The following is a 48,168-nucleotide window of genomic DNA, read 5'->3' on the forward strand; positions in this document are numbered from 1 at the left end:
CCCCACCCCCAACCCCCCCACCGGCACACGGTTTCCGTTAGGGGCCCGCACAACCCCCGGGGGGGCGGGGGCGGTTTCCGCTAACCCCCCCCCGCCCACGACTGCCATTGCGATCATGATCCACATCAGCTGCAGTATCCACCCGAGTAGTAGTCGACGCCCAGAATGCCGGCCCCGAATGGAAGCAGGGAGCCGGGCAGCTTGACAACCGAGGGGATGCTCCGGCACTCCGAGGCTGCTCGATCTCGCGGCACAGATCAACTTCGGACGAAGATCGCGGAAGTTGCGATCTTGCATCCTGCCTCTGTTTGTCGCTCACACCACAAGACCAGCCAGGATTCGCCTAGGGTGCTGCAGGCGCGGTCCGGCGAAGGATTGTCGATCTGGGCGCGGAGCCAGGCCGGTGAGGCGGAGGTACCAAGGGGCCCACGGTGCGGTGTGGGCCGAGAGCACGTTGGGGAAGGGATTGCGCTGGTAGGTGACGGCGGTTCCGGCCCGGCAGTATTTGTCGACGAGTCGGTCTGCGGACTCGATGGTGCTGAGTTCGTCGTTGATTCCGTTATGGAGATAGGGGGGGCGGACGGGGCGGCCCTGCCCAGCGTTCGCTCGGCGAGCACCTGGTTCAACGGCACCGCTAGGTGGCTGTCGGAGATCGTCGACCGTGTTGGGTGTGGCCGCCGCCAGAGAGAAGCCAGAGAGAAGATTGCCGGGGTGAGCAAACCGGCGACCGCGAGTGCCACCGCAACGTCCAGGACAATCCGCGACGGCAGGAACCTTGACGAAGCTGTATATACAGGACTATACATACTCCCGAAGGTGTGACTCGCCACACAGTGCGAGGGGCCGGCCAGGCCGAATCACCCCAGCACAGTCCAGGGAGATCGATTGTGAAAGACACCGCCGCGGCGCTGACCCGAGGTCTGACAGCACGCCACATCAGGTTCATCGCGCTGGGTTCGGCCATCGGGACCGGGCTGTTCTACGGATCGGCGGAGGCGATCAATCGGGCGGGGCCGTCGGTGCTGCTCGCCTATCTCATCGGTGGGGCGGCGATCTACATCGTGCTGCGCGCGCTCGGCGAGATGGCCGTGAGCAATCCCGTGTCCGGCTCGTTCGGCGAGTACGCGAGCAAGCACCTCGGGCCGCTGGCCGGGTTCATGACCGGGTGGACCTACACCTTCGAAATGATCGTGGTGTGCCTCGCCGACGTCACCGCCTTCGGCGTCTACATGGGGTTCTGGTTCCCCGACGTGCCGCGGTGGATCTGGGTGCTGTCCATCATCTTCTTCGTCGGCGCGATCAACCTCCTCAGCGTCAAGGTCTTCGGCGAGGTGGAATTCTGGTTCACCCTGGTCAAGATCGCCGCGATCGTCGCGATGATCGGCGGCGGCATAGCGATCCTGATCTTCGGGTTCGGGATCCACGACACCGGCACCGGAGTGAGCAACCTCTGGTCCGACGGCGGATTCTTCGCCACCGGGTTCGGCGGCTTCGTCAGCTGCTTCGCGATCGTCATGTTCGCCTTCGGTGGCACCGAGATCATCGGCATCACCGCGGGCGAGGCCGAGGACCCGGAGCGCACCATTCCCCGCGCGATCAACACCGTCCCGGTGCGCATCATCCTGTTCTACGTGCTCACCCTCGCCGTCATCATGGCGATCAACCCGTGGCAGAGCATCGGATCCGAGGGCAGTCCCTTCGTGCAGATCTTCCAGGGCCTCGGCATCGGACCGGCGGCCACGGTGCTGAACATCGTGGTCATCACCGCGGCCCTGTCGGCGATCAACAGCGACATCTTCGGCGCGGGCCGGATGATGTTCGGCATGGCCCAGCGCGGCCAGGCCCCCGCGGCGATGGGACAGGTCTCCCGCAACGGGGTGCCCTGGATGACGGTCGTCATCATGACGATCACGCTGCTGTTCGGAGCGCTGCTCAACTACCTGATCCCGGACAAGGTGTTCCTGGTCATCGCCTCCATCGCCACCTTCGCCACGATCTTCGTCTGGCTGATGATCCTGCTTTCGCACTACCGCTCCCGGCAGCGGATGGATCCGGCCGAGGCCGCCGCGCTGAAGTTCCCGGTGCCGTTCTGGCCCTACGGGCAGCTGATCGCGATCGGCTTCCTGGTCTTCGTGATCGCGGTGCTCGCCTTCGACGCCGACACCCGCGTCGCGCTTGTCGTCGGCGGGGTGTGGCTGGCACTGCTCGCCCTCGCCTACCGCCGGTGGGCGCGACCCGTTCCGGTGCCGCCGGAGACCACCGTCGCGCTCCCGCTGCCCTGACCGACCGAAATCTTCTCGATTTACCGCTCATTCGAAACGGAGAACAACCATGAGCACGAACACCCTCTCGCACGCGGAGCCGCGAGCACTGGACAAGCTGGAGCCCGTCGTGGTCGGGGTCGGCGCGGTGAGCCCGGAGGAGGTGGTGCGGGTCGCACGATTCGGCGCACCGGTGCGGCTCTCCGAGGAAGCGCTCGCGGCGATCGGGGCCAGCCGGGCCCGCATCCAGGCCCTCGCCGAGGACCCGAAGCCGGTGTACGGAGTGTCGACCGGTTTCGGTGCGCTCGCCACCCGGCACATCCCGCTGGAGCTGCGGGCACAGTTGCAGCGCAGCCTCATCCGCTCCCACGCCGCCGGATCCGGTCCGGAGGTGGAGCGCGAGGTGGTCCGGGCGCTGATGCTCCTGCGCCTGTCCACCCTGGCGACCGGACGGACCGGCGTGCGTCCTGAGGTGGCCCAGGTCTACGCGTCGCTGCTGTCGGCCGGCATCACCCCGGTGGTGCACGAATACGGCAGCCTCGGCTGCTCGGGTGACCTGGCGCCGCTCTCGCACGTGGCGCTGGCCGTGATCGGGGAGGGCACCGTGCGGGACGCGGACGGCGAGCTCATGCCCGCCGCCGACGCGCTGGCCGCCGCCGGGATCGAGCCGGTCGAGCTCAAGGAGAAGGAGGGCCTGGCCCTCATCAACGGCACCGACGGCATGCTCGGCATGCTGGTGCTGGCCTGCCACGACCTGCGCAAGCTGCTGTCGCTGACCGATGTCACCGCGGCGATGAGCGTCGAGGGGTTGATGGGCACGGACAAGGTGTTCGCCGCGGACCTGCAGGCGCTGCGCCCGCAGCCCGGTCAGGCGGTGGCAGCCGCCAACATGAGCCGGGTGCTCGCCGGCTCCGGAATCGTCGCCAGCCACGCCACCCCCGACTGCACCGTGGTGCAGGACGCCTACTCGCTGCGGTGCGCGCCGCAGGTCGCAGGCGGGGCGCGCGACACCCTCGCACACGCCGAGCTCATCGCGTCGTACGAGCTGGCGAGCGCCGTGGACAACCCGGTGGTGACCCCCGACGGCCGGGTGGAGTCCAACGGCAACTTCCACGGGGCGCCGGTGGCGTACGTGCTCGACTTCCTCGCGATCGTCGTCGCCGACGTCGCGAGCATGAGCGAGCGCCGCACGGACCGGTTCCTCGACAAGGCGCGCAACCACGGCCTGCCGCCGTTCCTGGCGGACGATCCCGGCGTGGACAGCGGGCACATGATCGCGCAGTACACCCAGGCCGCGATCGTCTCCGAGCTCAAGCGGCTCGCCGCGCCCGCGAGCGTCGACTCGATCCCGTCCTCGGCGATGCAGGAGGACCACGTGTCGATGGGCTGGTCCGGTGCCCGCAAGTTGCGGCGCTCCGTCGACGGGCTCACCCGGGTGCTCGCCATCGAGGCTCTGACCGCCGCCCGTGGTCTGGACCTGCGGGCGCCGCTCGAGCCCTCGCCGGCGACCGCTGCCGTGCGCGACACCATCCGTGAGCAGGTTCAGGGGCCGGGCACGGACCGCTACCTGGCGCCGGAGATCGAGGCCGCGGTGCAGCTGGCCGCGTCCGGTGCGCTGCTCGAGAGCGCCGAGGCCGTGATCGGCAAGCTCGGCTGATCCGCTCCGCTCGCTGTCGTCGAATGAGAAATCTGACCTCTGGTGAAAACGAGTACGGGACAACGTCGTTCCGTACCACGGCGTCGGACCGCAGGGTGGTGCCTTGGCTCAACGGCCGAGGCACCACCCAGGTGGTCGCAGCGACCGACCGGTGGCGGGTGAGTATCGCCGAGGAACCGACCGAGTCGAGGTTCTCGGTCATCGAGGGATACGACCGACTGATCGTCCCCATCGGCTCGGTGTCCCTCGAACTCGCCGGGCCGCCCTACTCCGCAGCGCCGGAGGGTATCGATGTGGGCACCGTCGTGCACCACGTGGTCGAGCCGCTGCAAACTCTCGCGTTCCCGGGGGAGTGGGCGCCGACATCGCGGGCATCGTCTCGCACACGGGCCCTCAACGTCATGGCAAGGCGGGGTGAGGTCGGCATGACGGTGGAGATCGGGCCAACGGAGATTCCCGACCGTTCCGGTTCGGTCCGGATCTGTCTCGATCTCGCTACCGAGGACGCCCTGATCGTGCCGCCCGGCGAGTTGATGCCGTCGGTAGAACCGGGGCGCTACGCGATCATCTCGATATCGCCGTAGGGCAGGAATACCGCGAATACGTAGGCGCCGCAGTGGGATACCACTGCGGCGCCTATGTGTGTGATCCGTTCCCGGATCCGCCGGGCGCACCACTAGGGGTGCGCCGAGCGACGGCTACCGACGCTGCCTGCCGACTGGAAATCCCCGGCTCGACGCGGCGGCGGGGTGCACGCGTCGAGCCGGGGACGGTGGGGGATCGGGCTAGGCCCGATGACCGATCGCGGTGGTGACGATCCGGTGGATCAGCCGGGCCGCGGTCCGTGCCGTGCGGTTGTCCACGTCGAGAGCGGGGTTCAGCTCCGCGACGTCGAACAGCCTCAGCTTGCCGCTGCGCGCCACCAGGTCGCACACCCGCTGGATGACCTCGAGCGGGACACCGAACGCGGCCGGGGCGCTGACCCCTGGGGCGACCGCCGCCGGCAGCACGTCGAGGTCGATCGTCAGGTAGACGACGTCGACCGCGCTGAGGAACTCCTCGAGGAACGACTCCACCGCAGGCAGCTTCGCCGCCGTGCAGTCGTCGTCGAGGAGGTGGCGCACTCCGAGCTCGGCCGCCGTCGCGAACAACGCCGCGGTGTTGCTGGGTTGCGAGATGCCGAGCACCGCGTAGTCGAGGGCCCGTCCCAGCGCGGTTTCGCGGTCGGCCATCTGCCGGAACGGAGTCCCGGAGCTCGGCCGCACGTCGCTGCGCAGGTCGAAATGTGCGTCGAGGTTGAGCACGCCGAGGCGGGCGCCCGATGCGACGGCCGCCGAGTTCGCGATGCCGAGATAGCTGCCGTACGCCACCTCGTGTCCGCCGCCGAGGACGGCCACGAGGCTCCCGGCGTCGAGCAGGCCGGTGACGGCCGAACCGAGCCGGTCCTGACCGTCTTCGAGATCCTCGCCGACGACCTCGACGTCACCCGCGTCGAAAACCCGCACCGGGGCGGCGAGCGACATCGACGCGAGCGCCCGGCGCAGCGCGGCCGGGCCGTCGGCGGCGCCGGGACGACCCTTGTTGCGGCGCACCCCCTCGTCGCTGCGGAACCCGATGAGAACGCCTGCACCGGAATCGGTTCGGCCCTCGAGCGGAGCGACGGCGCCGTGCCAGCGCAGGTGTTCGTCGCCGGGTCCGTCGTCGCGTCCCGACCAGGCAGTGGGGGCGAGGTCCACCACCGTGGTCATCGTCGGTACCCGTCCTTCCAGACCTCACGCACCAGCGCCACCCCCGGCCGGTAGGCCAGGTGCAGGTGGGACGGGGCGTCCAGCGCGATCAGATCGGCGCGCGCGCCGACCCGGATGTGCCCGATGTCGGTGCGCTGCAACGCCGCGGCACCGCCGGCCGTCGCCGCCCACACGGCCTCGTCGGGGCTCATGTGCATCTCGCGCACCGCAAGCGCGATGCAGAACGGGATGCTGGTGGTGTAGCAGGTGCCGGGATTGCAGTCCGCGGCCAGCGCGACGGTGACGCCTGCATCGAGCAGGGCGCGGGCGTCGGGATACTTGTTGCGCGTGGAGAAGTCGGCGCCGGGCAGCAGCGTGGCGACGGTGTCGCTCGCCGCCAGCGCCTCGACGTCGGCGTCGGTGGTGTAGGTGACGTGGTCGACGGACGCGGCGTTCAGCTCGACCGCCAGTTGGACGCCTGCGCCGTAGCTGAGCTGGTTGCCGTGCACCCGTGGGGTGAGCCCGGCGGCGATGCCTGCCTCGAGGACGGCCCGCGACTGGTCGGCGTCGAACGCGCCCTCCTCGCAGAACACGTCGATCCACTTCGCGTGCGGCGCACACTTGGGGACCATCTCCTCGACCACCATCCGCACGTAGTCGTCGCTACGACCCGCGAACTCCGGCGGCGTGACGTGCGCGGCGAGCAGGGTCCTCTCCGCGGTGTGTGCGGAGGCGACCTCGAGGCTGCGCAACTCGTCGGGGACCGACTGCCCGTAACCGGATTTCGTCTCGATCGTGGTGGTGCCCGAGTGCAGGGACTCGGCGACGAGCCGGGCCACGTTCGCGCCGAGTTCGGCGTCCGAGGCGGCCCTCGTGGCGGCGATGGTGGTGCGGATGCCGCCGGCTCCGTACGGGGCGCCGGTCATCCGTGCCGCGAATTCCTCGGCCCGTTCGCCGCCGAAGACGAGGTGGGCGTGGCTGTCGACGAACCCGGGCAGGGCAGCCCGGCCACGCAGGTCGTACCGCGACCCGGCACTGCCCTCCGGGATCCGGGAACGGGGGCCCACCCACTGGACGAGCCCATCTCCCATGACCACCGCGGCGTCGTGGATCAGGCCGAGGGGGCCGGCACCGGTCTCGGGATCATTGGTGACCAGGGTGCCGATGTTGTCGATGACCGTCCACCGACCGTCCTGCCCGGGTGCGTCGTACACGGTTACGCCTCCTGCATCGGGATGCGAACGCCACGCTCGGCCGCGACCTGCGTCGCGTGCTCGTACCCGGCGTCGGCGTGCCGGATGACGCCCATGCCCGGGTCGTTGGTGAGCACCCGCTCCAGCTTCTGCGCGGCCATCTCGCTGCCGTCCGCGATGCACACCTGACCGGCGTGGATGGAGCGGCCCATCCCGACACCGCCGCCGTGGTGGATGGACACCCAGGACGCGCCTGAGGCGGTGTTGACGAGGGCGTTGAGCAGCGGCCAGTCGGCGACGGCGTCGGAACCGTCGGCCATGGCCTCGGTCTCCCGGTACGGCGAGGCGACCGATCCGGAGTCGAGGTGGTCGCGGCCGATGGCGAGCGGCGCGGAGAGTTCCCCGGAGGCGACCATCTCGTTGAACTTCAGTCCGGCCTTGTGGCGGTCGCCGTACCCGAGCCAGCAGATGCGGGCGGGCAGGCCCTCGAAGTGAACCTTCTCGCCCGCCATGGTGATCCAGCGCTTGAGGTGTTCGTTCTCGGGGAAGAGCTCGAGGATCGCCTTGTCGGTGGCCTCGATGTCCTTGGGGTCGCCGGAGAGGGCGGCCCAGCGGAACGGGCCGAGGCCCTCCTCGAAGAGCGGGCGGATGTAGGCGGGAACGAACCCGGGGAACTCGAATGCCCGGTCGTAGCCGCCCTTTCGGGCCTCGTCACGGATCGAGTTGCCGTAGTCGAAGACCTCGGCGCCCGCGTCCATGAACCCGACCATCGCCTCGACGTGCGCGGCCATCGACTTCTGGGCCTCGAGGGTGAAGTGCTCGGGGTCCTTCTCGGCCATCGCGTGCCAGTCCTCGAGCGCGATCCCGACCGGCAGGTACGACAGCGGATCGTGGGCGGACGTCTGGTCGGTGACGATGTCGATCGGGGCGCCCATCGTGAGCAGGGCCGGGAAGACCTCGGCGGCGTTGCCGACCAGGCCGATGGACAGCGGCTTGCGGGCGTCGCGCATCTCGATGGCCAGCGCGAGGGCGGCGTCGATGCTCTCGGCCTTGGTGTCGAGGTAGCCGTGCGCGATCCGGCGATCGATGCGGGACGGGTCGACGTCGACGCAGATGGCGACACCGTCGTTCATGGTGACCGCAAGCGGCTGGGCCCCGCCCATGCCGCCAACACCCCCGGTCAGGGTGATGGTCCCGGCGAGGGTCCCTCCGAACCTCTTGCGCGCCACGGCGCCGAATGTCTCGTAGGTGCCCTGCAGGATGCCCTGGCTGCCGATGTAGATCCACGAGCCGGCCGTCATCTGGCCGTACATCATCAGGCCCTCGGCCTCGAGCTTGCGGAAGTGCTCCCAGTTGGCCCAGTCGCCGACCAGGTTGGAGTTGGCGAGCAGGACCCGCGGTGCCCATTCGTTGGTGCGGAAGACCCCGACCGGCTTGCCGGACTGCACGAGCATCGTCTCGTCGGACTTCAGCGTCTGCAGCGTGCGGACGATGGCGTCATAGGCCTCCCAGCTGCGCGTGGCCCGTCCGGTTCCGCCGTAGACGACCAGATCGTCGGGGCGCTCGGCAACCTCGGGGTCGAGGTTGTTCATCAGCATGCGCAGGGCGCCCTCCTGCTGCCAGCCGAGGCAGGTCAGCTCGGGGCCGCGGGGTGCCCGAACGGGCCGGGGTCCGGTGGGGGAGTGGTTGGTCATCTCGGGTCTCCTGACGATGTTGTGTGACCCCCATGACACAGGCTCGGTGCGACGCGGAACAGTGCCTCCTTTCAGAATTCTCGGATACGAGACACGTTGCCGTTGGCGAGTCCGGTCCGGCAGCGAGCAGCGGGCCGATAGACTGGGCGGAAACGAGATGCCCTCGAACGGGCGGGATGTGGACGGTGACGAGGGTGGCGATCGACGAGTCCGACGTGGCGTCGCTCTACCGGGCCCGCGGGCACGAATCTGCGCCCGCATATCAACGGGTCAAAAATCTCATCGCGGAGCAGATCGTGTCGGGCCGCTGGCCTGAGGGAGACCAGCTGCCGTCGGAGAACCAGCTCGTCAACTCCCTTGGGTTGTCGCGGATGACCGTCAACCGGGCGTTGCGCGAACTGAGCGCGGACGGGCTGGTCGTACGGCTGATGGGTGTCGGTACATTCGTCGCCGAAAGAAAGGTCAGCTCAGCGCTTTTCGAGGTGCGCAACATCGCCGACGAGGTGATGCACAGGGGGCACCGGCATCGCAGCGAGGTGGACCTACTCCGCGCCGAGCCTGCCGAAGCGATCATCGCGCACCAGTTGGGGGTGCCGGACGGGAGCCCGGTGTTCCATTCGCGGCTGGTGCATTTCGAGGACGATCTGGCAATCCAGGTCGAGGACCGGCACGTCAGTCCGGAGATCGCACCCGAATACCTCGACCAGGACTTCACCGCTCAGACACCCAACAACTACCTGATGTCGGTCGCGCCGCTCGGCCGGGGCGAGCACGTGGTCGAGTCTGTGCTCGCGACCGCCGACGAGTGCCGGCTGCTGGGGATCGGCGAGGCCGAGCCGTGCCTGCTGATCCATCGGCGCACCTGGTCCGAGGGCCGGCTGGTGAGCACCGCTCGACTGGTACACCCCGGCTCCCGCTACCGGCTCGAGGGCACCTTCGAGACGCAGTGAATCCGGTCCGGGCGCGGTGAGCCCCGGTCGGTCGCCCGACCGGGACCGGCTCAGACGCTCCCGACCAGACTCCGGATCTGGCGCACGGCAACGGACATGGCCGCGACGTCGACGGACGAGTTCTCGAAGATCGCGTCGAGAGTCGATCGCGCCCGCAGGATTCGAGTGGAGTTCCGCTCCTCCCACCGCCCGATCATCTCGGCAGCGGACTCTCCCGCGCTCGCCGGGTTTCCGAGCAGGTCCAGGCACAGCGCACGCAGGGAGCCGTACAACTCGTCCCGCATCGCAAGGCGGGCAAGGGAGTTCCATCGGTTGTCGTAGGCCAGCCTCGACACCGACTGCAGCAGATGTACGGCGCCGAGATGCTGGCTCAGCGCGTAGTACAGCTCCGCTACCTCCGGCACCTCGCGGCCGCTGACGTCGGCCACCTCGATGATGTCGAGCAGGCCGAACTGGTCGAGCAGCAGGTGAACGCGGGCCGCGAGATCGTGCGGGACACCGGCGTCGACCGACGCGGCGACCCGTGCGTGCAGGTCGGCAAGCTCCTGTCCGCGAAGCCAGTCCGGGACCAGGTGTGCGTGCCGGGCGAGTCGCGGCGCGAACCGGTCGACCTCGGCGCCGATGTCGAGGGGCTGCGGCCGGTTGGCCAGCAGCCAGCGCGAGGCCCGGTCGAGCACCCGCTGGGTGTCGACCACCAGGGCATCGGTGATGTCGGTCGGCAGCCCGCTCTCGGCGATGTCCGCCCACAGCCGGTTCAGGTCGAAGATCCTGGCCGCGACGACATGGGCCCGCACGGCATCGGACCCGATGGCCGCCGAGTCCTCGGCCAGGCGGAACGCGAAAGTCAGTCCACCGTGGTCGATCACGTCGTTCGTCAGCATCGTCGCGACGATCTCGCGGCGCAGCCGGTGCGAGTCGAGGTGGTCGCCGAATCGTTGCCGCAGGGCATCGGGGAAGTACGCGCGCAGGTGGTCGTGCAACGCCGGATCGTCCGGAAGGTCGCCCGCCAGCAGCTCGTCCTTGACGGCGAGCTTGACGTGCGCCATGAGGGTGGCGAGCTCCGGAGAGGTCAGGCCCTGGCCGTCCTGCGCGCGCCGGGACAGTTCGCGCTTGTCGGGCAACGCCTCGAGCGCGCGGACCAGGCCGCGATCGTTCTCCAGTTCGGCGATCATCCGGGCGTGCACGCCGAGCATCGCGGGAGCTGTTGACCGGCTCACTCCGAGGATCCGGTTCTGGGAGCGATTGTCCGCCAGGACGAGTCGGCTCACCTCGTCGGTCATCGAGCGCATCAGCGCGTCCCGCTCACCGGCGGCGAGGTGGCCCGACGCGACCATGCCCGCGAGCAGGATCTTGATGTTGACCTCGCGGTCGGAGCAGTCCACGCCTGCCGAGTTGTCCAACGCGTCCGTGTTGATGCGGCCCCCGGCGCGGGCGAACTCGATGCGGCCGACGGGCGTCAGTCCCAGGTTCCCGCCCTCCGCGACGACGCGGGTTCGCAGGTCGCACGCGTCCACGCGGACCCCGTCGTTGGCCTTGTCGCCCACCTCGGCGTGGGATTCGGTCGAGGCCTTGACGTAGGTGCCGACGCCGCCGTTCCACACCAGGTCCACCGGGGCGCGCAGGATCGCCCCGATCAGGTCGGCGGGAGCGAGCGCGGTGACGCCATCGGCGAGACCGAGCGCGCCCCGCACCTCGGGGCTGATCGGGACCGACTTCACCGAGCGCGCCCACACCCCGCCGCCGGGGCTGATCAGCCCGGGGGCGTAGTCCGCCCAGGACGAGCGGGGAAGGCCGAACAGTCGAGTGCGTTCCGCGAACGACGTCGCCGCGTCCGGTGCCGGGTCGAGGAAGACGTGACGGTGGTCGAAGGCCGCCACCAGTCTGATGTGCTCGCTGAGCAGCATGCCGTTGCCGAACACGTCGCCGCTCATGTCGCCGATGCCGACGACCGTGAAGTCCTCGCTCTGGGTGTCGCGGCCCATCTCACGGAAATGACGCTGGACGCTCTCCCACGCGCCGCGCGCGGTGATGCCCATCGCCTTGTGGTCGTAGCCGACCGACCCTCCTGACGCGAAAGCGTCGCCGAGCCAGAAGCCGTACCCGGCGGCGACGTCGTTGGCGATGTCGGAGAAGGTGGCGGTGCCCTTGTCCGCGGCGACGACGAGGTAGGTGTCGTCCGCGTCATGGCGGACCACGTCGCGGGCGGGAACGACCGAGCCGGTGGCCGAGTCGATGTTGTCGGTGACGTCGAGCAGGGCGGCGATGAACTGCCGGTAGCACGCGATGCCCTCGGCCAGGTGTGCCTCGCGGTCGGTCGCGTCGACGCCCGTCGGTGCTGGCGGTTGTTTCACGACGAACCCGCCCTTGGCGCCGACCGGCACGATGACCGCGTTCTTCACCGCCTGCGCCTTCACCAGTCCGAGCACCTCGGTGCGGAAGTCCTCCTTGCGGTCGGACCATCGGAGGCCGCCGCGGGCGACGGTGCCGAACCGCAGGTGGACGCCTTCGACTCGCGGTGAGCAGACGTAGATCTCGAATCGTGGTCGGGGCTGGGGGAGTTCGTCGATCTTCTGCGGATCGAACTTGACCGAGATCAGCGGGGAGGTGGCGCCACGGGCGAAATAGTTGGTCCGCAGGGTGTTTCGGATGAGGTTCGTGAACGCCCGCAGGATGCGATCCTCGTCGAGGCTGACCACGGTGCCGAGCGCCTCGTCGAGGCGGCCGATCAACTCGTTCTCCCTCGCCTCGTCGTTCGCCGCCGGGTCGAAGCGGGCCACGAACAGCTCGACCAACAGCCGGGCCGACTCGGGGTGCGCGGAGAGAACCTCCGCGATCCTCACCTGGCTGTACGGAAAACCAGCCTGGCGCAGGTATTTTGCGTACGTGCGCAGCATCGACGCCTGCCGCCACGTCAGCCCCGCGCGCAGTACCAGATGATTGAACGTGTCGACCTCGGCGTCGCCACGCCACGCGGCGGCGAAGGCCTCGGTGAAACGGGCCGCCATGCCGGTGTCGGACGGAGCGGGATCGACGTCGAGGGCGAGACCGAAGTCGTAGATCCAGCACGGACTTCCTGCCGAGTCGGCCATCGGATAGGGGCGCTCGTCGAGCACCTCGACGCCGAGGGACTGGATCACGGGGAGGATGCGGCTGAGCGAGACGGCTTCCCCGTCGATGTAGAGCGTGAGGCGCAGTTGGCCCCGTGCCGCGCCCGTCGGCGGGTGCAGGGCCACCTCGAACGAGTCGGTCCGCAGCGCCTCGATTCGGGTGACGTCCGCCGCGGCGCGTGCGGGGTCGAAGTCGTGTTTGTACGCCTCCGGCAGGGATTCGAGGTAGGACTTCGCCAATACCGGATCCGCCATCCGGTCGCGGAAGTCGTCGTCCCAGGCCTGCGTCATCGTCGGCTTCTCCTCATGCGGCAGCAGTTGTATATACAGGACTATACAACTCTGTGAACTGCCTCACAAGGATCGAATTCTTGGCGCTTGCCCACTCAGTGGGGAGTGGGGGCGTGGCCCGAGATGTGGGAGGTGAGCCGCTCCGCGCCGCCCAGCAGGGTCTGACCAACGGCGTCCGGCTCGGGGTAGGCCAACTGTTTGCGCCAGGTGGTGCTCAGCGCCGCCACCGGCCTGCCGTTGTGATCGAAGACCGCGGTGCCGACCGACCGCAGTCCTGTCGTGACCAGGTCCACCTCCTCGGCCCAGCCCCGCGAGCGGGCCTCCGTCAGCGTGCGGCGCAGTTCGGTCAGCGTCCGCGGACCGAGCCCGGTGCGCGTGATGAAGTCGCCGCGCCGGGAGTACAGCGCCTTGACCTGCGCGTCGGGCAGGGCGGCCAGGATGGCGCGGCCGTTGGCGGTCAGGTGCGCGGGCAGTCGTACGCCGATGTCGGTGATCAGCGAGACCTCGGCCGCCGGGCCGGAGGTGGGACGTTCCTTGAGCAGGTAGACGGTCTCGTTGCCGTGCAGGATCCCCAGGTGCACGGCCTGTCCGAGCTGCATGGCCAGTCGGTGCAGGATCGGTTGCGCGAGCCGCTCGAGCGGCTCGTGGCGCAGGTATGCCGAGCCGATCTCGAACGACGTCACCCCGAGCCCGTACGCCTGCTCGCCGGGCACGTAGACCACGAAGCCGCGCTCCACCAGCACCGACAGGATGTGGTAGACCGACGAACGCGGCAGGTTGAGGTCGCGGGCGAGGGCGGACGCCTGCACCGGACCCGGGCGCTGCGCGAGCCGCACCAGGATGTCGAGGGCGCGACCGACTGCCGGCGATGCGCTGGAACCCGCTGGCCTGACCACCCTGCCGATTCTGCCAGCAGCCCGGGGTATTTCAGAGTGCCGACCGGGGGAGGACTCGGTGTCCGCGCTCGCGGCGAACTGGGTTGGCCGGTCGCCCCGGCGCGGCGAATTCGTGTGCGGCTGATGAAATGGTCGCTGCACGAGAAGAAGGGGTCCGCCCCCGATGCACGGAGGTGCACCTTGTCCGAATCCGAACCGTCCGCTGCGGCAGCAGGCGACGTCTTGGTCTTCCCCCTCGAACGAATCGGCCGCTACGGAGCGTGCCAGGTCGTCGCGGTCGACGAGTCCCGGGATCTCGCGACGGCCGCGGTCCTCGCCTGGACGGGCACCGAGGATCCGGACGTCACCACGCTGGCAGGCGTGCCGCGGATGGTGCGGGACTACATGTTCTGGACCCCGGAGGAGATGCTGAGGAACGTCCCCCTCACGGTTCCCGCCGCATACCGCCGGATCGGTTCACTCCCTGTGACCGGCGAGACCGTCTCCCGCGCCTACTTCTCGTGGGAGTTCGACCGCGACGTCGAGCGGCAATACCGCTGGGACTCGATTCCCGCCGAGACGAGGACTGCGTTCGCGGCCGCGCTGAACGGCGACGAAGTAGCCACGACACCGGGTCTCACGTACTCGAGCAGCGGTGAACAGTTCGAGGCGCGCCTGGCCCATGCCCGCCGATTCAGCGACGACGCCGGCTACCGGATCGGTGACGACTTCCGTCTGGAATCGTTGCGCGCCTGGCCCACGCTCTACCAGGTGGAGCTCCACGCGTGGCGCGACGACCTCCTGCCGTTCCTGGAGTCGTCACCTCTGGTGAAGGAGCTGACCCTCACCGGCCACGGACAACGGGAACTGGACTTCTCCCGCACGCACCTCGACCAACTCACGATCGACATCACCGGGCTCCAACGGCTCGTGCTCCCACCGAGTCTCGATCACCTGATCCTGCGCGGCGAAGGTGTGGTCAACAGCTTCGACTCGCTGGACGCACTGATCGGCGAGCTGAGTGTGGAGGAGCCCGCGGCGGAGCCGATGCTGCAGGTGGTCGCCGAGCAGGACGGTCGCTGGATCGCGGTGAACCTCAGCGGCACGGTGCCGCCCGTGTGCGGTCTGGAGCGCGCGCACGGCCTTCGGATCAGCGCCATCGAGGAGCTCGAACTCGGCGACGTCGCCGAGCATTTCCCTGGGGTCTCTTGGCTGCACTTGTTCGGGGCCCCTGGCCTACTCGACGAACTCGACGGACTGCAGAGGCTGCCGCAGTTGAAGACCCTGTGGATCTGCGACCTGTTCGGCTACGACTCGTCCGATTTCCCTGGCCCCGACGAGCTCCCGTCCCTGACCGGCCTCGACCTCGACAGCATCCCCGCCGACGTCGCCACCGGCGTGCGCGCCCGGTACCGGAAGGTGCCGCGGGTCGAACTCACCGTCCGTAAACCTCGCAAACCCGAGTGGCTGGCCGAGAACCTCGAGAACCCGCTCCGCCGCTGGGACGGCCGGGACGGCATCCCCCGCGCGGTTTCGAACAAGGCCCGCACAGCGTTCGTCGCAGCGCTCCGTCAGGTCCGCGACGCCGCAGGCACCGACGAGCCCGCGCACGCCGTAGCGGTCAGCACGGCGGTCACTGAGTTCCTCGACACGATCGCCACTCTCAACCGCAAGCATCAATTCCTCTACACCCTGGAACGCGACGAGGTCGTCGACGCCGTCGGTGCCCTGACCGAAAGCCTTTCCCCCGAGGCCAATCGCGCTCTCGAACCGCTCATCGAGGAAGCGCTGGACGACTGAACATCAGATCTCCGACGGCGAGTTGTCGGCGGTCGGGGGCACCCCATCGACGATCATGGACGGCATGGAGAACACGAGTGTGCAACCGGCCGGGACCGTCCGGGAGTCATACTCGGCCAGATCCCAGGAGTACGTGGATCTCTTGGGCTCGGTGACGTCGACACACCCGTCCGATCGGACCCTGGTGAGCAGCTGGGCCGCCACCCTGACAGGTCCCGTGCTCGACGCTGGGTGTGGTCCGGGGCAGTGGACAGACTTCCTGGCCGAGTGCGGACCAGCTGTGAGCGGGATCGATCTGGTTCCTGAGTTCGTCGAACGAGCTCGTACGGAGTATCCGAGCCTCTCCTTCGAAGTCGGCAGCTTCGAGGAATTGGGCGCCGCGACGGGATCGTTGGGTGGTGTCCTTTCCTGGTACTCGCTCATTCACCACAGGCCGCAGGACATTCAGACTCCGCTTGGCGAGTTCGCGCGCGTGATTCGGCCGGGGGGTGGGTTGTTGGTGGGCTTCTTCGAGGGACCAGCCGTTGGGGCTTTCGACCATGCCGTCACCACGGCCTATCGATGGCCGGTGGCCGAACTCAGTCAGGAGTTGGTCGCGGCCGGCTTCGAGGTGATCGAGACACATACACGAACGGCGAGCGGCTCGAGGCCTCACGGCGCGATCACCGCACGCCGGCAGGGCGACCGGTGAGGAACGTCGGTGCCGTCTGGTTCACTGTCGACAGAATCGGACAGGGGAGGGTGCGGACACCATGGGGACCTGGGGCAGCGGCAACTTCGACGACGACACCGCCGCCGATCATCTGTCGGACCTGACCGGCCGGCTCGTCGACGAGGTCACCAAGGCGATGTCCGGCGACCCGGTCGAGATCGAGCCTGACGAATACTGGGGCGTCGCGGTGCCGTGCAACCTGGAGTTGCTCCACCTGATCGCGCAGCAGCCCTACGTCGGGGTCAGCCTGCCCGACCCGGAGACCATCGCCGGCTGGAAGGATCGGTTCCTGGCTGTCTGGGACGGGGCGATCGACGGGCTGGAGCCCGTGCCGGGGCACAAGGAGCGGCGACGCGAGGTCCTCGTGCGGACCTTCGACCAACTGGCCGAGGTGGCGAGGAACGAGGGATGACGAGCCCGGCCGCACCCTCAGCCCCACAGCCCCTGATCGCCATCTCTCACTTCTGATCTCGGCGGCCCGAGGTTGTCCGACCCAAGACCTGCGTAGAGCGGAGACAGATCAAGATGGCCGACTCGAAGGTTCCGGAGTTGCAGGCCCTCGCGCCGGTGGCCGACTATCTGTTCGGTGATGACGTCGTACAGACGGACGACCCGGGTGTGCGGTCGATCGCCGACCGTCTGCTCGGCGAATCGGTCGACCGATCGGACTACGCCCGAAGGGCGTTCGAGTTCGTCCGGGACGAAGTCGCGCATTCGTGGGACGCTGACGATCCCCGCGTGACGGTGACGGCCGGCGAGGTCCTCGAGAGCCGAGTCGGGCTGTGCTACGCCAAGTCTCATCTCCTCGCGGCTCTATTGCGGATCGGTGGGATTCCGACCGCGCTGTGCTACCAGTGGCTCGTCGATGACGGGTACTACATGCTGCACGGGCTCGTGGCCGTCAGCCTGGAGGGGCGTTGGCATCGACTCGACGCTCGAGGCAACAAGGCGGGTGTCGACGCACAGTTCGACCTCGACGTCGAGCGGCTGGCGTGGCCGGTACGGCCGGAATTGGGCGAACGCGACTTCCCGACATTGCACGTGAGTCCGCCGCCGGAGTTGATACATGCGTTGCGATCCGTCGACGACATCAGGTCCCTGGCTACCGGCGGCCTGGGAATCCTTCCAGGTCAAGAACTTCTGGCGTAGCACCGGATGCAGCTGCTGCGATCCCGTTCGGAACAGGGGGCTTCGGGCAGGTCTTGACACGGCGTCAGTCACGGCGTTTGACTGAGACGCAAGCTTGTGTGGCCTCGCCCGATGGTGTTCTGGGAGGTTGACGTATGCGCGGCATAGGTTTCGCGGGTCCGGGGCATCGGCGCGCAGCAACCCCCCACCGCAGGATCACCTCGGTACTGGCGCTGATCGGAGTGTGCCTCCTCTCCCTGGCAGCTACCCAGACAGCCAGCGGCGAACCAGCGGCAGACGCTGCCGACACAGGTTTCGCGATTCCCTTCGCCGGGGCACCCGGCTACGAGCGCCTGGCGCCGACGCAGATGACCAGTCCGGGTCAGCTCAACCAGCCGCTCGGTCAGCAAGCGGCGGACGAGATCGCGGGCCAGGTGGGGCTCAACAGGGCTGACGCCCTATCCGACCAGCAGTATCGCGACCTCATCACGGGCGGCGGAGTCGGCGGCAGCCGCGACGCTGCCGAGGTGATCGATGCATGTGCCCGCATCCTCACCAATACGAACGGCCGCCCCCTCTATTCCAACGTCGACGGCGACCCCACCCCGTCGGTTCTGGCCAGCTACGGGCTCTACGTGAACACCAGCGGACTGCTGGAGAGTCCGGCCAACGCGGACGCGCCGACGCGGCAGGTGAACTCCTTGATCGCTCCCGGCGGGTTTGTGGGCACCTGGATGAGGAACAACGGTGCGACCCAATCCCTGATAGCGCTCTATCGGTCGGCGTACACGGTGCAAGCGGTGTATGGCTTCGCATCGCAACAGATTTCGGGTGCGGCTCAACTGGTGACCAACACCAAGGGGGGTGTGAGTTCGGAGGTCGGCATGTCGATGGCGCCGCCGCTCTGGATAGTGAACTTCGCCCTGCTCTACATATTGAAGCCCTCCCTGGCGGCCGCGATGCCTGCCTACTGGGCTCCCATTCCGTCGGCGGTTGCCGACGCCGTGAGGTCGAGCCCCACCGGCCAGGTTCCTTTCATCGACTTCGCGTCCTACTTCCGGTGATTCGATTCCGGAGCCCGGTCCGCACACAGCTGGACGACAAGACCTCTGCTGGGCCGTGTGCGCGGTGGTGGGGAGATCAGTCCGTTAATCCAATCTTTCTGTCTAACAGTTTCGTTCGTCGAGTGCCGAGGTGGTTCCGGCCGCGCCGCCCTTCCCGCGCTTCGCCCGGTCGCACGACCGGGCGATGGGGTGTCGATGCCAAGGTTGCGCAGGGTTCATGCTCGAACACATCCGCCGACCACAAGGCCGCCGTTAATGTGACCGAGTCGAGCAATATGAAGCAATGGCGGAGCGAGTCGAGACGGGGTGGCAATGGACGCGGATGTGATCGTCGTAGGCGGGGGTACCAGCGGTGCGGTATTGGCCGCACGGCTGTCGGAGGACCCGGAGCGGCGCGTCCTGCTACTGGAGCAGGGCCCGGACGATGCGACGTACGACGACTCCGTTCTACGGCCCACCTCGGCGGGAGACGTCTGGGCCGGAACACCTTTCGCTCGGGCGTTCCCGATGCAGGCCGGGCACGCCACGGTCCAGATGGTGCGCGGGCGCGTCCTGGGCGGCACCTCGGCCGTGAACTACCTCGCCACGATGCGTGGTCAGCCGGCCGACTACGACGCGTGGGCCGCGCGGGGGCTCGACGGGTGGAGCTGGCCCGACGTCCTGGCGACGTTCCGTGCCATGGAGAACGATCTGGACTGCGGCGCCTCGGAGCTGCACGGCTCCGCTGGGCCACTCGTCGTGCGCCGCTCCACCCCGGACCAGCAGACCGAATCCCAGCGGGCGTTCCTCGCAGGACTGCGGGAACTCGACGTGCAGTGGGTCGACGACGTCAACAACCCCCGGCAACTCCCGGGCGTCGGGATCTTCCCGCTGACGGTGTCCGAAGACGGCGAGCGGCTGACCGTGAGCCAGGCGTACCTGACCAGGGAAGTCCGGTCGCGACCGAACCTGACCATCGAGACCGGGGTGACCGTGGACCGGATCCTCGTCGAGGAGGGACGGGCAAGGGGCATCCGCACCGCCGACGGCCGGGAACTGTCCGCCGGCGAGATCATCGTCAGCGCCGGCGCGACCGGCTCACCCGCGCTGCTGCAGCGCTCGGGCATCGGCCCGCGGGATCTGCTCGACGGCCTCGGGATCCCCGTCGTCGCCGACGTACCGGGGGTCGGGGCGAACCTGCAGGACCACCTCGGCTTCCCGCTGGTCTACCACCACGCGGGCGGCGGGCCGCTGCGCGGCGGTCCGGTCCAGCCGGTGTGGGTGGGCAGCACGCCGCAGTCGGACACCATCGACTTCCACGTTCTGAACCTGCCGATCGGCGAACCGACCGCCGACGGCGCGTACTTCTCGGTCGTCCCGTACCTGCTCGATGTCACCGGGCGGGGAACGGTACGGATCTCCTCGGTCGATCCTGACGTCGAACCGGATGTGGCGATGCCGACACTGACAGCGCACGATCTGGAACGCCTCGACTGGATCCTGGGTCGCATTGCCGCACTGGAGTCGACCGGGCCGTTCGCGGAACTCGGTGCCACCCGCGTCCAGCCGATGACCGACCTGAGCGTCGAGGGCGCCGCGGCCGGCCTGGTCGACGGCGGCGTGATCAGCTATGCACACCTGGGCGGTACGTGCGCGATGGGTCCGGACGGAGACCCGGATGCCGTCCTGGACGCACGCTGCCGCGTGCGCGGGGTCGAGGGCCTGCGGGTCGTGGACGCCTCGGCGATGCCAGTGCTGCCTGCGGGCAACACGTACCTTGGCTGCGTGATGATGGCAGAACGTGCCGCGCAACTGATCTGAAACTTGGTGTGGCGGTGGGTGTGCGTTCGGGTGTCCAACGGATAGAACTAAGCGGAATCACGGGCGCCGTAGGAACATGTCCAGTGCGGCTCCGACATTCTCGCGCACAAAGCCCTCCTGCTCCGCTGCGATGACGGAGCGCATCACCTCGAGTTCATGCTCGGCACCAGGAAGGTCGAACACCGCGCAACCGGCAGCGTTGCGGACATCCCAATCGTCGTCCGTCCGGGCCAGGTGGATCAGCGCTCCGCGGCATCTCTCGGCAAGGGAATCGTCATCGATCCGAAGGATCTCGAAGACACTCACCGCCGCGATCCTCACCAAGTCGTCTTCTGACACATCGGCCGCAACCGCGAGCAGAAATGAGGCCAGCAGGGGTCCGTCGCCATCCTCAGGCACCAAGTGTCGCAGTGCGGAGAAACGCCCATCCGCGCTCCACTGCGCGAAGCTGGCGATCACTTCACGTGCAGCCGCTGATTCGGAACTCATGAGGCTGTCGATTCACCAACCCTCGACCGCAGTCCCGTCCCACCGCGGGTCGGCCAACAGCTCCGGTGCCGGACCGACGAAGGCGCGCGCGGCGTCGGTGTCGCCGGTGAGGGTGAAGCGCAGCCACGCGGTGAGGTAGCCGCGGAATCCGCCTCCGTCGGTGGGCCAGTTGTGCCCCACGCCCAGCAGGCGGCCGCGGGCCGCGGGCACCGGGCTCACGGCGTGATAGGCGGCCTGCGGTATGGCCGTCGAGACCGGATCGTCGGACCCGGTCAGGTAGAACACCGGTCCCGTCAGTCGGGCCACGTCGATCACGTCGACGGGTCGACTGGCCCACCAGGGGTCGGGCAGGTCGAGCACGGCGGTGGAGGTGATGAGTCCGTCGGAGTTGGTGCTGGCATTGATCGAGCCCCCGGCGCCCTGCGAATGTCCGACGGCGGCGACGTGAGCGACGTCGATGCGATCGTGAAAGACGCTCTCGGGGTTGTCGTTCTGCGCGAGGATGTAGCGCGCTGCCGCCAGGATCTCGGTGCCGTCGCCGGTGACGCTGCTGTCGGCGACCACGACGACGAAGCCCCAGGAGGCCAGGTGACGCAGCAACGCCTCGTACTGCTCGTACGTCGCGTAGCTTCCGTTGCCGAAGGTGACCACCGGATAGCGGTTGGTGCTGGTGGCGATGTCGGCGGGGTGGAACACCTGGTACCCGGGCACCGCGACCGATGTGACGGCGTGGATGCCGGTGGCCGCGTAGCGCTCGCTGACGGATTGCCGCTCCGGGGCCGCGGGAGCCGCGGGGGCCGCGGGGACCGCGGGGGCCGAAGCGAGGGCCGATGCCGAGAATCCGGACGCCATCGGCATCGCGATCATCGCGGCGAGGAGCAGCGTCCGGGTGTGGCGGGTGGCGGGCAGCAGAGGTCGTCGTAACGGCACGAAGCCCACCCTACCCAGTGCCGCTCCGACGTGTAGGAATGCGAGCCGGGGAAAGGGCATGTATGAATGTGGCGCCGTCCAGTCGCGCAACGCATTTCGCTTTCGCGCTGGTACGACAACCCGACCATCGACAAAGGAGTACATCCATGGGTTCTTCAGACGAACAGCTCGGCCAGATCGGCACCATCGCAGGAATTGGCGGAGTCGGGCTGCTCGCGGTCTGGGCAGGCGCCGGCTTCGCCTCGATGTCTTAGCGTTCAACGCCCTAGCGCTCAAGCGAGTCCGCCACCACGAGGTCCAGCCCGTCCCAGACCGGGGCGGGCTGGACCTCCCGGTGCTGCGCCGCGACGCCACGCCCGGTCGGCTGCGGGTGCCTCTCGTTCCCGGCGGTGCGCGGGTCTCGCAATCCCCATATCGGTGGCTGGCCTCGTGCGAACATGGCCGCCATGCCCAATTTCGTCAAACCCCGGCGGAGCGCCCCGGTCGCCACCACCCCGGCTCCTGCCGTCGAGTCCCTGCCCCGCGTGTGCGTGATCGGTGCGGGATCGTCGGGCATCGCCGCGGTCAAGGCGCTGCACGTCGCCGGAATCCCGTTCGACTGCTTCGAGCAGGGCAGCGTGATCGGCGGCAACTGGGTCTACGACAACCCGAACGGGGTGTCCGCCTGCTACGAGACGCTGGAGATCAACACGTCCTGCCCGCGGATGGCGTTCTCGGACTTCCCGATGCCCGCCGACTATCCGCCCTACGCGCGGCACGACCAGGTCCGAGCCTACTTCGAGTCCTACGTAGAGCATTTCGGGTTCCGCCACCTCATCACCTTCGGCACCACCGTCGAGCAGGTCGAGCGGACCCCGGACGGCAGGTGGTCGGTGCGTACGACCGGCCCGGCCGGCGAGCGCGTGGAGACCTACGACGCCGTGCTGGTGGCGAACGGGCACCACTGGGACGCCCGCTGGCCGGACCCGGTTCCTGGGAGCTTCACCGGCGAGCAGATCCACTCCCACGACTACCGCACCGCCGATCAGCTCGCCGGCCGCGACGTGGTGGTCGTTGGCATGGGGAACTCGGGCCTCGACATCGCGGTCGAGGCGTCCAAGGTCGCGCGCAGCACCACGATGTCGGTGCGGCGCAGCCACTGGGTGATGCGCAAGATGCTGCTCGGCAAGCCCGCCGACCGAGTGGCGATGCCGGGATGGACGCCGGGCTGGGTGATCTCGGCCGGGCTCCGCGTCTCCGCCCTCACGGCGGGTGACCTGACCCGCTACGGGCTCCCGCAGCCGACGCATCGGCCCGGTCAAGCGCACCCGGTGCAGTCCGAGCAGATCCGCGCGCGGCTGCAGGCCGGAGCGATCAGCCCACGTCCGAAGATCGATCGGTTCGAAGGCGACACAGTTGTTTTCGCGGACGGGACCCGGTCCCGGGCCGACCTGATCGTGTGGGCCACCGGCTACCGGGTGAGCTTTCCGTTCTTCGACCCGGAGCTCGTCGCTGCCCCCGAGAACGACCTGCCGCTGTGGAAGCGAACTGTGCACCCGGATCTCCCCGGCCTGTACTTCGTCGGGCTCCTGCAGCCGCTCGGCGCGGTGATGCCGCTCGCCGAGGCGCAGAGCGCGTGGATCGCGGAGACCCTCGCAGGCCGGTACCTACCGCCGCCCGACGCCGAGATCCGGTCGCAGATGACGGCCGAGCACGATCGCGCCAAGCGGCGGTTCTACAACTCGCCGCGGCACACGATGGAGGTCGACTTCGACCATTACCTCTGGAGTCTCGAGCGGGAGCGCAGGCGCGGTGCCCGCCGCGCCCGCGCCGCGCGCTGACCGACGCCCTCGCCGGAGGATGTCGCCAGGCTGGACAACAGCCGATTGGCGGCGAGCGCCAATTGGCCCATATCAGGCGGCGTGTATTGGACCTTCTTGCTGGACCACTTCGAAAATAGAGTGAAGTCTGTCGACAGCGGAAAGGATGGTCTGGAGCAGTGAGAATCTTCTTGGCAGGCGGAACGGGCGTCATCGGCCGGGCGTTGGTGCCCGCGCTCCGGGACGCCGGTCACACCGTGGTGGCGACCACCCGCAGGGAAGACCGCATCGACGGCTTGCGGCGGCTGGGGGCCGACGGCGTCGTCGTGGATGTATTCGATCCGGCGGCGCTGACTGCCGCCGTCGCCGACGCCGGGCCCGATGTGGTGATCCATCAGCTGACGGATCTGTCCGGGGGAAGCAGCGGAGCCAATGCGCGCCTGCGCACGGAGGGCAGCAGGAACCTGGCGAACGCGATCCGGGCGGCAGGCGTGCGCAGGGTCCTCGCCCAGAGCATTGCGTGGGCCTACGCGGACGGCGTCGGGCCGGCCACCGAGGACACACCACTGGACGTCGAGGCGGCACCGCCGCGGAGCATCACCGTCGAAGGCGTGATGGCTCTCGAGCAGGCGATGTCCGAGTCCGCACCGGCCACGATCCTTCGCTACGGAACCCTCTACGGGCCGAACACCTGGTACTCGCGGACGGGGCTACATGCCGAGGCGGCTCGCGCTGGAACCTGGCACCCCGCACTGGCGGTCACCTCGTTCCTGCATGTGGACGACGCGGTCGCCGCCACCGTCGCCGCCCTCGACTGGCCCGTGGGTCCAGTGAATGTCGTCGACGACGACCCGGCCGAGACCCTCGAGTGGGCTCCTCGGTTCGCACGAGCGGTCGACGGCCAGATCGAGCGGGAAGCGCTGGTCGGAACGCACAGCGGGCGCCCGGTGTCGAACGCACGCGCTCGAGAATTCGGCTGGAGACCGCGCTGGTCGAGTTGGCGCGACGGATTCTCGTCACTGTGAGCCGACCACGGGCGCCCGTCAGGTGGCGTCAGGCGATGGTCACCTACTGCTGTGTCTTTCCCTGCAGTCTCGTCCTCTCCTTCACGCTGTCCCCGATACTCAGCAGCTGGCCCAAGCCGGCGAGTGTCGCGCTGATATCGGGGGTTCTGGTGGTGGCGCTCACGTGGTGGCTCTTGCCGCTCGGGCACCGACTCTCGAAGGGGTGGGCCACCGGAGGGGCACCGACAACGAGGCGTCGGGGTGCGGCGCTGCGTTCGTCGGGCGGCGGGTCGGCGCAACCTTCGCCGTGGGAGATGCCGCCTCCGTCCGGACTGCCGATGGAGCGCGCTACGGCTGGATCGGGTCGTACCAGTCGGCGTTCTTGAGCAGCACCCGCGTGCCCAGGTCGCGGTCCCATTCCGGCTCGATGCCGTGCCTGCGGAGGACGGGAAACATCACGTCGTCGAGCAGGCGCGTCACGTCGGCCGTGTAGAGGGCTTCCTTCGCGTCATCGCTGAGCGCGCCGTAGGCGGCCTCGTCGAAGTCCTCGGACGGGAACGCGCCGTAGCCGATGTAGGTCTCGCCGTCCTCGACGAGACGGTCGGTGTCCTGCTGGTGGAAGTAGGCGTAGCCCTTCCAGTGGCGGCTGTCGTCGCGCTCGCCCCAGATCTCGCCGGACGCGCAGGTGCCGCAGCAGGAGAAGTCCGCACGGGCGACCACGCCATTGGCGTTGAGCTCCTCGAACGCGGCGATCGTGCGGGAGGTGTACGCGCCGATCTCCGTCTGCTGGCGCAGCCGGGCTGTGCGGAGCGCGTCGAACGCCGCCCCGAGCTGCTCGTCGGTGAGATCGTAGTCGTCGCCGTAGATGTCGATGAAATCGTCGGCGTCGCTTCGGCCGGTGATCAGCTGATCCCAGATTTGCCGACTGAGCTCGGCGCGGTCGGCCTCGTCGAGGGGCAGGTCGGGCAGGGTGGCGTAGGGCGGGATCGTGTTCGGGTTCGACAACGCACTCACAGCGCCACCTCCAGATAACGAGCGGAACCGGGCCAATCACCCGGCAGCGACGAGGGTAGCGTCCGTCGATCCACGGATCGGTACGCAGGCCATGGCATGAAATCGCGCTTGGCGGTCCCTGTCTCAGTCTCGGAACGGCCCCGATGTACTCGTACCGAGCGATGGCGGCGAGGCGTCGCGGATGGGCAACAGGCCACGGTTAGTCTCGAGGCATGCTGGCCACCGCGATCATCGTCATCACGTTTGCCCTGGTCTTCTACTCCATCGGCGTGTGGTCGGAACGCATCCAGAAGACCCTGAAGTGGTGGCATGCCGGCGCCTTCGCGCTCGGCTTGGTCTGCGATGCCACCGGCACCTTCCTGATGAGCCAAATCTCCGACGAGTCACCGGAATCCGGAACATCCACCTTCGACCAGATCATGATCGTCACCGGAGCCTTGGCGATCGTGCTCATGGCCATTCACCTGGTGTGGGCCGTCGTTGTCCTGCTCCGCGATCGCCCCTCCGAGAAGGCGAAGTTCCACCAGTTCAGCCTGGTCGTGTGGACGATCTGGCTGGTGCCCTACTTCACGGGGGCCATCGGTGCCATGACTGGCTAGCCTGAGCGCGTCGCCAGCGGTCGATAAGGGCCACAACAGGATTGGTGGCAATGAGATCAGTCGGTCGATGGCCGGTTTGGGTGGGCGCCAGGTGTTGCGGCCGCTCAGACACGTCGCTCTGGCCGGAGCGCCCGTTGCGCCATCTGGATGGTGAACGACTTCGGGGGCTGCCAGACATCGCGGTCCTCGAATGGCCATGCGTAGGTGAGGGCTCCGTCGCGGATACAGTCCAGCAGGCCCGGCGCTGCCAGCTCGTGAGATGACCACTCATAGAGCTGCTGCACCCTTGGGATGATCACCCCGTAGTCCAGGAGTCGGCCGAATCCGAGCTCGGCATCGAGGTAGGACCGCACCCCCTCGCCGAGTGGGTACTCGTCCGGAAGCACGCGAGAGAGCTGTAGGAAGATCCCGGTCATGCCCAGTCTCGGGTCGCCGAGGAACGGGGCGAGAGGGCGTAGCCATCCAAGCGAGATTCGGGGGGCCGCGACGAGGGCGTGGCTGTACAACACCCGGCAGAGCACGACGTTCATGAAGAAGCGCTCAGCCTCGTTCTCGGCCTCCGCCTGGTCGCGGTGCTCGAGGTAGGCAGCGACCACGCTCCCGTTGTGTGCCCGATACCAGGCCCGAGCGGTCGGGTAATCGGCGAAGGACATCCAGAAGTCAACCGTCCGCGAGGAGGACGGCCCGGTGAAGTCCCCGCTCAGGGCCACCGCCTCACACCCGTCACGAAGGATGCGCTCGTTCACCGCACGCCACCATGGACTGCCGGGATCGTCGCTGGACAGCGGTTGCAGCAAACCTCGTCGGAGTTGCCATCGCATGAACGACATCGCGGCCCGTCGGAACGGGAGATGCCGCGGGGCCTTGCCGTAGGGGCCGTAGTAGCAGCGCTGCATGAGCGCGATCCGGCCTGCCGGATCGTCGCGCACAGAAGCGATCTGCTGCTCGGCCCAGGCCGCGGCAGTAGCCCCAGCACTCACATCAAAATGATCCCACGCCGGCGTCACGCCTTCGCGGTGCCGGCGATGTGAGTGTTGAACGGAAGGAACGGGGTGTGAACCCGGTAGCGGTCCACGGTGACGCCCTCGAATCCGGCGGCACGCACGGAATGCTCCAGGTCTCGTTCGCACGAGCAGCCCTCGAAGGTCCAGGCCCACGGACGACGAAGGAACCGTTGCGCGGCACGGGTCGGTGTGCCGCTCCTGGCCACGACATGTTCGACGAAGCGGAAGGTGCCGCCGGGGCGCAGGATGCGCCGGATTTCGGTCAGCACGGCCACTGGATCCTGAACCGAGCAGAGCACGAGCGAGGAGATCACGGTGTCGACACTGTGGTCGGGGAGTCCCGTCTGCTCGGCCGTGCGCTCGCGCAGGTCGAGCTTCACGCTGTGGCGGCGCGCCGCGGCGTGCAGCCGGCCGTGCATGTACCGGTTCGGTTCGATGGCGACGAGGGCGCCGCCGGCCGGGAGGTAGCGGAGGTTGGCGCCGACACCGGGCCCGATCTCGACGACCTCGCGCGGAAGCCCGGCGAACACGCTTCGTTTGCGTGGGCGGAGGTTCCACTCCAAATACGGGCCCATGACCTTGAAGAATGCGGCATTGAACCGGCCCCGGCCGCCGTGCGCCTCGAAGCCGGTCGCTGACGGGGTGGTGGTGGTCCTGTCGATCATGTCTGCTCCTGCGGTGTCTCGTTGCTGTTGATCTCACAACGATGCGCGACACCGTCAGGTCTGTCAGGCGTGGAACTACCTCACTCCGCCGAATCCGGCCGGTTGCGCCGGGCGGCGTACCACGCAGCAATCTGGGCTCGCGAGTGGAACCCGAGGCGTAGGCGGATCCGTTCGACATGACCCTCGGCGGACCGTTCATCGATGCCAAGCCGCGCGGCGAGCTCGCGGTTCGTGCACCCGTCGCTGATCAGCGCCGCGACCTCGCTCTGCCGGGCGGTCAACGTTCGGGCGCCCCGCCGCGAGACCCGCAGGCCGAGGAAGCGGCGAACCGTCGCCACAACCGCGTCGGCGTCACCCGCGTACGGCAGATGGGAGCGGCCGGGCAGCACCGTGAGCTGCGCACCGGCGATGCCGTCGGCGAGTGCTGCGGCCTGCTCGACGGGAGCGGCCCGGTCGTGGGCTCGGTGCACCACCAACGTCGGGGTGCGCACCTGAGCGAGTAGGTCGCTGACATCGAGCTGGTAGCTCATCGCCAGAAGCGCCCGGGCCGTCGCGGCGGTCGAGCAGGCCCGCTGGTAGCGACCGAACTTCTCGCGCGCCGAGGCACCGACGTCGGGAGCGAAGATCTCGGTGAGCACGTCCGAGCCGAGTCCCCAATGCGACTCGACCAGCCCGAGGACGTGCTCGCGCGCGCTGGGCGGGGAAATATTCGCGCCGGACACCCAGCCGCCGTAGAGCACCATCCGACGGACGGTGTCCGGGTGCGCCGCCGCCCATGCCACCGCGACCAATGCGCCCATCGAGGTGCCGATCAGGTCGAAGGGCTCCGGACCGAGGTTCGCGGCGACCGCGGCAAGTTGATCGAGCTCGTATGCCATCGACGGCGACCGTGTCGATGGCGCCGACAGCCCACACCCTGCGCGGTCGTAACGCACCAGCCGACAGCCCTGCGCCAGACTTTCGTAGAACGCCCGTTCCTCTGGCAGCTCCCAGCTCAGCTGCAGATGACTGAGCCAGCCGGAGACGTATACCAGCGGCCGGCCGGCGCCGATCGAGGCGTACGCCAGGCTGTTGCCGTCGGTCGTCGTCACCTCACCGAAGCGTTGCTGCACGCCTTCATTTTGCAAGGTGGCCTGCGCTGCAGCAACGGTCAGCGGTGCCTGCGCCTGACCCGCGTGCGAAGACGCCTCCGACTGTTCGGCGACGGGCACAGCCGGATTCGGCCGTCAGGTCGGGGGAGCGAACACGGGATCCAGGTAGGTCTGCAGGTAGCTCAACAGCGCCGCGCGGTCGTCCACGTCGACGGCCGAACCGGGGGTGCCCACCAGGGAGACGAGCATCCGGATCAGCCACTCCGCCGCCCCGGTCAGGTCCAGATCCTCGCGGATCAGTCCCCGCTCCCTGGCGTCGCGCATCCGGTCCACCCAGAAGTCGGAGAGTTGCGCGACCACGTCCTGTGCGTAGGTCCCCATGATCTCGGCGTACTCGTGTGGTTCCCGGATGGACAGGTCAATCGCCAAGGGCCCGAGCGGTTCCTGTCGGGACAACACGACGGCCTCGGTCAGCATGGCCGCCACGCTGTCCTGACGCTCGATCCGATGGGCGGCGTCCGCCCAGAAGTCCGCGCCCCGGCGGATCAGCGCCGCGGACAACAGCGCCGGCTTGTCGGGGAAGAACCGGTACAGGTAGGCGCGGCTGACGCCCGACTCCTTGGCCACGGCGCGCACGGTGGTGCGGCGGATCCCGTCGCGTGCCAGGCACGCCTCGGCGGCGTCGAGGATGCGGTCGCGCACGGTGTTGGAGTGGGGGGTCATCTCCGCCCGATCGTAGGACACGTCCCAGGACGCAATCGCATCTTAGACCGGCGGGGCCGGGTGGTCAGGGCGATGAAAATGTTCTGGTAGGCACTTGTGGAGAAGTGTCTACAAAGCCTATCTTCGGCGGTCAGGACCGGCCACCCATAGGCCCGGTCGCCAACCGGACCGGCACGCGCCGGTTCGGTCAATGGTTCGGAGGACGCATGGGATTCCTGCAACCGGTGGAACCGGACGTCGACGCGGACGAGTTGCGCCGCGGCGACCGGCCCGTCCAGATGCGCATCCTGTCCGAGAATTTCCTCTCCCAGGGCTTCGGGACGCCCGACGTGGTGTACGTGGGCTATCTCGTCAAGATCGCCCTGTTCGTCCTCGGCGGCGCGCTGTTCGCGATGAGCACACCAGGAGTGGACGGACTCCTCGACGTGGGGCAGTGGTGGGCGCTGCCGGTGGTCTGGCAGAAGGTCGTGCTGTGGTGCATCCTTTTCGAAGTCACCGGGCTGGGTTGCGGTTTCGGACCGTTGAACCTGCGCTTCCTGCCGCCACTGGGCTCCTTCCTCTACTGGTTGCGACCCGGAACCATCCGGTTGCCTCCGTGCTCGGGGCGGGTTCCGCTCACCTCCGGTAGTCGGCGCGGCATCGTCGACGTCGTGCTGTACGTCGCCCTGCTCGTCTCGTTGGTGGTGGCCCTGCTCTCCGCGACCGCGCCCGACACCGAACAACTGCCCTGGCAGAAGGTGGCGGTCGTGCTGGTGGTGCTCGGTCTCGTCGGACTGCGTGACCAAACGATCTTCCTGGCCGCCCGCGCGGAGGTCTACGGAGCGATCGCCGTGACCTTCCTGCTCCCGTTCCCCGACTCCATGGTCGTCGCCAAGTTCGTGCTGCTGTGCATCTGGTGGGGAGCGGCGGTCTCGAAGGTCAACGTGCACTTCCCGTCGGTCGTGCAGGCCATGGAGGCGAACAGCCCGTTGTGGCGCACCAAGCGCGTCAAGCACCTGTTCACCCGTTCGTATCCCGAGGACCTGCGTCCGTCCGCGCTCTCGAAGCTACTTGCCCACGGCGGCACCGTGATCGAGTTCTTCGTTCCGCTGGTGCTGATCTGCTCGGGCGGCGGCACCGTCACGACCGTCGCCGCCATCGTGATGATCCTGTTCCACCTGCACATCATCGTGACGATCCCGATGGGGACGCCGCTGGAGTGGAACGTATTCATGATCTTCGCCGTACTGGTGCTGTTCGTGAGCCATGCCGACCTGGGCGTGAGCGACCTTGCTCATCCCGTCGTCCTGCTGATCCCCGCCGTGAGCTTCCTTCTCGTGATCCTGGGCAATCTCTTCCCGCGGCGGATCTCCTTCCTGTTCGGCATGCGCTACTACGCAGGAAACTGGGACACGTCGGTCTGGTGCCTCTCGCCCGCCGGCGAGCAGAAGTTGACCGACAACACGATCCGCGCGGCGATGCTGCCGCACCGTCAGTTGGAGAAGATCTACGGCGGCGAGGACCAGGCCCGGGTCACCCGGCTCACCGGCTTCGCGTTTCGCGCGATCCACACCCACGGTCGGGCACACGCTGCCCTGCTGCCCCGACTCATCGGGGATCGGCCCGGGGTGAACTACGTGGAACTCGACGGGGAGACAGCGGCAGGAGTCCTGCTCGGTTGGAACTTCGGAGACGGCCACCTGCATTCCGAGCAACTGGTCGCGGCGCTGCAGGACCGATGCCACTTCGAACCGGGTGACCTGCGAGTGCTCGTCTTGGATGCCCAGCCGATCCACCGGCAGACCCAGGCGTACCGCCTGTTGGACGCCGCCACAGGGGAATTCGAGCGGGGCACCGTGCGGGTCGCGGACATGGTCAACCGCCAACCCTGGGCCGCAGACATGCCGGTGCGGGTCGCCGGGGGTGGTCGAGATCGCTGACATGACGCGTTCGAGGACCGCTGTCGTGGTCGGATCCGGGCCCAATGGGTTGGCGGCCGCGGTCCGGCTGGCCGGTCACGGGCTGAAGGTGCAGGTGCTGGAAGCTGCCGACACGCCGGGCGGTGGGGCCCGTACGAGCGAGCTGACGGTGCCCGGCCTGCTGCACGACGTCTGTTCGGCGGTGCACCCCTTCGGCGTCGCCTCGCCGTATCTGGCGTCCCTTCCGCTCGTCGAGCACGGATTGCGGTGGCGGTGGCCCGAGGTGGACCTCGTGCATCCGCTCGAAGACGGTTCGGCCGGCGTGCTGGTGGGCGACGTGGACCGCACCGCGGCCGGGATGGGGGTCGACAGGAACGCCTGGCGACGGGTGTTCGGACCGATCGCGACGCGTTTCGACGACCTCGCCCCCGACGTGCTCGGTCCGTTGTTGCGGATGCCCTCACATCCGGTGGCGCTGGCGAGGTTCGGCCTGCGAGCAGGGCTCCCCGCCACCGTGCTGGTGAAGGCGTTCCGCACGCCCCAGGCGCGGGCGCTGCTCATGGGGTGCGCGGCGCACCTGTTCCAGCCGCTGAACCGGCCGCTGTCGGCCTCCGTCGGCGTGATGTTGGTGGCCGCCGGTCATCGGCACGGGTGGCCGGTGGCCGAGGGCGGGTCGCAGGCGATCACGTCGGCGCTCGCGTCCGTGTTGGCCGAGCGTGGCGGGACGATCGAGTGCAACGCACGCGTCACCTCGCTCGCGGATCTGCCCAGGGCCGACGTGACCCTGTTCGACACGACCCCGCACGCGGTCGCCGAGATCCTCGGGGACCGGCTCGGCGGGCGACGCGCGCGCCGGTACCGCTCGTTCGCTTTCGGTCCGGCCGCCTTCAAGGTCGATATTGCCGTGCGGCAAGGGATCCCGTGGACCAACGAGTCCGCACGCAGGGCAGGCACCGTGCACCTGGGCGGCGACGCCGGCGAGGTGGCGGCCGCCGAGGCCGAGGTGGTGGCCGGTCGGATGCCGGAGCGGCCGTTCGTGCTCGTCGGACAGCAGTACCTGGCCGATCCGACCAGATCGGTCGACGGAGTGCATCCGATCTGGGCCTATGCGCACGTTCCTGCCGGGTACGAGGGGGACGCCACCGAGGTCGTGCTCGACCAGATCGAGTCCTACGCACCCGGTTTCCGCAGCCTGATCGTCGCCGCACACTCCACGAGTGCGACCGGGTACGAGAGCTATAACCCGAACTATGTCGGCGGCGACATCGGGGGAGGTGCCAACACGCCGCTGCAGATGATCGGGCGCCCCCTGTTCGCCGCCGACCCGTACGCGACCGGCGTCGACGGGATGTACCTGTGCTCGGCCTCCACCCCACCGGGCGCCGGCGTGCACGGCATGTGTGGGGCCGGCGCCGCGGCGAGCGCGCTGCGCAGCCTGGGCATTGCGGTGACCCCGCTCGGGTAGTACTCCAGCAGGACTTCGTGATCATGACTTGAGGTGGCGTCGCTGGTCATGAAGAGACCCCGGGACCGATGAGTTACGGCCGCGGAACTGGTCTCTTCTTGCGAGAGATGAAACCGCAGAGGAGTCGACATGCCGCTTCATGTTGAACGATCGCCCGAGCACCTGGTCGCCGTCGGTGACGTCGACCTGTGTGTGACCACATTCGGGGATCGGCGACAGCCGCCGGTGCTGCTGCCGTGCACGTCGAGACTGTTCTGGGAAGACCGGTTCTGCGACCGGCTTGCCGTCGCCGGCCGGTTCGTCCTGCGGTATGACATCCGCGACACGGGCCGGTCGACTGCCTATGCGACGGGCTCTCCCGGCTACAGCCTCCGTGACTTGGCCTCGGACATCATCGGACTGATGGATGTCTTCGAACTTCCGCGAGCCCACCTGGCGGGCTTCTCCGTGGCCGGATGGATCTGTCAGCTTGCCGCGCTCGACCACCCCGACCGTGTGTCGGCGCTGACCTTGATCAACACCCGTCCGACGTCCCCGGGCCCGGCGGACTCGGATCTGCCCGAACACTCGGACCGGGTCATGGAGTTCTTTGCCGAGGCGCGCGACCCGGACTGGTCCGACCGGGCGGCGGTGATCGACTACGGCGTCGAACTGTCCCGGATACGCGCGGGCGCACACGGATTCGACGAACAGGAGTCGCGGCGGCAGGCGACCCGAATGGTCGACCGCACCACCAACATGGCCTCCGGCATGCGCAACCTGGCGTTTGTCGAGGCGGGCGACCGCTGGCGGGAGCGTCTGGGCGACATCGCCGTGCCGACCCTCGTCGTCCACGGCACCGATGACCCGTTCTTTCCGTACGGCAACGGACAGGCCATGGCTCGAGAGATCCCCGGCGCCAACCTGCTTTCCCTGACCGGCATCGGCCACGAGCTTCCGGCCACCACGTGGGACCAACTGCTCCCCGCCATGCTGGTACTCCAACCGGAATCCCTGATCGACGAGGGAGTTGGACAGCAGGCCGGACGAGGGGACGTTACCGCGTGATCATGTCGTGTTTGTGTGTGACACAACCGAATTGGTGGTGGCCGAGAACACGAGGTGTGTCGTCAGCTTCGACCCACCCATGGGGTCACAAATCGTGTGGGATGCAGGCCAGTAGCGGCTCGCCGGTGAGCAGCCTGCACAGCAGGTCAAACGGAGCCAGGCCCACAGTGTTCGCGAGGTCGGTGGATCCGGAGTTTTGGCCGTCGTGCGGGTAGAAGAAGTCGGCGCTGCCGGAACTGCTGCCGGCCCAGGGGACAGGGAGGGCCGGATCTTCGATGGGCGCGGCCGATGCCGAAGCCACGGTGCCGAGGGCGATGGTTGCGCTGGCCAACGCAACGATGATGGAACGCTTCACGATGATCCCCCTGTGCCAATGCGGTATCGACGCCGAGCGACGCCGTGGAGAACCATATAATTCGCTCGTCCAGTCGGTGGCTGATTCGGCCACGTCGGCTGCATCGAGAATCCCGTTGCGCGACACCCCTCGAACGCGGTGGGCCCCGTGTCGAACCTGCTGATCCAGCCGAGATCACGTGGTGACGAAACCCGATTCGTAGGCCAGGATGACGGCTTGGGTCCGGTCGCGTACTTCGAGCTTGGCCAGTACCGCGCTGACGTGTGATTTGACGGTTTCGGCGCCGACGAACATCTGCGCCGCGATCTCGGCATTCGACAGGCCGCGTGTCATCAATCGCAGCACGGTCAACTCGCGCTCGGTGAGTGCTGCGCGATCGAGTTGGTCACGGGCGGGACTGTTGCCGTGGCCGGCGGCCAGTGCCCGGACGGTGGCGGGGTACAGCAGGGAGTCTCCTTCGGCGACGGTGCGCACCGCATTGGCGATCTCGGCGGGGCGGGCACGCTTGAGCAAGAATCCATCTGCGCCCGCCCGCAACGCCCGGTACACGTATTCGTCGTTCTCGAAGGTCGTCACGATCAGGATCTTCGGTGGCGCCGGAACTGTCCGCAGGATCGCGCGCGTCGTGTCGATCCCGTCCATCAACGGCATCCGCACATCCATCGCGATCACCGCCGGCTGCAACCGCCGGAGCAGCGGAATCGCGGCGGCCCCGTCCCCGGCTTCACCGACGACCTCGATATCCGGCTGCGCGTCGAGGATCGCTCGCAGGCCCGCGCGGGCGAGCGGTTCGTCGTCGACCAGCAGCACGGTGATCGGCACCGAGATCACCTCGTTCCGTCGAGCGGGAGTTCGACGCGTGTCTGCCAGACGCCGTCGACGGGGCCGGTGTGCGCGTGACCGCCGAGGAGCTCCGCGCGTTCGTGGATCCCACGCAACCCGCTTCCGCTGCCGGCGGGCGGGGTGTCGAGGGGCAGTGCATTGGTGACGTCGAGCTCGAGCCGCTCGGTATCCACGCGCACCTGGACCAGGACCGGTCCGGGGCCCGCATGCCGCAACACATTTGTCAGCGACTCCTGGAGGATGCGGTAGCCCTCGCGGGACTGCGGCCCCGGCACGCGATCGAGCGGGCCGGTGACCGATGCTTCGATATCGGCACCGGCCGATTGCGCCGACTCCACAAGTCCATTGGCATCGGCGAGGGTGGGGCGTTGACCTGGCCCCGTGCTGTCGCGCAGGACGAGGAGGACCCGGTCGAGGTCGTCGAGCGCGGCCCGGCCGGTCTCCTCGATGGCGCGCAGCGCGCGCGAGGTGAACTGTGGATCGTCGGCCGCACGGGCGGCCCCGGCCTGGAGCACCGCGACGGTGAGGGCATGCCCGATCGAATCGTGCAGCTCCCGGGCCAGCCGATTGTGCTCGAGCAGAAGATCGGTGCGCGCCTCCAACGCCCTCACCCGCTCCGCGGCCGAAGGCCCGAGCAGCCGGCGCGCCAGTGCCGTGGCCAGTTCCCCGAGCCCGACGACCACCGCCAGGATCACCGCGATCGGCAGGGGGACCAGCAGCGCGAACAACCAGTGCGGCCGTGTGATCTGCACGAGGGCGTCCGCGCTCGGCGTAGCTCCGAGGGCCGCGCCGATCAGGTCCGCGCACAGCAGGATCATCGGCACGCACACGGCGAGCAACACCGCGCTGAGAGCCAGCCGAGCCTCGAGCCAGAGCACGGTGCGCCAGCGGTCCGACCACCGCACCGACGGCGCAGCGCTGATGGACGATTCCTCACCCTGAGCTCCCTCGCCGGGTGTGAGGAACAGGCGCGCCTGGATTCCCTCCGCGAGCCGCATCGCCGGCACCAATCCCACCGGGACGACGAGCAGGGCAAGCACATAGGGGTGGTCGTCGTCGATGAAGATCCACACCGCGGCGAACGCCAGCGGCAGGCACAGGTGCAGACCACGGGAGTAGGTGGCCGGACGAGTCACCAGTCGGCCGATCTCGCGGAGCATGACCTCATGATGCCAGGACCAGCGCCGGAACCGTCTCCCCGAAATGGGGGAGGACATCCCACCCACGGGGGGAGATCGCGGGGCCGACGCCGGAGAGGCTGAATGCCATGACCACCATCGAAGTCCACGAGCTCACCAAGGTGTACGGATCGACAACGGCGGTGGATCGAGTGACGTTCACGGTTCGCCCCGGCATCGTGACCGGCTTCCTCGGCCCCAACGGCGCGGGCAAATCCACCACCATGCGCATGATCCTCGGCCTCGACCGGCCCACGTCCGGCACCGCCACGATCGGCGGCCTACCTTTCGCCGCGGCAGAACAGCCGCTGACGCTCGCAGGCGCGCTTCTCGATGCCTCTGCCCCTCACCCGGCGCGGACCGCGCGCAACCACCTGCTCGCGCTCGCGGCGAGCAACCGGCTGTCGACGGACCGTGTCGGGGCCGTTCTCGACGAGGTCGGGCTGTCCGAGGTTGCCGCCCAGCGTGTCTCGACCTTCTCGCTCGGAATGCGTCAACGTCTCGGGATCGCCGCAGCGCTGCTCGGCGACCCGAGGGTGCTGATCCTCGACGAGCCGTCGAACGGGCTGGACCCGGAGGGAATCGTCTGGATCAGGGAAGTGCTACGGCGGCTCGCGTCCGAGGGCCGCACCGTCCTGGTCTCGAGCCATCTGATGAGCGAGACCGCCGCCTTCGCCGATCATCTGCTCGTTCTCGACAGGGGCCGCGTCCTTGCTGATTCCGCTACGGACGAGTTCGTTCGCGCGTTTGCCGAACCGTGTGTGCGCCTGCGCGCCCCGGCAGGCGCACCCACGCAAGAGGCGCTCGCCGGCTCGGGCTTCACGGCCGTCGAGGGCGACAGCGGCCGATGGACGGTTCGCGGCGCTCGAATCGAGGACGTCGGACCTCTGCTGGCGGAAGCAGGCATCCCCGTTCTCGAACTGGCCGATGAACACGCCTCGCTCGAACAGGCTTACCTGGCCTTGACATCGCACGTGGCCGCCCACACATCCGGCACGACAATCCAGGAGGTATAGCCATGACTTTCGCACCTGTGCTCCGTTCGGAATGGATCAAGGCTCGGTCGCTGCCCTCACTGGGTGGGGTGCTCGCTCTGCTCTTCGTCGTCACCGTGGGGTTCTCCCTGGTCGGCAGCGCGACGTTGGGCCGGGAGAGCTCGGCCGAGCCCGATTTCGACCCGCTGCTGATCAGCTTCTTCGGCATCAACTTCGGTCAGGTCGTCGCGATCAGCTTCGGCGCCCTCGTCGTGGCGGCGCAGTACAAGGACAACGGGGCAAGGATCTGGTTCGTCGCTGTGCCCCGCCGCGGCGCGCTCTACCTGGCCACTCTGGCCGTCGTCGCGGGGCTGACCTTCGTTGTCGGCCTGGTGACGGCAGCGACTTGCTTTGTCGGTGGGCAGTGGCTGCTCGGTGACGAGCGAATGGCATGGTCAGGCCCGGTCGCTTTTCGCGCGATCGTCGGCTGCGCCATCTATCTGACCTTGATGGCGCTGTTCGCTGCCGGCGTGGCGAGCCTGTTACGCAGTGCCACAGCCACACTGGGCGTTCTCGTCCCGCTCGTGCTGATGCTGTCGTTCGTGCTCGGCGATGTCACCAGCAACGGCGGCTTCGTCGCCTACCTGCCAGACCGAGCGGGTCGCCAGGTGCTCGTCCAAGATCCGGTCGGTTCCCCGGGCGCATGGGCTGGTCTGGCGGTGACCGCGGCTTGGGCGGCCGCGGCGGTCTGGTCGGGTTGGCGGGCCGTGCGTCGCCGCGACGCCTGACTCCACTGCCACGTACGACGGTTCCTCAGGTCCGACGAATGAGGGTGAATCCCCGTGTGCGGTAGTAGCCGGCGGTTGAGCACAGGGGACTCATTCGGTCTCCAGGTTCTGCAGGATCTGGCGCAGGCGGGGGAGGGCGCGCTCATCCTCGACGGCGATGTCGCCGGTGGAGTCGAAGCGCTCGTCGCGGTCCACGAGGGAGTGGAGCTTCTTCGCGACCGCGCGGCGGACCGTTGCCGGTGCTGCCGTCAGCCGTTCGGCGAGCCGGAGGCCGAGGTCGCGCGCCCACCGGTCGGTCACGGCGCCCGCGACGACCTTCACGATTCGTGCGGGTGTGCCGGGCAGGGGCAGCCCGACGTCGAGGATGGCGATCGCGGCGGCGGCGCTGGCCTTGACGAGCGGTCCGTTGAAGTTCTTGCGGTCGGTGACGACGAGGTCGGCAAGCAGCGCCTCGAAGTCGGTGCGCGCCTCGGGCGACAGCAACTGCTGGTCGCGCCAATCGAGCGCGAGACCGATGGCTTCTTCGATCGGGCCGCGACCGGCGTCGAGGATGCTGCGAAGCACGGGCCAGCCGGTTGCGGCCTCGCCCGAGTCGACGGCGGCGAGAATGCGCAGTGAGGTGAGCTGATCAGCTCGCTGGTAGTCGCTTGTCGCGGGCTGGTTGCCTACGAGGCTGCGGCACCAGTCGAGGAAGCGCGGGTCGGTGTGGTCAGCCCAGTGCGCGAGCACCTCTGACTCCCTGTACTCGAGGTCGGCGCCGAGAACGCGATGGAAGTCATCCGGGTCCTTCGTCAGGCGCGCGAGAGCGAGCAGCACTGTCGCGTCGCCGGTGACGCTCTGCTCGCGGATGCGGTCGATGCTGGCGGTGTCGCCCCACGTCGCGAGCGCGTCGGCGGCCTGCTTCGGCGCGACCGCGAGCAGCTCCCGGACCTCGGGCAGCGCGCAGGCGGTGGCCTCGGCGGGCCAGGAGGCGAGCAAATCGACGAGGTGCCCGGCGCCGTCGCGGGACGGATCGGCAGGAGGCTGCTGCCGCAGCGCCTGTCGAATACCAGCGATCAGCATGGTGGCGGACGGTGCGGGCTCGCGCACGAGCGCGTAGCCGAGCGCGGAACGCCCCGACGCGGAGGTGGCAACCATGAGACCGCGGGCGGCGGGGTTCGTGAGCAGCGCCTGTGCCATTGGGCGAGCCCACCGTCCGTCGTCGGCCCGCAGCAGAGCGAGGGCGGAATCTGCCCGAGCATCCGTGTCGAAAGTGCTCGACCCGATGGCGGAGGTGCCACCGGAAGTGACCCGCTCGGCGAGGGCGACGAGCAGGTCGCGGACCTCGGGCGTCGCCGGGCACTGCCGGAGCGCGGCGATCATCACGCCCGGCCCGGCTTCAGGCAGCGCCGCGAGTGCCAGCAAGCGACGGACCGCCGCCGGAGCGTTGCTCCGGGAACCGATGACGACATCGACGAGCCCTGCGATCGTCGTCTCGTCCGGCGTCGGCAGCGCGGCGAGTACCTGAGCCGCCGCCACGGGGTTGACCGCGCTCAACCACTCCGGGAGGTTTTCGACGCCGAATGCGATGCGGGGCGCCACCTCGACGGCGAGCTCCCATCCCGCTACGAGCGCGTCGAGATCGGTGGTCTCAGTGCCCCCGGCCGCGATCCGCGCAAGCGTCGCCGCCATCACCAGGCCGGGATCCCCGTCGGCGAGAGCCGCCGACACATCGACACCGAGGGTCGTGAGCGCGGCGACACATGCCTGCTCGACCTGCGCGGCAGGGCGTGCGCTCGCCCGCGCCGCGAGTGTCTCGAGAGTGGCGGAATCGGCCGTGTGCGCGGCGGCCTGCAGCAGTGCCGCGGCGGCGGCCTCCGGGCCGTCGTCGGCGATCAGTGGTCGCACGAGCGCCGCGATCCGGGTCAACGAGTCCCGGGCCGGCCGGACGAGGGTGGCCGTCTCGGCGTCATCCACCTCGACCTGTTCATAGTCCTGCACCGTGTCGGCGAACATCAGCAGCAACCACGCCGTGCTCTCCGCATCCGCTGTCAGTCGTGCGCCGAGCAGCGATGCGATAGACGTCATCGTGGGCGGGGTGGAGTCGTAGAGGGTTCCCTGGTGCAACACCGCCGCCCACAGCTCGTGTAGCGACTCTTCGACGGTCTCCGTGCCGGTCAGTCCCTCGATCCAGCCGGGCACATCGCTCGCATTGCCGTACGCATGCTCCAGCGTCGGCCAATCGACCTCGGCGAGGTGGGTGGCCCAGTGCACGCTGTTCATGGGGTCTCCTTGTCATGGATCGGCCCGATACCGGGCAGGCTGTTGAACAGCTGTGCCGTCTCGGCGATCGGCTGCACCGGGTCCGTGTCACCGCCGCCTCGGGTGATCGTGTATCCGAGTTGTCAAGCGGCGGTGTCGATGACGTAGGCGAGCTACCGAACCGTGGCAGCCATCTGAGGGGTCGGTGGTCGCCGAGGAGTCTGCCATCGCCTTCCGCTTAGGTGGGCGGACGGGCAGGTTGGCCACACAATTCTGGACGAGATCCAGTTTGTTGGGGGCAGGGTCTGCGGTGCCGTTTCGCGGCTATTCCTGCTCGAGTTCAGGGTGGCGCCGGAGTAGTTCGCTCTCGACTCGGCGAAGCGAGGAGATCTCTGTGTTGATGTTGTCGAGCTGTCGCCGCGATCGGTCCAGGAGGGCTTCGAATTCGCGGATTCTGAGTAGGAGATCCTCCCGCTCAACCAGTAGGCGAGCAACTTGATCTGCGGCAGGATTACTGCTCATTTGCCCATGATATGGCGGTTTCGTTGAAAACCGGATCAGCTCTCTTCGAGGATGTTTCGTTCGGCCGGCCCGGATAGTTCAGGTCCGCAAGGAACTGAGCGTGCAGGACGGCGTTGGAGTAGAGGCCGCCACCTTGATCCGTTGCATGTCCGCCGGTCCGGTCGGTGAAGCAGCCGCCGGCTTCCTCGACGATCAACACCCAAGGCGCGTGATCCCACTTGTGATATCGCTCGGCGAGGAAGGCCTCGATCTCGCCGCGAACGAGCTCGATCAGGGGCAGGGGGCTGCCCGGTGCGCGGGTCGCGATTGCGGGGAAGCGGGCGAGTGATTGCTCGTCGATCGCGTCGACCACAGCGTTCGCTACCGATGAGGTTGTGCTGACCCGAAGGCTGCGGGGCTGGTCGGTTGCGAGCGGCCAGGACGCCTCGAATGCACCGTCACCACTCGACGCCCACCAACACCGCCCAAGTGCTGGAGAGACGACCACTGCCAACTGTGTGACCCCATGCACCTCCAACGCGATCTGGATGCGCCAGTTCGGATCACGGCGAGCAAAGAAGCCAGTGCCATCGATCGGGTCAAGGATCCAGACCCGTTCAGACTCGCCCATCCGTCCGAACTCTTCTCCGAGGAACGCATCGTGGGGTCGTGCCGCCGACAATCGGTCCCGAAGCAGGCGCTCCACCGCGTGGTCGGCTTCGGTGACCGGGGTGCCATCGGCCTTCGCCGTCGGTGTCACTCCGGATTCGAAGTGGAGCATTGCCAGTCGCGCGGCCGCGTCAGTGACATCGAGCGCGAGCTGCAGATCATCCGCTGTGTCCACCACCGGAATCTAGCTTCGCCGCCGCAACCACGCGTGTACGTCCAGACCCGAACACGCTGCCAACGGGGTGGAGGTCGCTGCGTGGATGAATGTGGCAGGTCTCGGGGATACTGACTGTGGGCAAACTCCCGAGGGTTGTCTCTTGATGCCGGTGGACGAAAGGTGTGGCCTTGACACGGAGGATTCGCGATGGGGTGTTCTTCACAACCCCACCGGAGCTACCTCGGGGCCGGCACGAGCTGAGCCGCGACAAGGTTCTTGCGGCACAGCGAGAGCGGCTGATGATTGCCGCGACGGAGCTGATGGCCGAGTCGGGCTATCGCGGCGTTGGCGTGCGCCAGATCGCTTCGCGGGCAAAGGTTTCTCAGGTCGCCTTTTACCAGTGCTTTCCCGACAAGGACTCGTGCGTCTTCGCCGCCTACGACCGGTTCATCGAGGTCCTCCTGACGCGCATTCGGCAGAATCTGCCGACCACCACGACGGATTGGGGCCGGGAGGTGGTCACGTCCGTGGTTGCGGCATACCTGGGAGCCCTTGATGCGGATCCCGTAGTGGCCCAGGCCTTTCAGGTCGAGATGGATACACTGGGGCGACCCGCCCGCGTACGTCGCCGCACAGCGTTGGTCGGCATAGCGCAGGTGCTCAAGTCTGAGCGGGAGCGGCTCTGGCCCGAGCATCCGCGGCCGCCGCTCACCGCGTACATCGGTGCGGTGTACGCCGTCCGTCAGCTCGCCTCGGATGTCCTCGACGATCCCGAGGGCGGATATACCTCTGCCCTCGCTGCCGAGGCAGGCCTCTGGATCGAGGCGATGTTCTCGGCGACGCCGGACTGATCGGCGACGTCCCAGACCGGACCGGAATCCGCTGAACGTGACATGGGTCATAGTCGACCTGTATAAAAGTAACCACTGTCACTTCTATGGCTCGAACAATGGAGACCCGCCCGTGAAACTTCGCCGCGCGATACCCGCACTCGCGACAGCCGCCCTGCTCGCAGTCACGGGCCTCGCCCAAGCAGGCGCTACGCCGTCGACCGGCTCGTCGGGCTCGTCCGACCGCCCTGCCGAGACCTGCCCCGCATCCGTGGACCCCGCCTCGTTCACCAGCCCGGACGAGCTGGAACGCCTCAACGCCAAGATCGCCGGCTTCGGGCTCCGGTCGACGGCAAGCCCGGAGCACGAACGCCTGACCGACTGGCTCGAGAGCCGCCTCAAAGCGCTGCCCGACGTCAGCACCCGGTCGGACGCGTTCACGATCAAGCGTTGGCAGCCCTCGCCTCGCTCGAAGACCGGGCCGGGCCGTGACCTGGCCGCCGCCGGGCGGCTTGCCCTGCCGCGACCGGGCGGCGAGCCCGAACAGGTGCCGACGGCCGGCGCGGTTCCTTACTCCCAGCCCACCGGCGAGGCCGGACGGACCGCTCCGCTGGTCTACCTGCCCGCCGGAACCGAGATCACGCCCGAGAACTCGCGTGGACGCATCGTGATCCGTGACGTCCAGTTCCCGGCCGTCCCCTACGCAGCCTTCGGTGCGTTTTCGCACTTCATGACCCCGGATTTCCCAATGTTGGGCAACTACGAACGGCCGTTCACCGGGGAGTACGCGAAGGACCCGATCGCCGCGGGACGCGCAGGAGCCGCCGGCCTGATCATGGCGTGGAACGTGCCCGCCGCGCAGATCCAGGGCTACTTCGACCCGCACACGGGCACGCACTTCACGGTGCCCGCGGTATGGGCGGGCGTGGACGAGGCGGTGCGGCTCAAGCAGCTCGCCGAACAGGGAGCCGAGGCGAAGATCACCGTGCTCGCCGACGTCGACGACGCCCCCACCCGCAACCTGATCGCCACGATCCCCGGGCAGAGCCAGGAACGAATCGTCATCAACACCAACACCGACGGCAACACCTGGGTTCAGGAGAACAGCAGCGCAACGATGCTGGTGCTCGCGAAGTATCTGTCCCGCCTGCCCATGGAATGCCGCCCCCGAACCTACGAATTCGTCTTCGGCAGCGCCCACCTCCACATGTCCAAGGAGGGGACAGATCGATACGCCACGCAGCTGGACAAGGAGTACGACGCGGGTAGCGTCGCCTTCGCCTTCGCCGTCGAGCACATGGGAACCCGCGAGATCCTGCCGGTGAACCGCGCGAACGGGCCGGGCCAACAGCTGGCATTCACCGGAGCGGGCGAGCCCTACTCCTGGTTCGCCGGCAGTGAAAGCCCCGCGATCTCGAGCGCGCTGGTCGCGGCGGTGAAGGCGCATCCGCTCGACCGGACCTCAGTCCTGCGCGGATTCGACCTGCCGAAACCGGGTCGGGTCCCGGCGCAGTGCAGCTTCGGCGGTCTGGGGACCACGTTCCACAGCCGTCTCATCCCCGCCATCGGCGGTATCTCGGGTCCCTGGTCCCTGTGGGCCCCGTCGTTCGGGCCCGAGGCCATCGATTTCAACCGGATGTACCAACAGGCGCTCGTCGTCGGCGACACCCTTCTCGCCCTCGACGGCCTGAGCCGCGAAGAGTTGGCCGGTGCCTATCCGGCTGAGCGCGCCGCCCGCGCCGCCGGTACGCCCACATGCACGCACAAGCTGCCGCCTGAGGACGCGCCCGGCCCCCAAGGGTAAGGAACACGCGGCGCTCCCTCCGGCGCCGCCCGGCCTTGATCGACAGCATGTGACCGGTAGGGCGAGGTACGTGTCTCGCCCTACCGTTGTCATCGGCTCTCACCCGGGCCCGTGCTCGATCAGGTCGGCGGGCTTCATCGTCGGCGGGTCGACCGCGTCGCGCAGCTGTGTTCGCACGCTCTCGATCTCGGTGTCGGACAACCCACCTTCACGCAGGTATCCGGCTGCGCCGCCGTGCACCCGGTCAAGCCAGTCCATGGCCGTCTCGATCGCATCGGCCGGTGATTCTGTTGCCAAGGCGCGAAGTCTCGGCACGGCAGGAATGCCGAGGGATGTGATGAGCCCGAGCAACTGCTCGGCGAACGGGCCGGCCAAGTTCTCTCCCGTACGCGTGTAGTCCTCGACGATCGCCTGCCGCTCGACATCGGCGAGCATCAGCAGAATCGCCGATACCAACCCGGTCCGGTCCTTTCCCGCAGTGCAGTGGAAGAGCACGCCGGGACGAGACCCGTCGGCAGGAGTGACGATGCTCCTCGCTGCGGTCGCGAACGCGGCGGCACTGTTCTCGAGAATCGTCACGTAGAGATCACTCAACAGCGGAACCTGGTCGACGATGTTCTGGATCTGATCGTGCGCCAGCGAGCCACTACGCCCATCGGAGGGAAGTAGTTGCTGCACAAGCTCGTCCATGGCCCCACCCTGAACGGGCAGCGAGATGAACCGGACGGAACCATCCGGAGGAAGCACATCCGGTGCCCGATGCCGCTCTCCCTCGGTCCGCAGATCCACGACCGTCCCGATTCCCAACGACGCCAACTGCTCAACTCCCATAGGGGTGAGCGAACTCAATGCGTCGGAGCGATACAGCGCCCCAGCCCGCACCGCGCCGCCACCCACGAGCGGTAGCCCCGCGAGACCGCGGGCGTTGTGCGTTACCTCGAGCATCGTGGACAGATCCATCCGAACTACTCCTCGCCTTGACGTCAAGTGAATCTGGATGAGCCGACAACGATGCAAATGTACGGGGCAGGGCCACAAGACGGGTGAAACTGGATGCCCACCACAGGCGGTGCGCATCCGGCTCCGCTCGGCCCCTTGAACGCCGGCCTAGGGGACTGGGAGGACCACGACGCCCGGGCTGACGGGGCGGTGATCGGGGGTTCGCGCGTCGGCGGTCGCGGTGACGACGCCGCTGCCGGTTTGCACTGTCGAAGGGGTGTACGCGCAGAAGTCCTGCGGCGTTGTGCGGCTGTAGTCGATCGGGACGCGTCGGACCTGGGTGGTCCCAGTGGCGCCGGTCGTCAGGTTTCGCCAGTTCACCGTCACGCCAATGCAGTCGTACGAGTCGATCTGGTACGTGGTTGGACGGGCAAGCTGAAAGGTCACTTCGCCCGGCGCTCCCGTCGTGGCCGTGGGGGTCAGGGGCACCAGCGGGGGTAGGTAGCACCTGAACCCGACCCCGCAACCCGAGAGGAACGTGACCGGGATCTGGAACGCGGTGGTCGACGCCGCTGGGCCGGGCGGCGGGTTCGCCGCGGCCGTGGAGCCGAGGAGCGGCATCAGCGTGGTTGTCGACGCAATGGTTCCGGCGGTGAGTAGGCGATGAATCGTTGTACCGCGCATGGCGTGCCCTCCGGCGTGGGATCCGCCCCCGACCCTGCTGTAGTGCCAGCGTAGGCCGTGAGCGCCGACTGCTCAGCCGAATGGGGATGGCGGCAAAACCGCGGTGCAATAGACGTGATCCGGACATACCCATCGGCCAGTTCGCGATCGTCGTCTGGAAGCACCACGAATAGAGAAATTCGTTAGCCTTGCAATCCGCGTCGACCCGCCTGAGCATAGGGTTAAACACAAAGGGGCCCGGCCGAATCGAGAAATGATCGGGGTAGCGAGGCCGAAGTGCACGGCAGAAATTCGGCCAGCTATATTCCCCCGATGTTGAAAGTGCGCCTCGGTATCCGGGCCCGGATCCTGGCCATCGCATTGGTTCCAAGCCTGGCGTTGCTGGGAATCGGTGTAGGCACAGCGGGATACCTGATACGTGAGGGCCGACAGTCCGAACAATGGGCGGCGGCGAACGGAGATGCCGTGAGCCTCGCTCGCGACGTGGTTGCCGCGGTAGAACAGGAACGGATGCTGTCGCTGTGGCATCTGTCCGGTGAACAGAGCGATCCGGCCGCGCTCGCCGCAGCACGGAACAAGCTCGACACCGCGTTCGCAGAGCTGGCCCCCTACTCATCAAGGCTGCAGAGCGCGTCGCAGGGCACCATGGGTGCCGACACGGGTGGATTCGACACCTTGATTGCTCGCCTGCCCCAGATTCGCGGTCAGATCGATGCAGGAAGAATGCCGATCGAGGACACATACGCCCTCTACAACACCATTCTCGATGCGGTTGCGCTCGGTACCAACCTCATCACCGGCAACGCGCCCACCGCCGAGGTCGGCGTCGCGCTCATCAATGGCGTGCGCATCCTGCACGCGATGGAGGGAATGTCACGTTCCGCCGCGCTCACCGCTGCCGAACTACAGGGACGACTCAGCAGCGGTCCACTGCGTAACGACTATCGAAATCTGGTCGGGTACTACCGGAGCGCACTTCCGCAGCTCGCCGCTGACCTGGGCGCGGATCCAGCAGCCGAGAAGATCCGGGCAGCGCTGGCCTCTCCCAGCTGGCAGCAGGTGGCCGCGATGGAGGACTACCTCATCAATCCGCCGAAGCCGGACAAAAGCGGTGTCGTCCCGTCACCGCCCATGACCTTCGACGAGTGGAACACCGCACAGGAACAGCTGTCTGAGGGCGTGATCGGCGCATGGAAGGGCCTGAACGACCATGCGAACCAGATCGCTGCCGACGATGGCAAGAACACCGCGAAAAACTCACTGTGGGCGGGTGCCGCTGTGCTCGCGCTTGCGCTCGTGGCGTTCCTGCTGTCGCTATGGCTGGCCAACCGATTGATCGGGCGGCTCACGCGCCTACGCAAGGAAACGCTGGACCTGGCAGAGGTCGAACTGCCCGAAACCATGCGCAAGCTGGGCGCGGGCGAGCCAATCGATCCCAAGGCTGCCCACCTGGACTTCGGTGACGACGAAATCGGCTCGGTGGCAAAGGCCTTCAACCGCGCACACACAGCGGCCGTTTCCGCCGCGGTCACCGAGGCCCGCACCCGCGAGGGCGTACGCGCGGTGTTCCTCAACATCGCCCACCGAAGCCAGCTGGTGGTGCACCGGCAACTCGAGGTCCTGGACGAGGCCGAACAAAGGCAAGAGGATCCAGCCCTGCTGGAGACATTCTTCCGGCTCGACCACCTGGCGACCCGCGAACGCCGCAACGCCGAGAACCTCATCATCCTCGGTGGCGGCGAGCCCGGCCGCCAGTGGCGGAGTCCGGTGCCACTGGTCGATCTGGTGCGTAGCGCGACCGGCGAGAGCCTCGACTACACGCGGGTGCACACCCGCCGCATGCCTCAGGTGTTCATCGTCGGCAACGTGGTCGCCGACCTCATTCACCTGCTCGCCGAACTGATCGACAACGCGACGGCGTTCTCCCCGCCGCAGTCGCGCGTCGAAGTGAGCGGCAACGTGGTCGGCAAGGGGGTCGCGATCGAGATCACCGATCAGGGCATGGGAATGTCCGTCGAAGAACTCGATCGCGTCAACGAGATGCTGCGCATTCCACCGGATTTCGGGGTCGATACGCTCTCGGCGACTTCACGACTGGGGTTGTTCATCGTTTCGCAGCTGGGTGCGCGGCACGGAATCTCTGTGCAGCTAACCGAATCCGAGTATGGCGGCATTCGCGCCATCGTGCTGGTGCCGAACTCGGTGGTCGCCGCCGATG

Annotated in this window: 40 protein-coding genes and 1 pseudogene; 22 read left to right on the forward strand and 19 right to left on the reverse strand. The window is 68.1% G+C overall.

Annotated features, from left to right (window positions below):
- Positions 1-438 precede the first annotated feature (438 nt).
- The 4 genes from ACWFRB_RS08355 (at position 439) to ACWFRB_RS08370 (ending at position 4,502) form a co-directional block, all read left to right on the forward strand.
- Positions 439-822, forward strand: coding sequence for a hypothetical protein (locus ACWFRB_RS08355; protein ID WP_452640201.1), 384 nt, complete (start codon positions 439-441; stop codon positions 820-822).
- A 65-nt stretch (positions 823-887) separates the two neighbouring features.
- Positions 888-2,282: an amino acid permease gene (locus tag ACWFRB_RS08360; protein ID WP_452640202.1), complete on the forward strand. Its 1,395-nt coding sequence runs from the start codon at positions 888-890 to the stop codon at positions 2,280-2,282.
- A 49-nt stretch (positions 2,283-2,331) separates the two neighbouring features.
- Positions 2,332-3,918 (forward strand): histidine ammonia-lyase, encoded by a 1,587-nt coding sequence (gene hutH / locus ACWFRB_RS08365; RefSeq protein WP_452640203.1) that lies wholly within the window; start codon positions 2,332-2,334, stop codon positions 3,916-3,918.
- A gap of 95 nt (positions 3,919-4,013) precedes the next feature.
- Positions 4,014-4,502, forward strand: coding sequence for a HutD family protein (locus tag ACWFRB_RS08370; RefSeq protein ID WP_452640204.1), 489 nt, complete (start codon positions 4,014-4,016; stop codon positions 4,500-4,502).
- Positions 4,503-4,703: 201 nt separating this feature from the next.
- Here ACWFRB_RS08370 and hutG read toward each other — a convergent pair whose 3' ends face one another.
- Genes hutG through hutU form a run of 3 tightly spaced genes read right to left on the reverse strand, consistent with a single transcriptional unit; the run spans position 4,704 to position 8,532 of the window.
- On the reverse strand, positions 4,704-5,666 hold the full coding sequence (gene hutG, locus ACWFRB_RS08375) for a formimidoylglutamase (protein ID WP_452640206.1): 963 nt from the start codon (positions 5,664-5,666) through the stop codon (positions 4,704-4,706).
- A complete protein-coding gene (gene hutI, locus ACWFRB_RS08380) occupies positions 5,663-6,859 on the reverse strand; it encodes an imidazolonepropionase (RefSeq protein WP_452640208.1) in 1,197 nt (398 codons plus the stop codon). The genes hutG and hutI overlap by 4 nt, the downstream gene beginning before the upstream one ends.
- A gap of 2 nt (positions 6,860-6,861) precedes the next feature.
- Positions 6,862-8,532 carry a urocanate hydratase gene (gene hutU, locus ACWFRB_RS08385; RefSeq protein ID WP_452640209.1) on the reverse strand — a complete coding sequence of 557 codons (1,671 nt, stop codon included), beginning with the start codon at positions 8,530-8,532 and terminating at the stop codon, positions 6,862-6,864.
- A gap of 176 nt (positions 8,533-8,708) precedes the next feature.
- Here hutU and hutC point away from each other — a divergent pair, with 176 nt between their 5' ends.
- Complete coding sequence (gene hutC / locus ACWFRB_RS08390; RefSeq protein ID WP_452640211.1) at positions 8,709-9,482, forward strand: histidine utilization repressor; 774 nt, start codon at positions 8,709-8,711, stop codon at positions 9,480-9,482.
- Positions 9,483-9,532: 50 nt separating this feature from the next.
- Here hutC and ACWFRB_RS08395 read toward each other — a convergent pair.
- A pseudogene (locus ACWFRB_RS08395) lies at positions 9,533-12,874 on the reverse strand (NAD-glutamate dehydrogenase); the annotation flags it as partial.
- A gap of 101 nt (positions 12,875-12,975) precedes the next feature.
- Positions 12,976-13,776 (reverse strand): IclR family transcriptional regulator, encoded by an 801-nt coding sequence (locus tag ACWFRB_RS08400; protein ID WP_452640212.1) that lies wholly within the window; start codon positions 13,774-13,776, stop codon positions 12,976-12,978.
- Positions 13,777-13,956: 180 nt separating this feature from the next.
- Here ACWFRB_RS08400 and ACWFRB_RS08405 point away from each other — a divergent pair, with 180 nt between their 5' ends.
- The 6 genes from ACWFRB_RS08405 to ACWFRB_RS08430 all read left to right on the forward strand — a co-directional run bounded on the left by ACWFRB_RS08405 (position 13,957) and on the right by ACWFRB_RS08430 (position 20,259).
- The gene (locus ACWFRB_RS08405; protein ID WP_452640214.1) at positions 13,957-15,555 is read left to right on the forward strand and encodes a hypothetical protein; all 1,599 of its coding nucleotides are present in this window, start codon (positions 13,957-13,959) and stop codon (positions 15,553-15,555) included.
- A gap of 64 nt (positions 15,556-15,619) precedes the next feature.
- Positions 15,620-16,246: a class I SAM-dependent methyltransferase gene (locus ACWFRB_RS08410; protein WP_452640215.1), complete on the forward strand. Its 627-nt coding sequence runs from the start codon at positions 15,620-15,622 to the stop codon at positions 16,244-16,246.
- A 61-nt stretch (positions 16,247-16,307) separates the two neighbouring features.
- Positions 16,308-16,679 (forward strand): DUF4259 domain-containing protein, encoded by a 372-nt coding sequence (locus tag ACWFRB_RS08415; protein WP_452640217.1) that lies wholly within the window; start codon positions 16,308-16,310, stop codon positions 16,677-16,679.
- Between the two features lie 113 nt (positions 16,680-16,792).
- Positions 16,793-17,416 carry a transglutaminase-like domain-containing protein gene (locus ACWFRB_RS08420; protein ID WP_452640218.1) on the forward strand — a complete coding sequence of 208 codons (624 nt, stop codon included), beginning with the start codon at positions 16,793-16,795 and terminating at the stop codon, positions 17,414-17,416.
- 134 nt (positions 17,417-17,550) lie between these two features.
- Complete coding sequence (locus ACWFRB_RS08425; RefSeq protein ID WP_452640219.1) at positions 17,551-18,459, forward strand: hypothetical protein; 909 nt, start codon at positions 17,551-17,553, stop codon at positions 18,457-18,459.
- A 312-nt stretch (positions 18,460-18,771) separates the two neighbouring features.
- Positions 18,772-20,259: a GMC family oxidoreductase gene (locus ACWFRB_RS08430; RefSeq protein ID WP_452640221.1), complete on the forward strand. Its 1,488-nt coding sequence runs from the start codon at positions 18,772-18,774 to the stop codon at positions 20,257-20,259.
- 57 nt (positions 20,260-20,316) lie between these two features.
- On the opposite strand, the gene ACWFRB_RS08435 is transcribed toward ACWFRB_RS08430, so the two are convergent.
- Together ACWFRB_RS08435 and ACWFRB_RS08440 are read right to left on the reverse strand one after the other, a co-directional pair.
- The gene (locus tag ACWFRB_RS08435; RefSeq protein ID WP_452640223.1) at positions 20,317-20,748 is read right to left on the reverse strand and encodes a hypothetical protein; all 432 of its coding nucleotides are present in this window, start codon (positions 20,746-20,748) and stop codon (positions 20,317-20,319) included.
- A gap of 12 nt (positions 20,749-20,760) precedes the next feature.
- Positions 20,761-21,678, reverse strand: coding sequence for a poly(ethylene terephthalate) hydrolase family protein (locus ACWFRB_RS08440; RefSeq protein WP_452640225.1), 918 nt, complete (start codon positions 21,676-21,678; stop codon positions 20,761-20,763).
- Between the two features lie 446 nt (positions 21,679-22,124).
- Between ACWFRB_RS08440 and ACWFRB_RS08445 the strand changes: the two genes are divergently transcribed.
- Together ACWFRB_RS08445 and ACWFRB_RS08450 are read left to right on the forward strand one after the other, a co-directional pair.
- A complete protein-coding gene (locus tag ACWFRB_RS08445) occupies positions 22,125-23,498 on the forward strand; it encodes a flavin-containing monooxygenase (RefSeq protein WP_452640226.1) in 1,374 nt (457 codons plus the stop codon).
- Positions 23,499-23,656: 158 nt separating this feature from the next.
- Entirely contained in the window at positions 23,657-24,502 is an 846-nt protein-coding gene (locus ACWFRB_RS08450; protein ID WP_452640228.1) for an NAD-dependent epimerase/dehydratase family protein, read from the forward strand.
- Positions 24,503-24,829: 327 nt separating this feature from the next.
- Here ACWFRB_RS08450 and ACWFRB_RS08455 read toward each other — a convergent pair whose 3' ends face one another.
- Positions 24,830-25,495, reverse strand: coding sequence for a DUF6891 domain-containing protein (locus ACWFRB_RS08455; RefSeq protein ID WP_452640230.1), 666 nt, complete (start codon positions 25,493-25,495; stop codon positions 24,830-24,832).
- A 212-nt stretch (positions 25,496-25,707) separates the two neighbouring features.
- Between ACWFRB_RS08455 and ACWFRB_RS08460 the strand changes: the two genes are divergently transcribed.
- Positions 25,708-26,094 carry an HsmA family protein gene (locus ACWFRB_RS08460; RefSeq protein WP_452640232.1) on the forward strand — a complete coding sequence of 129 codons (387 nt, stop codon included), beginning with the start codon at positions 25,708-25,710 and terminating at the stop codon, positions 26,092-26,094.
- 104 nt (positions 26,095-26,198) lie between these two features.
- On the opposite strand, the gene ACWFRB_RS08465 is transcribed toward ACWFRB_RS08460, so the two are convergent.
- The 4 genes from ACWFRB_RS08465 to ACWFRB_RS08480 form a co-directional block, all read right to left on the reverse strand.
- Positions 26,199-27,074, reverse strand: a complete 876-nt coding sequence (locus ACWFRB_RS08465) for a hypothetical protein (protein ID WP_452640233.1) — start codon at positions 27,072-27,074, stop codon at positions 26,199-26,201.
- Positions 27,075-27,097: 23 nt separating this feature from the next.
- Positions 27,098-27,763, reverse strand: coding sequence for a class I SAM-dependent methyltransferase (locus ACWFRB_RS08470; RefSeq protein ID WP_452640235.1), 666 nt, complete (start codon positions 27,761-27,763; stop codon positions 27,098-27,100).
- An 80-nt stretch (positions 27,764-27,843) separates the two neighbouring features.
- Positions 27,844-28,875, reverse strand: a complete 1,032-nt coding sequence (locus ACWFRB_RS08475) for an alpha/beta fold hydrolase (RefSeq protein WP_452640237.1) — start codon at positions 28,873-28,875, stop codon at positions 27,844-27,846.
- Between the two features lie 114 nt (positions 28,876-28,989).
- Positions 28,990-29,577: a TetR/AcrR family transcriptional regulator gene (locus ACWFRB_RS08480; RefSeq protein ID WP_452640239.1), complete on the reverse strand. Its 588-nt coding sequence runs from the start codon at positions 29,575-29,577 to the stop codon at positions 28,990-28,992.
- A 206-nt stretch (positions 29,578-29,783) separates the two neighbouring features.
- Between ACWFRB_RS08480 and ACWFRB_RS08485 the strand changes: the two genes are divergently transcribed.
- From ACWFRB_RS08485 to ACWFRB_RS08495, 3 genes are all read left to right on the forward strand, one after another.
- A complete protein-coding gene (locus ACWFRB_RS08485; protein ID WP_452640241.1) occupies positions 29,784-31,496 on the forward strand; it encodes a DUF3556 domain-containing protein in 1,713 nt (570 codons plus the stop codon).
- Between the two features lies 1 nt (position 31,497).
- Entirely contained in the window at positions 31,498-32,940 is a 1,443-nt protein-coding gene (locus tag ACWFRB_RS08490) for a phytoene desaturase family protein (protein ID WP_452640243.1), read from the forward strand.
- A 129-nt stretch (positions 32,941-33,069) separates the two neighbouring features.
- Entirely contained in the window at positions 33,070-33,987 is a 918-nt protein-coding gene (locus ACWFRB_RS08495; protein WP_452640245.1) for an alpha/beta fold hydrolase, read from the forward strand.
- Between the two features lie 85 nt (positions 33,988-34,072).
- Here ACWFRB_RS08495 and ACWFRB_RS08500 read toward each other — a convergent pair whose 3' ends face one another.
- The 3 genes from ACWFRB_RS08500 to ACWFRB_RS08510 all read right to left on the reverse strand — a co-directional run bounded on the left by ACWFRB_RS08500 (position 34,073) and on the right by ACWFRB_RS08510 (position 36,345).
- Positions 34,073-34,342 (reverse strand): hypothetical protein, encoded by a 270-nt coding sequence (locus ACWFRB_RS08500; protein WP_452640247.1) that lies wholly within the window; start codon positions 34,340-34,342, stop codon positions 34,073-34,075.
- A gap of 174 nt (positions 34,343-34,516) precedes the next feature.
- Entirely contained in the window at positions 34,517-35,164 is a 648-nt protein-coding gene (locus ACWFRB_RS08505; protein WP_027502466.1) for a response regulator, read from the reverse strand.
- Between the two features lie 5 nt (positions 35,165-35,169).
- Positions 35,170-36,345, reverse strand: a complete 1,176-nt coding sequence (locus tag ACWFRB_RS08510; protein ID WP_452640250.1) for a sensor histidine kinase — start codon at positions 36,343-36,345, stop codon at positions 35,170-35,172.
- A 107-nt stretch (positions 36,346-36,452) separates the two neighbouring features.
- Here ACWFRB_RS08510 and ACWFRB_RS08515 point away from each other — a divergent pair, with 107 nt between their 5' ends.
- On the forward strand, positions 36,453-37,379 hold the full coding sequence (locus tag ACWFRB_RS08515) for an ABC transporter ATP-binding protein (protein WP_452640252.1): 927 nt from the start codon (positions 36,453-36,455) through the stop codon (positions 37,377-37,379).
- A gap of 2 nt (positions 37,380-37,381) precedes the next feature.
- Positions 37,382-38,125, forward strand: a complete 744-nt coding sequence (locus ACWFRB_RS08520; RefSeq protein WP_452640254.1) for a hypothetical protein — start codon at positions 37,382-37,384, stop codon at positions 38,123-38,125.
- 90 nt (positions 38,126-38,215) lie between these two features.
- Here ACWFRB_RS08520 and ACWFRB_RS08525 read toward each other — a convergent pair whose 3' ends face one another.
- Together ACWFRB_RS08525 and ACWFRB_RS08530 are read right to left on the reverse strand one after the other, a co-directional pair.
- Positions 38,216-40,387 carry a hypothetical protein gene (locus tag ACWFRB_RS08525; RefSeq protein ID WP_452640256.1) on the reverse strand — a complete coding sequence of 724 codons (2,172 nt, stop codon included), beginning with the start codon at positions 40,385-40,387 and terminating at the stop codon, positions 38,216-38,218.
- A gap of 490 nt (positions 40,388-40,877) precedes the next feature.
- Positions 40,878-41,711 carry an inositol monophosphatase family protein gene (locus tag ACWFRB_RS08530; protein ID WP_452640258.1) on the reverse strand — a complete coding sequence of 278 codons (834 nt, stop codon included), beginning with the start codon at positions 41,709-41,711 and terminating at the stop codon, positions 40,878-40,880.
- 281 nt (positions 41,712-41,992) lie between these two features.
- Here ACWFRB_RS08530 and ACWFRB_RS08535 point away from each other — a divergent pair, with 281 nt between their 5' ends.
- Positions 41,993-42,544, forward strand: coding sequence for a TetR/AcrR family transcriptional regulator (locus ACWFRB_RS08535; RefSeq protein WP_452640260.1), 552 nt, complete (start codon positions 41,993-41,995; stop codon positions 42,542-42,544).
- 112 nt (positions 42,545-42,656) lie between these two features.
- Positions 42,657-44,327 carry a hypothetical protein gene (locus tag ACWFRB_RS08540; protein WP_452640262.1) on the forward strand — a complete coding sequence of 557 codons (1,671 nt, stop codon included), beginning with the start codon at positions 42,657-42,659 and terminating at the stop codon, positions 44,325-44,327.
- A 99-nt stretch (positions 44,328-44,426) separates the two neighbouring features.
- Here ACWFRB_RS08540 and ACWFRB_RS08545 read toward each other — a convergent pair whose 3' ends face one another.
- Together ACWFRB_RS08545 and ACWFRB_RS08550 are read right to left on the reverse strand one after the other, a co-directional pair.
- Entirely contained in the window at positions 44,427-45,404 is a 978-nt protein-coding gene (locus ACWFRB_RS08545) for a tyrosine-protein phosphatase (RefSeq protein WP_452640264.1), read from the reverse strand.
- Between the two features lie 30 nt (positions 45,405-45,434).
- Entirely contained in the window at positions 45,435-45,950 is a 516-nt protein-coding gene (locus ACWFRB_RS08550; protein WP_452640266.1) for a hypothetical protein, read from the reverse strand.
- Positions 45,951-46,262: 312 nt separating this feature from the next.
- Here ACWFRB_RS08550 and ACWFRB_RS08555 point away from each other — a divergent pair.
- The coding region (locus ACWFRB_RS08555; protein WP_452640268.1) for a sensor histidine kinase at positions 46,263-48,168 on the forward strand (1,906 nt) is incomplete at its 3' end.

The sequence above is a fragment of the Rhodococcus sp. NPDC055112 genome (genome assembly GCF_053607505.1).

Coding starts and splice junctions, on each gene's coding strand:
- ACWFRB_RS08430 (WP_452640221.1), top strand. CDS start 18,772: ATGGACGCGGATGTGATCGTCGTAGGCGGGGGTACCAGCGGTGCGGTA.
- hutU (WP_452640209.1), bottom strand. CDS start 8,532: ATGACCAACCACTCCCCCACCGGACCCCGGCCCGTTCGGGCACCCCGC.
- ACWFRB_RS08495 (WP_452640245.1), top strand. CDS start 33,070: ATGCCGCTTCATGTTGAACGATCGCCCGAGCACCTGGTCGCCGTCGGT.
- ACWFRB_RS08490 (WP_452640243.1), top strand. CDS start 31,498: ATGACGCGTTCGAGGACCGCTGTCGTGGTCGGATCCGGGCCCAATGGG.
- hutG (WP_452640206.1), bottom strand. CDS start 5,666: ATGACCACGGTGGTGGACCTCGCCCCCACTGCCTGGTCGGGACGCGAC.
- ACWFRB_RS08420 (WP_452640218.1), top strand. CDS start 16,793: ATGGCCGACTCGAAGGTTCCGGAGTTGCAGGCCCTCGCGCCGGTGGCC.
- ACWFRB_RS08525 (WP_452640256.1), bottom strand. CDS start 40,387: ATGAACAGCGTGCACTGGGCCACCCACCTCGCCGAGGTCGATTGGCCG.
- hutC (WP_452640211.1), top strand. CDS start 8,709: ATGTGGACGGTGACGAGGGTGGCGATCGACGAGTCCGACGTGGCGTCG.
- hutH (WP_452640203.1), top strand. CDS start 2,332: ATGAGCACGAACACCCTCTCGCACGCGGAGCCGCGAGCACTGGACAAG.
- ACWFRB_RS08545 (WP_452640264.1), bottom strand. CDS start 45,404: ATGCGCACCGCCTGTGGTGGGCATCCAGTTTCACCCGTCTTGTGGCCC.
- ACWFRB_RS08480 (WP_452640239.1), bottom strand. CDS start 29,577: ATGACCCCCCACTCCAACACCGTGCGCGACCGCATCCTCGACGCCGCC.
- ACWFRB_RS08515 (WP_452640252.1), top strand. CDS start 36,453: ATGACCACCATCGAAGTCCACGAGCTCACCAAGGTGTACGGATCGACA.
- ACWFRB_RS08415 (WP_452640217.1), top strand. CDS start 16,308: ATGGGGACCTGGGGCAGCGGCAACTTCGACGACGACACCGCCGCCGAT.
- ACWFRB_RS08520 (WP_452640254.1), top strand. CDS start 37,382: ATGACTTTCGCACCTGTGCTCCGTTCGGAATGGATCAAGGCTCGGTCG.
- ACWFRB_RS08445 (WP_452640226.1), top strand. CDS start 22,125: ATGCCCAATTTCGTCAAACCCCGGCGGAGCGCCCCGGTCGCCACCACC.
- ACWFRB_RS08435 (WP_452640223.1), bottom strand. CDS start 20,748: ATGAGTTCCGAATCAGCGGCTGCACGTGAAGTGATCGCCAGCTTCGCG.
- ACWFRB_RS08485 (WP_452640241.1), top strand. CDS start 29,784: ATGGGATTCCTGCAACCGGTGGAACCGGACGTCGACGCGGACGAGTTG.
- ACWFRB_RS08470 (WP_452640235.1), bottom strand. CDS start 27,763: ATGATCGACAGGACCACCACCACCCCGTCAGCGACCGGCTTCGAGGCG.
- ACWFRB_RS08425 (WP_452640219.1), top strand. CDS start 17,551: ATGCGCGGCATAGGTTTCGCGGGTCCGGGGCATCGGCGCGCAGCAACC.
- ACWFRB_RS08510 (WP_452640250.1), bottom strand. CDS start 36,345: ATGCTCCGCGAGATCGGCCGACTGGTGACTCGTCCGGCCACCTACTCC.
- ACWFRB_RS08550 (WP_452640266.1), bottom strand. CDS start 45,950: ATGCGCGGTACAACGATTCATCGCCTACTCACCGCCGGAACCATTGCG.
- ACWFRB_RS08410 (WP_452640215.1), top strand. CDS start 15,620: ATGGAGAACACGAGTGTGCAACCGGCCGGGACCGTCCGGGAGTCATAC.
- ACWFRB_RS08535 (WP_452640260.1), top strand. CDS start 41,993: ATGATTGCCGCGACGGAGCTGATGGCCGAGTCGGGCTATCGCGGCGTT.
- ACWFRB_RS08460 (WP_452640232.1), top strand. CDS start 25,708: ATGCTGGCCACCGCGATCATCGTCATCACGTTTGCCCTGGTCTTCTAC.